The 57,671-nt window shown below is 70.1% G+C and carries 49 protein-coding genes (2 of these 49 cut by a window edge); 17 read left to right on the forward strand and 32 right to left on the reverse strand.

Translation table 11 applies throughout. The features are described from left to right. From ACWD4O_RS18775 to ACWD4O_RS18785, 3 genes are all read right to left on the reverse strand, one after another. Positions 1-213 carry the 5' portion of a roadblock/LC7 domain-containing protein gene (locus tag ACWD4O_RS18775; protein WP_351908101.1) on the reverse strand. 195 nt of this gene lie to the left of the window's left edge, so only the first 213 of its 408 coding nucleotides appear in the window; its start codon is at positions 211-213; its stop codon lies off the left edge, out of view. Further along, positions 210-1,835 carry an ATP-binding protein gene (locus ACWD4O_RS18780; RefSeq protein WP_451281067.1) on the reverse strand — a complete coding sequence of 542 codons (1,626 nt, stop codon included), beginning with the start codon at positions 1,833-1,835 and terminating at the stop codon, positions 210-212. Before ACWD4O_RS18780 ends, ACWD4O_RS18775 begins: the two co-directional genes overlap by 4 nt. 280 nt (positions 1,836-2,115) lie before the next feature. Further along, positions 2,116-2,742, reverse strand: coding sequence for a helix-turn-helix domain-containing protein (locus ACWD4O_RS18785; RefSeq protein WP_451281069.1), 627 nt, complete (start codon positions 2,740-2,742; stop codon positions 2,116-2,118). Between the two features lie 158 nt (positions 2,743-2,900). Here ACWD4O_RS18785 and ACWD4O_RS18790 point away from each other — a divergent pair, with 158 nt between their 5' ends. Genes ACWD4O_RS18790 through atzF form a run of 4 tightly spaced genes read left to right on the forward strand, consistent with a single transcriptional unit; the run spans position 2,901 to position 9,562 of the window. Beyond that, positions 2,901-3,728, forward strand: a complete 828-nt coding sequence (locus tag ACWD4O_RS18790) for an urea amidolyase associated protein UAAP1 (protein ID WP_451281071.1) — start codon at positions 2,901-2,903, stop codon at positions 3,726-3,728. Then, positions 3,725-4,339: an urea amidolyase associated protein UAAP2 gene (locus tag ACWD4O_RS18795; protein WP_351908109.1), complete on the forward strand. Its 615-nt coding sequence runs from the start codon at positions 3,725-3,727 to the stop codon at positions 4,337-4,339. The genes ACWD4O_RS18790 and ACWD4O_RS18795 overlap by 4 nt, the downstream gene beginning before the upstream one ends. Beyond that, positions 4,336-7,890, forward strand: a complete 3,555-nt coding sequence (locus tag ACWD4O_RS18800; protein ID WP_451281073.1) for a 5-oxoprolinase/urea amidolyase family protein — start codon at positions 4,336-4,338, stop codon at positions 7,888-7,890. Before ACWD4O_RS18795 ends, ACWD4O_RS18800 begins: the two co-directional genes overlap by 4 nt. A gap of 22 nt (positions 7,891-7,912) precedes the next feature. Further along, a complete protein-coding gene (gene atzF, locus ACWD4O_RS18805) occupies positions 7,913-9,562 on the forward strand; it encodes an allophanate hydrolase (protein WP_451281075.1) in 1,650 nt (549 codons plus the stop codon). Between the two features lie 6 nt (positions 9,563-9,568). Here atzF and ACWD4O_RS18810 read toward each other — a convergent pair whose 3' ends face one another. The 11 genes from ACWD4O_RS18810 to ACWD4O_RS18860 all read right to left on the reverse strand — a co-directional run bounded on the left by ACWD4O_RS18810 (position 9,569) and on the right by ACWD4O_RS18860 (position 21,080). Then, complete coding sequence (locus tag ACWD4O_RS18810) at positions 9,569-12,421, reverse strand: DEAD/DEAH box helicase (RefSeq protein ID WP_451281077.1); 2,853 nt, start codon at positions 12,419-12,421, stop codon at positions 9,569-9,571. 182 nt (positions 12,422-12,603) lie between these two features. Beyond that, entirely contained in the window at positions 12,604-13,566 is a 963-nt protein-coding gene (tatC, locus tag ACWD4O_RS18815) for a twin-arginine translocase subunit TatC (protein WP_451281079.1), read from the reverse strand. 47 nt (positions 13,567-13,613) lie between these two features. Next, on the reverse strand, positions 13,614-13,904 hold the full coding sequence (tatA, locus tag ACWD4O_RS18820) for a Sec-independent protein translocase subunit TatA (RefSeq protein ID WP_451281081.1): 291 nt from the start codon (positions 13,902-13,904) through the stop codon (positions 13,614-13,616). Positions 13,905-14,185: 281 nt separating this feature from the next. Next, positions 14,186-14,380: a hypothetical protein gene (locus ACWD4O_RS18825; protein ID WP_079663381.1), complete on the reverse strand. Its 195-nt coding sequence runs from the start codon at positions 14,378-14,380 to the stop codon at positions 14,186-14,188. Positions 14,381-14,400: 20 nt separating this feature from the next. Beyond that, complete coding sequence (locus tag ACWD4O_RS18830) at positions 14,401-14,691, reverse strand: hypothetical protein (protein ID WP_451281083.1); 291 nt, start codon at positions 14,689-14,691, stop codon at positions 14,401-14,403. Continuing rightward, a complete protein-coding gene (locus tag ACWD4O_RS18835; protein ID WP_450947835.1) occupies positions 14,688-15,725 on the reverse strand; it encodes a helix-turn-helix transcriptional regulator in 1,038 nt (345 codons plus the stop codon). Before ACWD4O_RS18835 ends, ACWD4O_RS18830 begins: the two co-directional genes overlap by 4 nt. A gap of 18 nt (positions 15,726-15,743) precedes the next feature. Next, positions 15,744-16,721 (reverse strand): helix-turn-helix transcriptional regulator, encoded by a 978-nt coding sequence (locus ACWD4O_RS18840; protein ID WP_450947834.1) that lies wholly within the window; start codon positions 16,719-16,721, stop codon positions 15,744-15,746. Between the two features lie 156 nt (positions 16,722-16,877). Then, positions 16,878-17,249, reverse strand: a complete 372-nt coding sequence (locus ACWD4O_RS18845; RefSeq protein WP_351908129.1) for an FKBP-type peptidyl-prolyl cis-trans isomerase — start codon at positions 17,247-17,249, stop codon at positions 16,878-16,880. A 61-nt stretch (positions 17,250-17,310) separates the two neighbouring features. Then, positions 17,311-18,315, reverse strand: a complete 1,005-nt coding sequence (locus ACWD4O_RS18850; protein ID WP_450947832.1) for an FKBP-type peptidyl-prolyl cis-trans isomerase — start codon at positions 18,313-18,315, stop codon at positions 17,311-17,313. A gap of 125 nt (positions 18,316-18,440) precedes the next feature. Next, positions 18,441-19,802 (reverse strand): Pup--protein ligase, encoded by a 1,362-nt coding sequence (pafA, locus tag ACWD4O_RS18855; RefSeq protein ID WP_358806377.1) that lies wholly within the window; start codon positions 19,800-19,802, stop codon positions 18,441-18,443. A gap of 9 nt (positions 19,803-19,811) precedes the next feature. Next, positions 19,812-21,080 carry an MFS transporter gene (locus tag ACWD4O_RS18860; protein WP_451281085.1) on the reverse strand — a complete coding sequence of 423 codons (1,269 nt, stop codon included), beginning with the start codon at positions 21,078-21,080 and terminating at the stop codon, positions 19,812-19,814. A 132-nt stretch (positions 21,081-21,212) separates the two neighbouring features. Between ACWD4O_RS18860 and ACWD4O_RS18865 the strand changes: the two genes are divergently transcribed. Beyond that, positions 21,213-22,229: a LacI family DNA-binding transcriptional regulator gene (locus tag ACWD4O_RS18865; protein WP_451281086.1), complete on the forward strand. Its 1,017-nt coding sequence runs from the start codon at positions 21,213-21,215 to the stop codon at positions 22,227-22,229. 75 nt (positions 22,230-22,304) lie between these two features. Here ACWD4O_RS18865 and prcA read toward each other — a convergent pair whose 3' ends face one another. From prcA to arc, 6 genes are all read right to left on the reverse strand, one after another. After that, on the reverse strand, positions 22,305-23,042 hold the full coding sequence (gene prcA, locus ACWD4O_RS18870) for a proteasome subunit alpha (protein WP_450947829.1): 738 nt from the start codon (positions 23,040-23,042) through the stop codon (positions 22,305-22,307). A 62-nt stretch (positions 23,043-23,104) separates the two neighbouring features. Then, positions 23,105-23,950: a proteasome subunit beta gene (gene prcB / locus ACWD4O_RS18875; RefSeq protein WP_351908141.1), complete on the reverse strand. Its 846-nt coding sequence runs from the start codon at positions 23,948-23,950 to the stop codon at positions 23,105-23,107. Then, positions 23,902-24,495, reverse strand: coding sequence for an endonuclease VII domain-containing protein (locus ACWD4O_RS18880; RefSeq protein WP_451281088.1), 594 nt, complete (start codon positions 24,493-24,495; stop codon positions 23,902-23,904). Before ACWD4O_RS18880 ends, prcB begins: the two co-directional genes overlap by 49 nt. A gap of 47 nt (positions 24,496-24,542) precedes the next feature. Further along, a complete protein-coding gene (locus ACWD4O_RS18885) occupies positions 24,543-24,761 on the reverse strand; it encodes a ubiquitin-like protein Pup (protein WP_057579613.1) in 219 nt (72 codons plus the stop codon). A gap of 188 nt (positions 24,762-24,949) precedes the next feature. Beyond that, entirely contained in the window at positions 24,950-26,461 is a 1,512-nt protein-coding gene (dop, locus tag ACWD4O_RS18890) for a depupylase/deamidase Dop (RefSeq protein WP_451281090.1), read from the reverse strand. A 233-nt stretch (positions 26,462-26,694) separates the two neighbouring features. After that, entirely contained in the window at positions 26,695-28,461 is a 1,767-nt protein-coding gene (gene arc, locus ACWD4O_RS18895) for a proteasome ATPase (RefSeq protein WP_450947827.1), read from the reverse strand. 243 nt (positions 28,462-28,704) lie between these two features. Here arc and ACWD4O_RS18900 point away from each other — a divergent pair, with 243 nt between their 5' ends. Then, entirely contained in the window at positions 28,705-29,010 is a 306-nt protein-coding gene (locus ACWD4O_RS18900) for a ferredoxin (RefSeq protein WP_358806372.1), read from the forward strand. Positions 29,011-29,067: 57 nt separating this feature from the next. On the opposite strand, the gene ACWD4O_RS18905 is transcribed toward ACWD4O_RS18900, so the two are convergent. The 3 genes from ACWD4O_RS18905 to ACWD4O_RS18915 all read right to left on the reverse strand — a co-directional run bounded on the left by ACWD4O_RS18905 (position 29,068) and on the right by ACWD4O_RS18915 (position 32,235). After that, positions 29,068-29,646 carry a hypothetical protein gene (locus tag ACWD4O_RS18905; protein WP_451281092.1) on the reverse strand — a complete coding sequence of 193 codons (579 nt, stop codon included), beginning with the start codon at positions 29,644-29,646 and terminating at the stop codon, positions 29,068-29,070. A 211-nt stretch (positions 29,647-29,857) separates the two neighbouring features. Next, on the reverse strand, positions 29,858-30,760 hold the full coding sequence (locus tag ACWD4O_RS18910; RefSeq protein WP_451281094.1) for a tRNA (adenine-N1)-methyltransferase: 903 nt from the start codon (positions 30,758-30,760) through the stop codon (positions 29,858-29,860). A gap of 44 nt (positions 30,761-30,804) precedes the next feature. Continuing rightward, entirely contained in the window at positions 30,805-32,235 is a 1,431-nt protein-coding gene (locus ACWD4O_RS18915) for a site-2 protease family protein (protein WP_451281096.1), read from the reverse strand. 188 nt (positions 32,236-32,423) lie between these two features. Here ACWD4O_RS18915 and ACWD4O_RS18920 point away from each other — a divergent pair, with 188 nt between their 5' ends. Both ACWD4O_RS18920 and ACWD4O_RS18925 read left to right on the forward strand, forming a co-directional pair. After that, the gene (locus ACWD4O_RS18920; protein WP_451281098.1) at positions 32,424-33,413 is read left to right on the forward strand and encodes a RecB family exonuclease; all 990 of its coding nucleotides are present in this window, start codon (positions 32,424-32,426) and stop codon (positions 33,411-33,413) included. A gap of 14 nt (positions 33,414-33,427) precedes the next feature. Then, on the forward strand, positions 33,428-34,099 hold the full coding sequence (locus ACWD4O_RS18925) for a response regulator (protein ID WP_020141342.1): 672 nt from the start codon (positions 33,428-33,430) through the stop codon (positions 34,097-34,099). Positions 34,100-34,190: 91 nt separating this feature from the next. Here ACWD4O_RS18925 and ACWD4O_RS18930 read toward each other — a convergent pair whose 3' ends face one another. The 4 genes from ACWD4O_RS18930 to metH form a co-directional block, all read right to left on the reverse strand. Continuing rightward, on the reverse strand, positions 34,191-35,777 hold the full coding sequence (locus tag ACWD4O_RS18930) for an ABC transporter substrate-binding protein (protein ID WP_451281100.1): 1,587 nt from the start codon (positions 35,775-35,777) through the stop codon (positions 34,191-34,193). Positions 35,778-35,848: 71 nt separating this feature from the next. Further along, positions 35,849-37,456 (reverse strand): ABC transporter substrate-binding protein, encoded by a 1,608-nt coding sequence (locus ACWD4O_RS18935; RefSeq protein WP_451281101.1) that lies wholly within the window; start codon positions 37,454-37,456, stop codon positions 35,849-35,851. A gap of 444 nt (positions 37,457-37,900) precedes the next feature. Next, positions 37,901-38,599 (reverse strand): HAD family hydrolase, encoded by a 699-nt coding sequence (locus tag ACWD4O_RS18940; RefSeq protein WP_451281103.1) that lies wholly within the window; start codon positions 38,597-38,599, stop codon positions 37,901-37,903. A 114-nt stretch (positions 38,600-38,713) separates the two neighbouring features. After that, positions 38,714-42,250 (reverse strand): methionine synthase, encoded by a 3,537-nt coding sequence (gene metH, locus ACWD4O_RS18945; protein WP_451281105.1) that lies wholly within the window; start codon positions 42,248-42,250, stop codon positions 38,714-38,716. A 355-nt stretch (positions 42,251-42,605) separates the two neighbouring features. Here metH and ACWD4O_RS18950 point away from each other — a divergent pair, with 355 nt between their 5' ends. The 4 genes from ACWD4O_RS18950 to ACWD4O_RS18965 all read left to right on the forward strand — a co-directional run bounded on the left by ACWD4O_RS18950 (position 42,606) and on the right by ACWD4O_RS18965 (position 47,793). After that, positions 42,606-43,370, forward strand: coding sequence for an IclR family transcriptional regulator (locus ACWD4O_RS18950; RefSeq protein ID WP_451281106.1), 765 nt, complete (start codon positions 42,606-42,608; stop codon positions 43,368-43,370). Positions 43,371-43,737: 367 nt separating this feature from the next. Then, complete coding sequence (locus ACWD4O_RS18955) at positions 43,738-44,532, forward strand: MIP/aquaporin family protein (protein ID WP_358806363.1); 795 nt, start codon at positions 43,738-43,740, stop codon at positions 44,530-44,532. Between the two features lie 96 nt (positions 44,533-44,628). After that, on the forward strand, positions 44,629-46,167 hold the full coding sequence (glpK, locus tag ACWD4O_RS18960; protein WP_450947815.1) for a glycerol kinase GlpK: 1,539 nt from the start codon (positions 44,629-44,631) through the stop codon (positions 46,165-46,167). Positions 46,168-46,176: 9 nt separating this feature from the next. Beyond that, complete coding sequence (locus ACWD4O_RS18965) at positions 46,177-47,793, forward strand: FAD-dependent oxidoreductase (protein WP_451281109.1); 1,617 nt, start codon at positions 46,177-46,179, stop codon at positions 47,791-47,793. 109 nt (positions 47,794-47,902) lie between these two features. On the opposite strand, the gene mtnK is transcribed toward ACWD4O_RS18965, so the two are convergent. From mtnK to ACWD4O_RS18985, 4 genes are read right to left on the reverse strand one after another with little or no spacing between them, the layout of a single operon-like run. Next, on the reverse strand, positions 47,903-49,072 hold the full coding sequence (gene mtnK / locus ACWD4O_RS18970; protein ID WP_451281110.1) for an S-methyl-5-thioribose kinase: 1,170 nt from the start codon (positions 49,070-49,072) through the stop codon (positions 47,903-47,905). A 22-nt stretch (positions 49,073-49,094) separates the two neighbouring features. Beyond that, on the reverse strand, positions 49,095-50,141 hold the full coding sequence (locus tag ACWD4O_RS18975; RefSeq protein WP_451281112.1) for an ABC transporter permease: 1,047 nt from the start codon (positions 50,139-50,141) through the stop codon (positions 49,095-49,097). A 36-nt stretch (positions 50,142-50,177) separates the two neighbouring features. Then, a complete protein-coding gene (locus ACWD4O_RS18980) occupies positions 50,178-51,728 on the reverse strand; it encodes a sugar ABC transporter ATP-binding protein (protein ID WP_451281114.1) in 1,551 nt (516 codons plus the stop codon). Continuing rightward, on the reverse strand, positions 51,715-52,812 hold the full coding sequence (locus ACWD4O_RS18985; RefSeq protein WP_451281116.1) for a substrate-binding domain-containing protein: 1,098 nt from the start codon (positions 52,810-52,812) through the stop codon (positions 51,715-51,717). Before ACWD4O_RS18985 ends, ACWD4O_RS18980 begins: the two co-directional genes overlap by 14 nt. Positions 52,813-53,233: 421 nt before the next feature. Between ACWD4O_RS18985 and ACWD4O_RS18990 the strand changes: the two genes are divergently transcribed. Genes ACWD4O_RS18990 through mtnB form a run of 3 tightly spaced genes read left to right on the forward strand, consistent with a single transcriptional unit; the run spans position 53,234 to position 55,172 of the window. Beyond that, on the forward strand, positions 53,234-53,833 hold the full coding sequence (locus ACWD4O_RS18990; protein ID WP_451281118.1) for a 1,2-dihydroxy-3-keto-5-methylthiopentene dioxygenase: 600 nt from the start codon (positions 53,234-53,236) through the stop codon (positions 53,831-53,833). Next, entirely contained in the window at positions 53,830-54,555 is a 726-nt protein-coding gene (gene mtnC / locus ACWD4O_RS18995) for an acireductone synthase (RefSeq protein ID WP_451281120.1), read from the forward strand. The genes ACWD4O_RS18990 and mtnC overlap by 4 nt, the downstream gene beginning before the upstream one ends. Further along, on the forward strand, positions 54,552-55,172 hold the full coding sequence (gene mtnB, locus ACWD4O_RS19000) for a methylthioribulose 1-phosphate dehydratase (RefSeq protein WP_451281122.1): 621 nt from the start codon (positions 54,552-54,554) through the stop codon (positions 55,170-55,172). The genes mtnC and mtnB overlap by 4 nt, the downstream gene beginning before the upstream one ends. A gap of 68 nt (positions 55,173-55,240) precedes the next feature. Here mtnB and mtnA read toward each other — a convergent pair whose 3' ends face one another. After that, positions 55,241-56,272, reverse strand: a complete 1,032-nt coding sequence (mtnA, locus tag ACWD4O_RS19005) for an S-methyl-5-thioribose-1-phosphate isomerase (RefSeq protein WP_451281124.1) — start codon at positions 56,270-56,272, stop codon at positions 55,241-55,243. A gap of 318 nt (positions 56,273-56,590) precedes the next feature. Between mtnA and ACWD4O_RS19010 the strand changes: the two genes are divergently transcribed. Continuing rightward, a complete protein-coding gene (locus tag ACWD4O_RS19010; protein WP_451281126.1) occupies positions 56,591-57,646 on the forward strand; it encodes a BMP family ABC transporter substrate-binding protein in 1,056 nt (351 codons plus the stop codon). Further along, a protein-coding gene (locus ACWD4O_RS19015; protein ID WP_451281128.1) for an ABC transporter ATP-binding protein crosses the window boundary here: on the forward strand, positions 57,627-57,671 show its 5' end (the start). 1,476 nt of this gene lie beyond the right edge of the window; the window shows 45 of its 1,521 coding nt (coding positions 1-45); its start codon is at positions 57,627-57,629; its stop codon lies off the right edge, out of view. Before ACWD4O_RS19010 ends, ACWD4O_RS19015 begins: the two co-directional genes overlap by 20 nt.

The raw sequence follows: 57,671 nt of genomic DNA on the forward strand, positions 1-57,671 counted from the left end.
GCCCTCGACGGAGGGGATCTCCTCGGCGACCGCGCCGGCGAGGCTCTGCATGCCCGCGCAGGCGGCGGCGACCCGGTCCGCGGCGTCGGGGTCACCGGCGTAGCGGGCGATGCGCAGACCGTCGGCCGAGAGCACGACGATCATCTCGATGCCCGGAACGCCGTCGTAGAGCTCCTTGAGCAGCCAGTCGAAGTTTTGGCGCTGCTGGATCACGTGAGGTCCCCTTCATCGTCGGCCTCGGGTACGGCCTTGTCTTCGAGCAGGTACAGATAGGCGGTGGGGTTGCGGGTGAAGTCGGTCGGGTGCGTGCCCTCGGGGATGCCCTTCTTCAGGCCCTCCCAGAACGCCTCGAAACCCACCCCGGGCTCGGCCTTCTTCTTCTTGGGCGCGGGCTCCGGCTCGGGCCGTGCGAAGGGGTCCGGCTCGCCCCGGGCCGCGGCGTCCTGGGCGGCGTACGCCTCCGCGTAGCGCTGGACGATGGAGATCGTCTGCTTGCTGCGGCGCTGCGGCAGGCCCTGCTCGGTCCACTCGGTGACCTCGGGCACCTCGTCGTCGGTCAGGGAGACCCCGGCCGGGATGCGCGGCCTGGTGGGGCGGCGCTTCTTGGGCGGGCGCTTGGGGCCCTCGCCGATCTCGCTCAGGTCGATCTGCGGCACGGCGGTGGCGCCGATGCCGTGCGCGAAGCCGGGGGCGGGGTCGGTGGTCTGCATCTCGCTGGGCACGACGAGAACGGCGCGGACGCCGCCGTACGCCGACTTGCGCAGCGAGACCTCCAGGTTGAACGAGGTGCACAGACGGCCGACGACCGCGAGGCCGAGGCGGGGGGTGATGCCGACGTCCTGGATGTCGACGCCGGCCTTGGCCTGCTCCAGCATGAGCTCGGCCTTGGCGCGGGTCTCCTCGCTGAGGCTGACTCCGGCGTCCTCGATCTCGATGGCGATGCCGGTCTGCACCTCGACGGCGTTGACGTGCACCTTGCTCGTCGGGGGCGAGTAGCGGGTGGCGTTGTCGAGGAGTTCGGCGATCGCGTGGAGCAGCGGCTCGACGGAGAGGCCGCGGATGTTGACCTTGGCGATGGAGTCCAGCTGGATGCGCCGGTACTCCAGGATCCGGGACATGGCGCCGCGCATCACGCTGTACAGCGGGACCGGCCGGGGCCAGTTGCGGCCGGGCCGGCCGCCGCCGAGCACACCGATGGAGTCGGCGAGCCGGCCGATCATGGAGGTGCCGTGGTCGACGCGCAGCAGGTCGTCGAAGACCTCGGGGTTGTGGCCGTGGTCCTCCTCCATCTCCCGCAGTTCGTGGGCCTGCTGGTGGACGATGGCCTGGATGCGGCGGGCGACGCTGACGAAGGAGCGCTGGGCGGAGTCGCGCAGGGACTCCTCGTGGTCGACGATGTCGAGGATCTTCCGGACCACGGCGTGCTGTGCCGGGTCGAGTTCGCGGAACGAAGGATCACTCTCGCAGAGGTCGCGGATCACCTCCCTGGGGGAATTTCCGGCGCGCAGCCACGCCACGGCGTCGGGCACGTGCCGCTCGGCGAGGCGGCGGTTCTCCTCCTCGTGGTCGGCGACGCGCGATTCCAGATAGACGATGAACTCGTCTTTCTCCGCGAGCAGTTCCTGGTGCCGCCTGCTGCGGCGTACCGAATCGGCTCCCGCCGCGATCACCAGGAGGGTGGCGACGGCTCCGCAGACGCCGACGGCGAGCCGTGCCTGCGTCGCCACGAGGGCGACGGCGGCTCCGGTCGCCGCGGCCGTCAGTATCGCGGGCAGCAACAGCAGCCGCGCGTAGGAGACTTCTCGGCGACCGGGTGGGGACTGAACACTCACCATGTGGGCACCCTCTGTAGGGATCTGTCGGCATCTTCGGAACATTTGGGAACAAGCGCACGAATTCGCCTCAACTCGGTGCGCCGCGGGCGAGCTTAGTCCGACAGGATCAACGCCGTGTCATATTCGGCAACCCCCTGAAACCGCTCCCGTACGTGGAGTAACCTCAGGTCATTTACACGCATCGCATTCGATCGAACACGTGACGTGACGTCGAACGGGCGTACGAATTACTTCACCGGGAAGAGTGAGGCGACCTCGCCCGGGCGGTCGCGGAGGGTGTTCAGTTCCCCGCGATGCGCAGCGCCGCGTCGGCGGTGGCGCGGGCGAACTCCGAGACGGAGCGGTCGGGATCCGAGCGGTGGACGAGGATGACGCCCTCGATGAGCCCGAAGACCAGATCGGTGCGCAGATCGAGCTCGCCCTTGGCGAGCCCGCCGCCCGCCGCCGTCGCGGCGATCAACTGACGGTAGGCGTCCTTGAGTTCGGCACGCACGGCATGGAAGCCGGCGAACCGCTCGGTGCGCACCTCGGGCAGCAGATACAGGCCGCCTAGGTTGTGCGAGCCGCCGCACAGCAGCTCCACGTCGGTGCGGCACAGCTCCCACAGCCGGTCCTCGGCGCGACGCGCGTCGTCCGCGAGCAGCTCACGGGCGTAGGCCAGCGAGGGCGTGACCGTCGACTCCAGCAGCTCGGCGAGCAGCTCCTCCTTGCCGGAGACGTAGTGGTACATGGAGGCCTGGCGCATGCCGGCCCGCTCGGCGACGGCCCGGGTCGTGGTGGCGGCGTAGCCGCGGGTGGTGAACAACTCCGCGGCGGCCACGAGCAGTTCGGCGCGCGGTGCGAGCCCGCTGTCCGGGCGCTGCGCGGCCCGGGGCCGGCCCACTCGACGTCCGCTGCTCGTCCCCATGCGTTCGATCCTCGCACACGACGCCGGAAGGCGATCTTCGGGCGATCCCGGTGAGGAGTAGGTAACCGGCCCGCAACCCGAGAGCAACGGCGACGACCCGACCCGGACCTAATTTCTGTCGGGCGACAGAAATTAGACCGAGCTGCGGAGGTCCGCACATGGCGGCGACAGCGACCACCCACGGAGCACGCGCCCACGCCCGGGCCCAGGCAGGTGCCCGCGCCGAGACCATGCCGGTCGTCCCGGCCCGGGACTGGCAGAACCCGCCCTGCGAGGCAGGTCTGCTGGTGTGGGCCGAGACGGTCGCGGGCGGCAACTACACCCACCGGGTCCTCGCCCGCGGCACCGAGCTGCGCCTGACCGACCTGCACGGCGACGCCTGCGCCCACCTGCTCCTGTACGTGGAGGGCCGCCCCTGGGAGCGGCTGAACGTCGCGGACACGGTCAAGGTCCAGTGGAACGCCTACCTCGGCGAGGGCGTGCTGCTCCTGTCCGACCAGGGCCGCGTCCTCGCCTCGGTCGTCACCGACACCGCCGGCCGGCACGACGCCCTGTGCGGCACCTCCACCCTGGTGCGCAACACCGAGCGCTACGGCGACGGCGCCCCGCAGTCCCCCTCCCCGGCCGGCCGGGAGCTGTTCAAGCTGGCCGCCGCCAAGAACGGCCTGGAACCCCGGGACCTGCCGCCCTCCCTGTCCTTCTTCCAGGGGATCGAGGTCCGCGAGGACGGCTCCCTCGACTTCACCGGCTCGGCGGGCCCCGGCGGCAGCGTCACCCTGCGCGCCGAACAGGACCTGACCGTGCTGATCGCCAACGTGCCGCACCCGGCCGACCCCCGCCCGGACTACGTCAGCACTGCGCTGGAGGTCCTCGCCTGGCGGGCCGCGCCGACCCGGCCCGGCGACCCCCTGTGGGACGCCACCCCCGAGGGCCGCCGCGCCTTCCTCAACACCGCCGAATTCCTCACCGCGAGGGGGCTCGCATGAAGACCGTCGTTCCCGCCCGGGCGTCCTGGTCGTCCGTCCTGCGCACCGGCGAGACGCTGACCATCACCGACCTGCACGGCAACCAGGCCGTCGACTTCCTGGTGTACGACGCCCACGACACCTCTGTGCGCTACAGCGCCCCCGACACGATCCACGCCCAGGGCGGCGTCTTCCTCACCACCGGCAGCGTGCTGATGTCCAACGAGCACACCCCGCTGATGACGGTGACCGCCGACGCCGTGGGCCGCCACGACACCGTCGGCGGCGCCTGCTCCAAGGAGTCCAACACCCTGCGCTACGGCCACCACACCTACGCGCAGCACGCGTGCGTGGACAACTTCCTCGCCGAGGGCGCGAAGCACGGCCTCGGCAAACGGGACCTCGTCTCCAACATCAACTGGTACATGAACGTCCCCGTCGAGAAGGACGGCACCCTCGGCATCGTCGACGGCCTCTCCGCACCGGGCCTCTCGCTCACCCTGCGCGCCGAACGGGACGTCCTCGTCCTGGTCTCCAACTGCCCCCAGATCAACAACCCGTGCAACGGCTTCGAGCCGACGGCCGTGGAGATGACGATCACCGCTCCCGTCGGCGACGAGGACCCGGCATGAGCCTCGACAAACCACTGTCCGACAAGCCGCTGTTCGACACGCTGCTGATCGCCAACCGGGGCGAGATAGCCGTCCGCATCGTCCGCACCGCCCGCGAACTCGGTCTGCGCACGGTCGCGGTGTACTCCGACCCCGACCGCTCGGCGCCCCACGTCCGGCTCGCCGACGAGGCGGTCCGGCTCGGCCCGGCGCCCGCGAAGGAGTCCTACCTCGACGCCGACCTGGTCCTGAAGGCGGCCGTGGAGAGCGGCGCGGGCGCGATCCACCCGGGCTACGGCTTCCTGTCGGAGGACGCGGACTTCGCCCGCCGCTGCGCCGACGCCGGGATCGTGTTCGTCGGACCGACGCCCGGCCAGCTGGAGCTGTTCGGCGCCAAACACACGGCCCGGGCGGCCGCAGAGCGGGCCGGAGTGCCGCTGGCGCCGGGCACCGGACTGCTGGCGTCCCTGGCCGAGGCACAGGAGAAGGCCCAGGTCATCGGCTATCCGATCATGCTCAAGGCCACCGGGGGCGGCGGCGGGATCGGCATGTCCGCCTGCCGCTCCCCCGAGGAACTCGCCGACGCCTGGGAACGCGTCCAGCGGGTCGCCGCCGCCTCCTTCTCCTCCGCCGGCGTCTTCCTGGAACGGCTCGTCGAGCACGCCAGGCATGTCGAGGTACAGGTCTTCGGCGACGGCGAGGGCAAGGTCGTCACCTTCGGCGACCGCGACTGCTCCCTGCAGCGCCGCAACCAGAAGGTCCTGGAGGAGGCCCCGGCGCCGGGGCTCCCCGACCACGTCCGGCGACAACTCGCCGCGTCCGCCCGGGACCTGTGCGCCTCGGTCGGCTACCGCTCCGCCGGCACCGTCGAGTTCGTCTACGACGCGGCCCGCGCAGAGGCCTACTTCCTGGAGGTCAACACCCGGCTTCAGGTGGAGCACCCGGTCACCGAGGAGATCTACGGCGTCGACCTGGTCGCCTGGATGCTGCGCCTGGCGCGCGGCGAGCGGGACGTCGTCGTCGCTCCCGGCCCGCCCCGCGGACATGCCGTCGAGGCCCGCCTGTACGCGGAGGACCCGAGCCGCGAACACCGGCCCAGCGCGGGCCTGTTGACGCGGGTCGAGTTCCCGGCCGGGGTGCGCGTCGACGGCTGGGTGGAGACCGGCACCGAGGTGACGACGTCGTACGACCCGATGCTCGCGAAGGTGATCGCCTACGGCCCGGACCGGGAGCATGCGCTGCGCCGCCTCGACGAGGCCCTGGCCCGCACCCGCGTCGACGGCATCGAGACCAACCTGGGTCTGGTCCGGGCGGCGCTGACGGACCCGCGGTTCATGACGGCCGCGCACTCGACGGCGACCCTCGCCGAGGTGCACGATCCGACCCCGCGCATCGAGGTCGTCTCCGGCGGCACCCTCACCACCGTGCAGGACTGGCCCGGCCGCACCGGCCACTGGCAGGTGGGCGTCCCGCCGTCCGGCCCCATGGACGACCGCTCCTTCCGCCTGGGCAACCGCGCGCTCGGCAACCCCGAGGGCACGCCGGGCCTGGAGTGCACGCTTCAGGGCCCGACGCTGCGGTTCACCCACGCCACGACGGTGTGCGTGACGGGCGCGCCGGCGCCGGTCACCGTGGACGGCACGGCGGTCGCGCAGTGGGAGCCGGTGACCGTTCCCGCGGGCTGCGTGCTGGAGGTCGGCGCGCCCGGCGAGCACGGCCTGCGCACCTACGTCCTGTTCGCGGGCGGCCTCGACGTACCCGCCTTCCTGGGCAGCGCGAGCACCTTCACGCTGGGCCGGTTCGGCGGACACGGCGGCCGGACGCTGCGCACCGGGGACGTCCTGCACGGCGGCACGGTCGCCGAGGGCTCCGCACCCGCGGCGGCCGTGGGCGTCGCGGAGCGGCCGGCCTTCACCTCTGTCTGGCACCTCGGCGCCGTCGAAGGCCCGCACGCCGCACCGGAGTTCTTCACCGAGGACGACATCCGCGACTTCTACGCCGCCGACTGGAAGGTCCACTTCAACTCGGCCCGCACCGGAGTGCGGCTGATCGGGCCCAAGCCGCGCTGGGCGCGCACCGACGGCGGCGAGGCGGGCCTGCACCCGTCCAACATCCACGACACCCCGTACTCCGTCGGCGCCGTCGACTACACCGGCGACATGCCGGTGCTGCTCGGCCCGGACGGGCCCTCGCTCGGCGGGTTCGTGTGCCCGGCGACGGTGCTCAGCTCGGAGCGCTGGAAGCTGGGCCAACTGCGCCCGGGCGACACGGTCCGCTTCCGGCCCGTGGACGTGGACGGCGCGGGGCGCGCGGAGATCGTCGACGGGGGTGTGCTGGCCCGGGACGGCGACATCACGTTCCGTCGCAGCGGCGACGACAACCTGCTGGTCGAGTTCGGTCCGATGCAGCTGGACCTCGCCCTGCGGATGCGCGTCCACGCCCTGATGGAGGCGGTGACCGCGGCGGACCTGGCAGGCGTCACCGACCTCACCCCGGGCATCCGCTCGCTCCAGATCCAGACCGACCCCGGCCGCCTCCCCCAACGCGAACTCCTCGCGGCCGTGCGGGAGATGACGACGTCCCTGCCGCCCACGGACCAGCTGGTCGTCCCCTCCCGCACCGTGCACCTCCCGCTGTCCTGGGACGACCCGGCGACCCGGGAGGCCATCGCCCGCTATATGGCGGGCGTCCGCGACGACGCCCCCTGGTGCCCGTGGAACATCGAGTTCATCCGCCGGGTGAACGGCCTGGAGTCGGTCGCGGACGTCTACGACACGGTCTTCGACGCGGAGTACCTGGTCCTGGGCCTCGGGGACGTCTACCTGGGCGCCCCGGTCGCCACCCCCCTCGACCCGCGCCACCGCCTCGTGACGACGAAGTACAACCCCGCGCGCACCTGGACGGCCGAGAACTCGGTGGGCATCGGCGGCGCCTACCTCTGCATCTACGGCATGGAGGGCCCCGGCGGCTACCAGTTCGTGGGCCGTACGACCCAGGTGTGGTCGCCGTGGCAGCAGCGCGGCGCGTTCGAGGCGGGCTCGCCCTGGCTGCTGCGGTTCTTCGACCGGATCCGCTGGTATCCGGTCGACGCGGACGAACTCCTGGAACTGCGGGCCGACATCACCTCGGGCCGCTTCGTGCCGCGCGTCGAGGAGGGTGCCTTCTCGTTCGCCGAGTACCAGGCCTTCCTGGCCGAACACACGGACTCCATCGCGGAGTTCAGGTCCCGGCAGCGAGCCGCGTTCGCGACCGAGCGGGACGCGTGGGAGGCGGCGGGCGAGTTCGCCCGCGCGCAGGACACGGCAGCGCCCTCGAATCCCCCGGCCGAGGTGGCCGTGCCGGCCGGCGGCCGTCTGGTCGAGGCCGAGTTCGCCGCGTCCGTATGGCAGTTGAACGTGTCCCCCGGCGACGAGGTGACGGCGGGTCAGCCGCTGCTCGCGCTGGAGGCGATGAAGATGGAGTCCAGGGTGCACGCGCCGGTCGACGGCGTGGTGGCGCAGGTCCTGGCCCGCCCCGGCGACCAGGTGGAGGCGGGGACGGCCCTGCTCGTCCTGGCCCCGGCCACGGCCTGAACGAGGAACGAGGAACAACGCGATGTCCAGCACTCTCTCCCGAGTCCGCGCCGCCTACGCCCGCATCGAAGCGGTCGACCGCCCGGAGATCTGGATCGACCTGCGGCCGCGGGACGACGTCGAGGCGGAGGCCCGGTCGCTCGACGCCCGGGTGGCGCGGGGCGAGCACCTCCCCCTGGCCGGCCGGCTGTTCGCCGCCAAGGGCAACATCGACGTGGCGGGGCTGCCCACCACCGCGGGCTGCCCGGCGTACGCCTACCGCCCCGCGGCCGACGCCCCGGTGGTCGCCGGACTGCGCGCGGCGGGCGCCCTGCTCCTGGGCACGACGAACCTGGACCAGTTCGCGACCGGCCTGGTGGGCACCCGCTCCCCGCACGGCGCGGTCCGCAGCGCCCACGATCCGGCGCGGATCAGCGGCGGCTCCAGCTCCGGCTCGGCCGTCGCGGTGGCCCTGGGCATCGTCGACCTCGCCCTCGGCACGGACACGGCGGGCTCGGGTCGGGTGCCGGCCGCCTTCAACGGCATCGTCGGCCTCAAGCCCACCCGCGGCCTGGTCCCCACCGAGGGAGTCGTCCCGGCCTGCGCGTCGCTGGACTGTGTGACGGTCTTCGCCCGCACCCTGCCCGAGGCGGAACGGGCCATGGCCCATATGACGAGCGGCACGACCATGCCGTCCGTCCCCGGCCGGGCCCCCGGCCCCTGGCGCATCGCGGTCGCGCCCCTCGACCAGCTCGGCGAGCTGGACGAGGGCTGGCCCGAGGCGTACGAGGCGGCGGTGCGGCAGCTCGCGTCGGCAGGGGCCGAGATCCGCACCCTCGATCTGACCCCCTTCACCGAGGCCGCGTCGATGCTCTACGAAGGCGCGTTCGTGGCCGAGCGCTATACGGCGGTGGGGAGCTTTGTCGACAAGTTGCTGGCGGAGGGCGGCGCGGGCCTGGACCCGACCGTCGCCGGGATCATCACCCGGGCCCGCGACCTCCCGGCCCACCGCCTCTACACGGACACCGAGCGTCTGACGGCCCTGCGCACCCGCGCGCTCACCGAACTGGCCGACGCGGACGCCCTGCTCCTGCCCACCGCCCCCGGTCATCCCACCCTCGCCGAGGTCGCCGCCGATCCGCTGGGGGCCAACGCCCGCCTGGGCCGCTTCACCAACTCCACGAACCTCTTCGACCTGGCGGCGGTCGCCGTCCCGGCCGGCGAGGTGAACGGCCTGCCCTTCGGCGTGATGCTGATCGGCCCGGCCCACACCGACGAACGCCTGGCGAAGATCGCGCCCCTGCTGCAACCGCAGGCCCGCCTGGCCGTGGTGGGCGCCCATCTGACCGGCCAGCCCCTGAACCCCCAGCTCCTGTCCCTGGGCGCGACCTTGGACCGTACGACCACAACGGCCCCGGTCTACCGTCTGCACGCCCTGCGTACGACCCCGCCGAAGCCGGGGCTGGTGCACGTGGGAGAAGGAGGCGCAGAGATCGAGACGGAGATCTGGCGCCTCCCGGCCGAGGGCCTGGGCCGCCTGCTGACCGCGCTCCCCCGCCCGATGACGCTGGGCAGCGTGCAACTGAAGGACGGCACCGCCGTCCCCGGCTTCCTGTGCGAACCGGCCGCACTGACGGACGCCGAGGACATCACCGGGCACGGAGGCTGGCGCTCGTATCTGGACAGGTCCTAGGGGGACTCACCCCACCGACGAGTAGGCGACAACCCCCCGCAGCAACTGATCGACAGCCTTGCGAGCAGCCTTCGCCACGGTCGAGCCCTCGGCAGCGGAAGCCGCGGAGATCTGCCCCAGCACGTCGATGACCTGCTTGCACCACCGGACAAAGTCCCCGGCGGGCATTTCCGCCTCCCGGAGCACCTCGTCCAGCCCCTTCCCCGAGGCCCACATGTACGCGGACCAGGCGAAGCCGAGATCGGGCTCGCGCTGCCCCACGCCCTCGGTCTGGCTGATCCGGAAGTCCTCCTCCAGGGCGTCCAACCGCCCCCAGATCCGGACCATCTCGCCGAGCGCGGCCTTCGCCTTGCCCGAGGGCAGCTTCGGCGCCATCGCGTCGTCGCTGACCCGCGCTTCGTATACCAATGCCGAGACACAGGCGGCGAGTTCGGCGGGGGCGAGCCCCTCCCACACACCGGCGCGCAGGCATTCGCTCGCGAGCAGGTCGAGCTCGCCGTAGAGACGGGCGAGCCGCTTGCCGTGCTCGGTGACCTCGTTGCCGTGCAGATAGTCCAGCTCGGTCAGCAGCGCGACGATCCGGTCGAAGGTGCGGGCGATCGTGTTCGTCCGCCCCTCGATCCGTCGCTCCAGCTGCGAGGTGTCGCGCAGCAGCCGGTGGTAGCGCTCGGCCCAGCGGGCGTGGTCCTCGCGGTCGGTGCAGCCGTGGCAGGGGTGCGCGCGGATCGCGGTGCGCAGCCGGGCGATCTCACGGTCGTCCGCGGCCTGGGCGCGCTGCCTGCGGGCCCGCTCCGGCGGAATGTGCCCGGCCTTGGTGCGCAGCGCGGAGGCGAGGTCACGGCGGGACTGCGGGGAGCGCGGGTTGAACGTCTTCGGGATCCGCATCCGCTCCAGCGCCTCGACCGGCACCGGGAAGTCCATCGAGGCCAGTCGCTTGACCTGGCGCTCGGCGGTGAGGACCAGCGGACGCGGCCCGTCGTGCTGGTCGAAGCCGCGGTGGCCGTTGGCGCGGCCGGCGGGCAGACCCGGATCGAGCACCAGCGCCAGACCCGCGTACTTGCCGGTGGGCACATGGATGACGTCACCGGGCTTGAGCTTCTCCAGCGCGACGGCGGCCTCGGCGCGCCGCTGGGCCGCGCCCTGCTTGGCCAGCTCGGTCTCGCGGTCCTTGAGGTCGCGGCGCAGCTGCGCGTACTCGTCGAAGTCTCCGAGGTGGCAGGTCATGGAGGCCTTGTAGCCCTCCAGCCCCTCCTCGTTGCGCTGCACCTGCCGGGAGATCCCGACCACCGACCGGTCGGCCTGGAACTGTGCGAACGACGTCTCCAGCAGTTCGCGCGAGCGGTGCCGCCCGAACTGTTCGACCAGATTGACCGCCATGTTGTACGACGGCTTGAAGCTGGAGCGCAGCGGATAGGTGCGGGTGCCCGCGAGCCCGGCGAGGTGGTCGGGGCTCATGGCACGCTGCCACAGCACGACGGCGTGCCCCTCGACGTCGATGCCACGCCGGCCCGCCCGCCCGGTGAGCTGGGTGTACTCGCCGGGGGTGATGTCGGCGTGCTGCTCGCCGTTCCACTTGACGAGCTTCTCCAGGACCACGGACCGGGCGGGCATGTTGATGCCGAGCGCGAGGGTCTCCGTCGCGAAGACGGCCTTGACCAGCCCGCGCACGAACAGCTCCTCGACGACCTCCTTGAAGGTCGGCAGCATGCCCGCGTGGTGGGCGGCGATGCCCCGCTCCAGGCCCTCCAGCCACTCGTAGTAGCCGAGGACGTGCAGGTCCTCGTCGGGGATGGCGGCGGTGCGCTCCTCCACGAGGGCGCGGACTTCGGCGCGCGACTCCTCGTCGTTCAGCCGCAGCCCGGCGTACAGGCACTGCTGGACGGCGGCCTCGCAGGCGGCACGGCTGAAGATGAACGTGATCGCGGGCAGCAGCCCTTCGGCGTCGAGCCGCTCGATGACCTCCGGCCGCCCCGGCGTCCACACCCGCGACCGCTGTCTGCGCTCCCGCTCACGGTCGGCCTCGCGCACATTGCGGCCGCGTCTGCGGTCCTGGTAGGAGGGCCTGCTGGCCTCCATCCGGGCCAGTCGCGCGAGGTCGGGGTTGACGGCTCTGCGGTTGCCCTCGCCCTCCTCGAACAGGTCGTACATCCGTCGCCCGGCGAGCACGTGCTGGAACAGCGGCACGGGCCGGTGCTCGGAGACGATCACCTCGGTGTGTCCGCGCACGGTGTCCAGCCAGTCGCCGAACTCCTCGGCGTTGGACACGGTCGCGGACAGGGAGACCAGGGTGACCGACTCGGGGAGGTGGATGATCACCTCTTCCCACACGGCGCCCCGGAAGCGGTCGGAGAGGTAGTGCACCTCGTCCATCACCACGTACCCGAGGCCCAGGAGCGTCTGCGAGCCGGCGTACAGCATGTTCCGCAGCACCTCGGTGGTCATCACGACCACCGGGGCGTCGGAGTTGACGCTGTTGTCGCCGGTGAGCAGGCCCACCTTGTCGCCGCCGTAGCGGCGGCACAGGTCGGAGTACTTCTGGTTCGACAGCGCCTTGATGGGTGTCGTGTAGAAGCACTTCTTACCCTGCTGGAGGGCGAGGTGGACGGCGAACTCGCCCACGATCGTCTTGCCCGAGCCGGTGGGGGCGGCCACCAGGACGCCCTTGCCCGCCTCGAGTGCCTGGCAGGCCTCGATCTGGAAGGGGTCGAGACCGAAGTCGTACATCTCGCGGAAGGACGCGAGCGCGGTGGCCTGCTCGACAGCACGCTTACGGGCTGCCGCGTACCGCTCGGCCGGTGAGAGGTCCTCTGTCATCGTGCTTTCGAGCGTACCGGGCCGCACTGACAACAGGACGATCATTATCCGGATCTCCTGCCACAAAACCTGGGTACGCCCAGCTCACGGGCGCACGCGGGGCACCCGCCGCACGGTCCCGTGACACGCACCGCGCCCCGGGGAGTGCCTTTCGGCTCACCCCGGGGCGCGGTGAAGTCATGGCCGGTGGGACGCCCGCACGGGCTCCCCGGGCTCTGCGACGATCGTCAGGTCACGTCGTCATAGCCGTTGACGCGGTCCGTGCTCGTCTGCTCCGGCAGCGTGCGGCTGGCGGAGACCGTCTCGACCTCGCCGACGTCCTCGGGGGTGAGGTCCAGGTCGGAGGCCTCGTCGTCGGCGGGGCCCTGGGCGTCGCGGCGGCGTCGGCGGCGGTCGTTCAGCACGGAGAAGCCGGTCGCGCCGAAGTACAGGATCCAGATCGGTCCGGCGAGCGCCAGCATCGAGACGGGGTCGGTGCTGGGCGTGGCCACGGCGGCGAACACCGTGATGCCGATGATCATGGCCCGCCACCAGCCGAGCATGCGCTTGCCGGTGACCATGCCGGTCAGGTTGAGGAAGACCAGCAGCAGCGGCAGCTCGAAGGAGAGACCGAAGACGATGACCATGCGCGTGACGAGCTGCAGCAGGTCGTCGAGCGGCAGAAGGTTGCTGACCCCGCCCGGGGTGAAGTCGATCAGCACCTTCGCGGTGGTCGGCAGCACCGCGTAGGCGAAGTAGCCGCCGCCCAGGAACAGCGGGACGCCGGTGCCGACGAACGCGTAGGCGTACCTGCGCTCATGGTTGTGCAGCCCCGGCGCGATGAAGGCCCACAGCTGGTAGAGCCAGACCGGCGAGGCGAACACGATGCCGGCCATCAGGGAGACCTGAAGGGCCAGCGTGAAGGGCGCGAGGAGGCCGTTGATCGTGATGCTCGCGCACTTGTTGGTGGCGTCACCCGAGTTCAGCTGGCTCGCGATCTCTTCGAAAGTCTTCCCACAGCCGACCGAGTCGAGGATCGGCTTGGTGAGGAAGTTGATGATGTCGTTGTAGAAGAAGGCGGCCACGACCGTCACGACGACGATGGCCAGCATCGCCTTCGCGAGCCGGTTGCGCAGCTCACGAAGATGATCCGCGAGGGGCATCCGCCCCTCGGGGTCCTTCTCCTCCTGCTTGCGGGCAGACTTCAGCAACCCACGTTCCCATCTCGAGCGGCGGGCCGGAGGTCACCGGCCCTGAGTCAGCGCTTGGTCGTGTCCGTCGGCTCCGTGACCGGGCGGGCGCTGGTCACGTCGCCGGGGGAGGCCTGGATGGTGCGCTGCGCCGGGGGCTGCTCGCCGGGGGTGGGCGGGCCGGCCGGAGTGGCCGCGTTGTTGCTGCCCTCGTCCTTCATCGCCTTGGCCTCGCTCTTGAGGATGCGCGCGGACTTGCCGAGCGAGCGGGCCATGTCCGGAAGCTTCTTCGCGCCGAACAGCAGGATGATGACGACGAGGATGAGAATGATCTCGGGAGCTCCGAGCCTTCCGAACATAAGTCTTTACCTTCTCACCGAGGCGGCTGGGTGGGGTGCTGTCCGATCGGTCGGACATGTGTCCGAAGGATCGTGTTGGCAGCGATCGTAACGCTCAGGGGTAAACGTGAGGCAATCCCCGTGCGTACTCCCGGTCAGCGGTCCGGGCCTCGTTCTCCGAGCCGCGTCAGCAGCGTACCTGTCCCCGCCACCTGCGCGGGAGGGCGAAGTGGCCCAAAACGCATGAGCCGCTCGACTCACAGGACCACCACAGCGCTCCGCGAAGCTCGCCACAGCAGCTGTCACAGGGTGTCCACAGCCCGGGCCGCGCTCACGGCCGCCCGCTCCAGATCCTGAGCCGCCCGGTCGATGCGACGCGCGGACTCCGCGACCTGCCGCCCCAGCCGCTGCGCCTCCAGAAAAACCCGCACGGCGAACACCGCGAGAACGGCAAGACCCACAAAACCCACGGCAACCGCGAACATCGGCCAGAACATGTGGGCGAGCCTAGACCCCGCTACGGGGTGTGCAGCCGCAGGGTGCGTACGCCGCCGCCGGTGAGCAGCTCGACGATCCGCTCGCCGGCCGGCTTGCGCACGGCCGCTCCGCAGTCGGGACAGGTGAAGGAGTAGAACGTGGTGCGGCTGGAGGCGCCGATGGCCAGCATCAGCGCGCTCGCGCTGAGCTCGAAGTGCCCCCGGCAGTCCGGGCAGCCCGCTCTGAACCGGACCGGGGCCACGCTGCGCATGCCCGCGAACGCGGAAGCCACCGAGACGTCCCGCACACCAGAGGTCACCGACTCGCTCAACGCTCCTGCTCCCGCCCGTCGAACCGACTGTCGTCGCCCGCCCCCGGCCCCGCTGTCCCGTCGTACGCCGCCAGCGCTTCGCGGGCGGCCCTGCGGGCGCTGTCGGCGAGCTCCGGCGGCGAGACGATCCGGCCGTCACGGCCGAGCCGCAGCGCCAGCCGCCGCAGCGACGCCGGCTCGGGCGTGCGCAGAGTAATACGCAGTCCGCCGTCCGGAAGCTCATCGGCGCTGTCGTGCGGATAGTACTCGGCGACCCAGCGCCCGCCCGGATCGACCTCGACCACGACCTCCGGATCCTCGGCGGCCGGCTGCACCAGCCCCTCCGACAGATCCCGCAGCTCGACCTCGGGCGGCGCCGACGGCTCGTCGAGGATCTTGATCTCGGCGACCCGGTCCAGCCGGAACGTGCGGCGCGCCTCCGAGCGGCGGCACCAGGCCTCCACGTACGTGTGCCCGACGCTGACCAGCCGGATGGGGTCGATCTCGCGCTCGGTGACCTCGTCCCGAGCCGGCGAGTAGTAGCGGATCCACAGCCGGCGCCGCTCGGAGATCGCCCGGTCGACGTCCGCGAAGACCCCGCCCTCGGACTCGAACGTCACCGACAGCCGCGCGCTCGCCCCCGCCGCCTCACCGGCCGCGGCCTCCACCTTCGCCGTCGCCCGCAGCAGCGCCTGCCGGTCGCCCTCCCGCAGACCGGGCAGCGTGGCCACGGCCCGCGCCGCCACCAGCAGCGCCGTCGCCTCGTCGGCGGCCAGCCGCAGCGGCTCGGCGGCCTCCGCGCCCAGCGCGGCCGGGTTGTGCCACCAGATGCGCTCGCCGTCGGTGTCGATGTCGAGAAGATCGCCGCCACGGAAGCTGGTGCCGCACATGGGCAGCACGTCGAGATCCGAGACCAGTTCGTCCTCGGTGATGCCGAAGGCGCGCGCCACGTCCTCGATGCGCGCGCCGGGGCGCTCCCTGAGATACGTCACCAGGGAGAGCATCCGCCGGGTCTGGTCGATCGCGTTCGCCGGCCTGACCGGTTTGCCTGCCACTGTGTTGCTCGCTCCCCCTCAGCCCTTGGCCACGGCCCGCAGCCGGTCCACGACATCCGCCCGCAGCTCCGCGGGCTCCAGGACCACCACGTCCGGACCGAACTCCACCAGCCAGGCGTCCAGCCCGTGGCCGTACGGAATCTCCAACTCGTCCCAGCCGTCCCCGAGTTCCCGAACCGAGCCGGCCTTCGCCCGCAAGGGGTACCCGGCGCCCGCCCGCAGCCGGATCAGCGCGCTGCGGTCGGCGGTCTCCCCCGCCCAGCTCGCGACCGTCTCCCGCACGGTGACGACATCGGGCACCGGCACGGTGAAGGCCGCGCCGCGCGAACGCACCCTGCCGGTGATCCGCGACAGCCGGAAGACCCGCTCGGCGCCCCGGTCCCGGTCGAAGCCCGCCAGATACCAGTGGCCGCGCCAGCACTCCAGCGCCCACGGCTCGACGTGCCGGGGCTCCGGGTGCGCGGCGGTGGCCTTGCGGTAGTCGAACACCACGGGCCGGCGGTCGCGGCAGGCCAGCATCAGCGGCTCGAACGCGGCCTCGTGCACCGGGATCCGGGGCTCCAGCGCGCCATGCGGCTCGTACGGGTCGACGTCCTCGGGAAGCCCCGCCGCGCGCAGCTTCTGCAGAGCGCCGCTCGCCGCGCCCGCCAGCCGGGCCTGCTGCCACACCTTGGCGGCCAGACCCAGCGCCGCGGCCTCCTCGGCGTCGAGGGTGATGGCCGGCAGCCGGTTGCTGTCCCGGCGGGCCAGGTAGCCGATCTCGCCGTCCAGGCTCTCCACGGTCTCGATGACCAGGCCGAGCTCACGCAGATCGTCCTTGTCCCGCTCGAACATCCGGTTGAACGAGTCGTCCGACCCCGCCGCACCGCTCCCCGGCCGGAAGGTCTCGACGTACGCCTCGATGGAATCGCGCAGCTCGCGCTTGCTGAGCGGCCGCCGCGTCCCGAGCAGACACAGCGCCAGGTTCATCAGCCGCTCGGCCTTGGCAATGGCCATCGACGCCCTTCGCCTCCCCTATGGTGCTTACGATCGTCGACCGTACCGCCCCGCGGTGCCCGGACAAAAGCCGAGGGCCCACGCCCGGGCAGGCATGGGCCCCAGATGATCGACACCGGTCGCACGACGATCGGCGCGGACCGGCTCCTTCGACGATCAGACCCCGAGCAGGTCCACCACGAAGATCAGCGTCTCACCGGGCTTGATCGCCGGGGTCGGGCTCTGGTTGCCGTAGGCGAGGTGGGCCGGGATGGTCAGCTGGCGACGGCCGCCGACCTTCATGCCCTGCACGCCCTGGTCCCAGCCCTTGATGACCCGGCCGCCGCCGAGCGGGAAGCGGAACGGCGTCCCACGGTTCCAGCTGGCGTCGAACTCCTCGCCGGTGCTGAAGGCGACACCCACGTAGTGGACGGAGACGGTCTGACCGGCCTGCGCGACCTCGCCGTCGCCCTCCCAGATGTCCTTGATCTCGAGGTCCGCCGGGGGCGCGCCTTCGGGGAAGTCGATCTCGGGCTTGTCGATGCTCACGTCACTGCTCCTGCATGTCTCACGGAAAGGCAACACGGACAGTCTTACACCTCCGGCGGCCTCACATCTTCGCGAGGATGTCCACCGAGAACACCATCGTCGAGTCCTTCTCGATACCGCTGCCGCTCGGCGGGCTGTCCCCGTAACCCAACGACGGCGGAACGACGATGACGACCCGACTGCCCACCTTCTTGCCGGTCAACCCCTGCGCCCAGCCCTTGACGACCTGCTGCAACGAGAACGACGTCAGCTGGCTGCGGCCGTACGTCGAGTCGAACTCCTTGCCCGTGTCCCACACGACGCCCTTGTACTGCACCAGCACGCTGTCCTCGGCCGCCACCGCGGCGCCGTCGCCCTCGATGACGTAGTTCGCCACCAGCTTCGTCGGCGGGTCCGCCTTGGGAATCTCGATCGAGGGCGCCTTGCCGTCGGTGTTCGTGCCCACCTTCGGCAGATCCGCGTCCTCCTGCGCCACCGTCTCGCCCTCGGCGGAGCTCTTGGCGTTGAACGTGCCCTTGATGTCGAAGACGAACACCAGCGTGTCCGTGCCCGTCACCCCCACCTGCGAATTGCCTTCCTTGCCGAATCCCCAGGTCGGCGGCACCGAGAACAGAACCCTGCTGCCGGTCTTCTTACCCGTCAGCGCATAACGCCAGCCGTCGAGAGTCGTGCCCTGCGCAATCTGGGTGACCAGCGGGACCTTACGGTCGTAGGAATTGTCCAGGACCTTCGCGCTGGCCCAGATCTGCCCCAGGTAGTCGGCCTGGATGTAGTCGTTCTCCGCGACGGGCTTGCCACTGCCCGCGATCACCGTCTTCACCGCCAGTTGATCCGAAGGCTCACCGGTGCCCTTGGCGATCGTCGGCTTCTCACCGAACTTCACCCCCGCGGTGATCGCCGGCAACGGACCGTCGACGATCTTCGGCGCAGGCGCCGCGGAAGTGTCCGAGGCCGACGGCGACGCGCTGTCGCTCACCTTGCTCGAGTCGGACTTTTCATCACCGCACGCGGAAAGAGTGACCAGTCCCGCGGGTACGGCGGCAAGGATGAGTGAGCGTCGGCGCACGATGAAAGCCTCGTAATCGGTCGATCTTCTGATGGCGTGCGCGCAACTCTACGACGTGAGACGGGCACCGTACGGAAAACGTACGGTGCCCGTGTTGCGTTCCGTGCCTCTGCGGAACACATCCCTCACATGCCGGCGATCAGCTTCTCCACCCGGTCGTCCACCGACCGGAAGGGGTCCTTGCACAACACGGTGCGCTGTGCCTGGTCGTTGAGCTTCAGATGCACCCAGTCCACCGTGAAGTCCCGGCGCTGCTCCTGCGCACGGCGGATGAAGTCGCCGCGCAACCGCGCCCGAGTGGTCTGCGGCGGAACCGACTTGCCCTCGAAGATCTTCAAGTCGTTGCAGATCCGCGCGGCTTGACCCCTGCGCTCCAGCAGGTAGTACAGACCACGACGACGGTGGATGTCGTGGTAGGCGAGGTCTATCTGCGCGACCCGAGGATGCGACATCGTCATGTTGTGCTTGGCCCGGTACCGCTCGATGAGCTTGTACTTCATCACCCAGTCGATCTCGGTGCCGATGGCGTCGAGGTCCTCCGCCTCGATCGAGTCCAGCGTGCGGCCCCACAGCTCCAGGACCTGGTCGACCGTGCCGGTGCGGATCCCGCGACGCTCGACGAAGTCCACGGCCTTCTCGTAGTACTCGCGCTGCACCTCCAGCGCGGAGGCCTCCCGGCCGCTGGCCAGCCGCACCTTGCGCCGGCCCGTGATGTCATGACTGACCTCGCGGATCGCCCGGATCGGGTTCTCCAGCGTCAGATCCCGCATCACCGTGCCCGCCTCGATCATGCGCAGCACCAGATCGGTCGCGCCGACCTTCAGCAGCATGGTCGTCTCGGACATGTTCGAGTCGCCCACGATGACATGCAGCCGGCGATACCGCTCGGCGTCCGCATGCGGCTCGTCACGCGTGTTGATGATGGGCCGCGAGCGGGTCGTCGCCGAGGAGACGCCCTCCCAGATGTGCTCGGCCCGCTGACTGACGCAGTAGACCGCCCCACGGGGCGTCTGCAGCACCTTGCCCGCGCCGCACAGCAGCTGCCGGGTCACCAGGAACGGGATCAGAATGTCCGCGAGCCGGGAGAACTCCCCGTGCCGGGCCACCAGATAGTTCTCGTGGCAACCGTAGGAGTTGCCCGCCGAGTCCGTGTTGTTCTTGAAGAGGTAGACGTCGCCCGCGATTCCTTCCTCGTGCAGGCGTCGCTCCGCGTCCACCAGGAGTCCTTCGAGAATGCGCTCGCCGGCCTTGTCGTGGGTGACCAACTCGGTCACGTTGTCACATTCCGGTGTCGCGTATTCCGGATGCGATCCCACGTCGAGATAGAGGCGGGCGCCGTTCCGCAGAAAGACATTGCTGCTTCGGCCCCATGACACGACACGGCGGAAGAGGTACCGCGCCACCTCGTCGGGAGACAGCCGACGCTGTCCCCTGAACGTACATGTGACGCCGTACTCGTTCTCCAGCCCGAAAATGCGGCGGTCCATGACTGAACATTACGCCCGATCCCCTGAACTGAAACGGGGTTCGGCAGCACGGTTTGGATCATTTTCCGATGAAGCCGCAACCAACCCACCCCCGGCCGGAACTGCGAGTACCCGCCCCGTGGCCAGCAAAACCACCAACGACACGGCACCCGCGACACCCGGCACCGCGAACCCCCACAGCGCCCCGCCCTCCTCCACGACCGGCCCCGCAAGACCCGTTCCCACCGACGCGCCCACCGTGAACATCGTCACCAGCCACGAGAACGCCTCGGTCACCGTCCCGCGCGGCGCATGCCGGTCCACGATGACGAACGCACAGGCCAGCACCGGCGCCAGGAACAGCCCGGCCAGCGTCGCCAACGCCACCATGGCCACCGCGCCCGGCATCAGCATCAGCGGCAGATAACACGCCGCCAGAAACGCCACCAGCACCCGCAGTCGCCGCTCCGGCGCACCCGCCCACTGCCGCGCCCCGTACGCCATACCTCCGACCAGCGCCCCCAGACCCAGCGCCGCCATCAGCCAGCCGTACACCGCGTCACCGCCGTTGTCGTCCGCGTACGGCACCGCGGCCACCGTGATGGAGCCCATCGCGACACCCACGAAGAGCAGCGCGCCGAGCAGCACCAGCAGCCCCGGCGAGCGCAGCGCCCCCAGCCAGTGCGCCTCGCGCGGGGCCGAGCGCCACGCGCGCGAGGGGGGCGACAGCACCACCGACAGCGCCCCGAGCACCCCGACGCCGTTCAGCACGAGCAGCGCCGCCCGCTCCGACCACAGCGACGTGCACAACGTCACCAGCAGCGGCCCGACCGTGAACATCACCTCCTGCGCCACCGCGTCCATCGCGTACGCCGTCGGCACCTGGTCCTCCCGACGCAGCACCGAAGGCCACAGCGCCCGCAGACCGCCCTCCAGGGGCGGCGTGAAGAGCCCGCCGACCACCATCGCGGCGTACGCCACCGGCAGCGGATCGGTGCCGGCGAACGCGAAGAACCCCATCGCCAGCGCCGACACGAGCGCGGCGGGCAACTGGACCCGCGGCTGCCCGTACAGATCCACCAGCCGTCCGAGCACCGGCTGACCCACGGCACTGGCGACGCCGTACACCGACACCAGCGCGCCCGCCAGGCTGTACGAGGCCCCCTCCGCCCGCACGAACAGCACGATCGCGATCGCCGAGGTGGCGTTCGGCAGCCGGCCGACCAGCGTGCCGGTCAGCAGCCTGGCGGCGTGCTTCGCCCTCAGGATCTCCAGGTATCCCGCGTATCCCCCGGCCAATGTCCCGCCTCCATCGCGTCCGCCGTCGGCTCGCCCGTGGCAGTGAGCCACCTCGAAGTTTTACGTATAACGTCTCTTGTCATACGTACCATGTGCGCTGTTCACCAGTCCAGACGAAAGAGCAGGCCCACGGTGCCACGAGGTAGCACGCGCCCGACGAGCCGCGACGTCGCCCAGGCCGCAGGGGTCTCCCAAGCCGCCGTCTCCCTCGTCCTCGGCGACAAATGGCGCGGCCGCGTCTCCGAGACCACCGCCGAACGCGTCCGCGAAGCAGCCCGCGACCTCGGCTACCGGCCCAACCTCGCCGCCCGCAACCTCCGCCTCGGCCGCACCCGCACCGTCCTCCTCGTCGTCCCCGCCCTCACCACCGAATTCTTCGCCGGCGTCTACACCGGAGCCGCCCGCGTCGCCGCCGACCACGGCTTCGGCGTCGTCCTCTACCCCTCCCCCGAAGGCGTCGGACCCGCCCGCGACCCCTTCGCCTCCGCCCAGGCCGCCCTCGACGGCGTCCTCGCCTCCTCCATGGCCGCCGACGCCCTCACCACCATCCGCGGCGACCAGCTCCCCCTCGTCATGCTCGACAGCGACCCCGCCGGCAGCCTCGGCGCCGCCACCGTCAACCTCGACATCGCCGACGGCGTACGCCAGGTCGCCGACCACCTCCTCCACCTCGGCCACCGGCACTTCCTCCACCTCGCCGCCGACATCCCCTCCTGGACCTTCGACGTGCGCGCCCGCGAACTCGCCGCCCGCCTCGCCGCCGTCCCCGGCACCACCCTGCGCACCGCCCCCGCCCCCATCTCCATCGACGGAGCCCGCACCGCCGCCGAGACCGCCCTCGGCGCCCCCGGACCGCACCCCACCGCCATCGTCTGCGACGACGACAAACTCGCCGCCGGCGCCTACAAGGCCCTCCGCCGCCTCGGCCTGCGCGTCCCCGACGACATCTCCGTCACCGGCCTCGACGACCTCGCCCTCGCCACGGCCCTCGACCCCGAGCTCACGACCGTACGACTCGACGCCGAACTCTTCGGCGAACGCGGCATGCAAGCCCTCCTCGCCGTCCTGGAGGGCCGGACACCCGACAGCGGGGACATCCCCGTCGACCTCGTCGTACGAGCCTCCACGGCCCCGCCCAGCCCCTCCTGAAACGCCCTGTGCCCCGGCCGAGGAACCGACCGGGGCACAACAGGGACAAGGAACGGGAGCGAACGCGCGGACGACCTACTCCTCGTCGGCGCTCTCCGCCTCCGTCGACGCACCGTCCGCCTCCAGCAGACGACCCAGCTGACGCCCCACGATCCGCTTGAACTTCCGCGCCTGCGGCCGCGTACGGTCCAGCACCGCAACCTCCAGCCGCTCCGCCGGAATCTCCCGCTCACTGCCGTTCGTGTCGCGCGACAACGCCTGAACCGCCAGCTTCAGCGCCTCCGCCAGGCTCATCCCGTCCTGATGACGCTGATCCAGATAACTGCTGATCGTCTCGGCATTGCCGCCCACCGCCACCGAACCGTGCTCGTCCACGATCGAACCGTCGTGCGGCAACCGATAGATCTGGTCGCCGTCCGGAGTCTCACCGACCTCCGCCACCACCAGCTCCACCTCGTACGGCTTCTCGCCCGCCGAAGAGAAGATCGTGCCCAGCGTCTGCGCGTACACGTTCGCCAGACCACGCGCCGTCACGTCGTCCCGGTCATAGGTGTAACCACGCAGATCCGCGTACCGCACACCACCGATCCGCAGATTCTCGTACTCGTTGTACTTACCGGCGGCCGCGAAACCGATCCGGTCATAGATCTCGCTGAACTTGTGCAGCGCACGGGACGGATTCTCACCGACGAACACAATGCCGTCGGCATACTGCAGCACAACCAGGCTGCGACCACGCGCGATGCCCTTCCGCGCATACTCCGCGCGGTCCGCCATCGCCTGCTGGGGTGAGACATAGAACGGCGTCGACACCGGTTATCCGTCCCTTTCTGTCGAAATCACTGCATCACCTGAGATAAGAACGGGACCGCCGACTACAGCAGAGCGGCACGCGGGCCGTCCGGCTGCTCCAGACGACGCTCCAGAATCGAACGGGCGATCTCCGACGACTCCTCGTCGGTCAGCCGACGGAAACCGTCCTCGGTGATCACGGTGACGATCGGATAGATCCGACGCGCGACATCCGGACCGCCCGTCGCCGAATCGTCGTCCGCCGCGTCGTACAGGGCCTGCACCACCAGCATCGTGGCCTCGTCCTCGGTCAGATCGCCACGGAACAGCTTCTTCATCGCCCCACGCGCGAAGATCGAACCCGACCCGGTCGCCGCGAAGTGATGCTCCTCGGAGCGACCGCCCGTCACGTCGTAGGAAAAGATCCGACCCCGGTCGCGGTCCACGTCGAACCCGGCGAACAGCGGCACGACCGCCAAGCCCTGCATGGCCATGCCCAGATTCGAACGGATCATCGTCGAAAGACGGTTCGCCTTGCCCTCCAGTGAGAGCTGCGCCCCCTCGACCTTCTCGAAGTGCTCCAGCTCCAGCTGGAACAGCTTCACCATCTCCACGGCCAGACCCGCCGTGCCGGCGATGCCGACGGCCGAGTACTCGTCCGCCGGGAACACCTTCTCGATGTCCCGCTGCGCGATGACGTTGCCCATCGTGGCCCGGCGGTCACCGGCGAGCACGACGCCCCCGGGGAACGTGACGGCCACGATCGTGGTGCCGTGCGGCGCCTCGATCACACCCTGCGTGGGCGGCAGCTGCCGCTTGCCGGGCAGCATCTCCGGCTGGTGGTCGGAGAGGAAGTCCATGAAGGACGAGGACCCAGGCGTCAGGAAGGCAGCTGGTAGACGCCCGGTGCTACGAGTGTTGGCTTCCACGCGTTTCCTTCCAGGTAATCGGCCGCTCGGTATGCAGCTGCTGGGTCGTCCCTCAACAGACCGAGGCCGGAATTGCAGTTGAAGCACAGTACGCCACGGACCCTACCCGTCTGATGACAGTGATCAACCTGCGTGGCGGGCGCCGCCAGGCAGATACAACAGACACCCATCTGAGAGGCGATCAGCTCGTCGCGCTCGGCTTCGGTAATGCCGTACTTCCGCCGGAGATGACCGGCCGGGTCGGAGGCCGCCTTGCACGCCTTGCAGCGGCTCGCCAGGCCATCGGCGGCGCTGTTCTTTCGGTGCCAACCGCTGTGCGGCTTCACTTCGCCGCAACCCCGACAGTGCTTGTGGCCGGGCGGGACGGGCACCTTCTCGCGCACCCTCCGACCCTTTGCCTCCTGGCGCTGCCGGTAGTACTCCGCCGAGCACTCCCGGCAGTACGCCTGGAGACCATCACGCATGGACTTGTTGCTCGCGAAAGCCGTCTGCGGCTTCGCCTGCTGGCACCGCGAACACTTTCTGGCTTCTCGCTCGTCGAGCACTTGCAGACTCCCCCGTACCGAACCTTCGAATCGAAGGAGAAATTGGCCTACTGCCCGCCCTTCTGAACGAAACTACGCACGAAGTCCTCGGCATTCTCCTCGAGGACATCGTCAATCTCGTCAAGAACCGAGTCCACGTCGTCGCTCAGCTTCTCCTGACGCTCCTTGAGGTCTTCCGAGCCCTGAGTCTCGGCCGCCTGCTCCTCGACTTCCTCCGTGGAGCGCGTCGCCTTCTGCTGGCCGCCGCCGGTGTCCTTGGTCGCCATAACCCTCACCCCGCTCTTTCGCCCGACATGGTCGACAGGTCGGCATTCCTGCCGATCGGTGATGATCAGACCCTACAAGCCGGGTCCGACATCGGCCCCGCAGTTGCTTCAACGTACGGGAGCCACCTCGATGATTCCCGGACAGGGGACTTTCCACCCCGTCCGGCAGGTTCCGTCCGGGTAACCGTTCAGCCGCCCGAAAGGACCCTGACCAGGTCTTCTGCCGTGCGGCAGCGGTCCAGGAGCTCCTTGACGTGATTTCGCGTTCCGCGAAGTGGTTCGAGGGTTGGGACGCGCTGGAGCGAATCCCGGCCCGGCAGATCGAAGATCACCGAGTCCCAGGAGGCCGCGGCGACGTCGTCGGCGTACTGCTCCAGGCAGCGGCCGCGGAAGTAGGCTCGGGTGTCCTCCGGGGGCGTCGTGATGGCCCGCTCGACCTCGTTCTCGTCCAGGAGGCGCTTCATGCGGCCGCGGGCCGCGAGACGGTTGTAGAGGCCCTTCTCGGCCCGTACGTCGGCGTACTGGAGGTCGACGAGGTGGAGGCGGGCGGCGTCCCAGTCGAGGCTGTCGCGGCGCCGGTAGCCCTCCATGAGCTCTCGCTTGGCGACCCAGTCCAGCTCGCCGGCGAGGCTCATGTGGTCGTTCTCCAGGCGGGTGAGGGTGTCCTCCCAGCGCGCGAGCACGTCCGTCGTCTGGTCGTCGACGTCCGCGCCGAAGCGCTCCTCCACGTATTTGCGGGAGAGCTCGTAGTACTCCATCTGCAGTTGGACCGCGGTGAGTGTGCGGCCGCTGCGGAGGGTGACCAGTCGCTTGAGGGTGGGGTCGTGGGAGACCTGGTGGAGGGTGCGTACGGGCTGGTCGACGGCCAGGTCGACGGCGATGAAGCCGTCCTCGATCATGGACAGGACCAGGGCGGTCGTGCCCAGCTTGAGGTAGGTCGAGATCTCCGAGAGGTTGGCGTCGCCGATGATCACATGGAGGCGGCGGTATTTCTCGGCGTCGGCGTGCGGCTCGTCGCGGGTGTTGATGATGGGGCGCTTCAGCGTCGTCTCCAGGCCCACCTCGACCTCGAAGTAGTCCGCGCGCTGGCTGAGCTGGAAGCCGTGTTCGTGGCCGTCCTGGCCGATGCCGACGCGGCCGGCGCCGGTGACGACCTGGCGCGAGACGAAGAACGGGGTGAGGTGGCGCACGATGTCCGAGAAGGCGGTCTCGCGCTTCATCAGGTAGTTCTCGTGCGTGCCGTAGGAGGCGCCCTTGTTGTCGGTGTTGTTCTTGTAGAGGTGGATGGGCTGGGCACCGGGGAGCGCGGCGGCGCGTTCGGCGGCCTCGGCCATGATGCGTTCGCCGGCCTTGTCCCAGAGGACGGCGTCGCGGGGGTTGGTGACCTCGGGGGAGCTGTATTCGGGGTGTGCGTGGTCGACGTAGAGGCGGGCGCCGTTGGTGAGGATGACGTTGGCGAGGCCGATGTCCTCGTCGGTGAGCTGGCTGGCGTCGGCGGCCTCGCGGGCGAGGTCGAAGCCCCGCGCGTCCCGCAGCGGGTTCTCCTCCTCGAAGTCCCAGCGGGCCCGGCGGGCCCTGTGCATCGCCGCCGCGTAGGCGTTGACGATCTGGGACGAGGTGAGCATGGCATTGGCGTTCGGGTGGCCGGGGACGGAGATGCCGTACTCCGTCTCGATGCCCATTACTCGCCGTACGGTCATGCGGCCCTCCTTGCCCGGCGGCACCCTCGGTCGTGGGCGCCGCTCAGATACCGGTGGTGCTCCGGTGCGTGCGCGGTGCCCGTCCCCGCAACTCGCGACCCGGCGGTACGGAAGAGCCTAGAACGCCTCTGCGCTGGTGGGGAGATCATTTGCGTCATTGCCTTGCTCCAGCCGTGGCCTGGAAAACAGTCGGCTGCGGGTGCCCGTGGTGGGCACCCGCAGCCGCCCTGTTCTTACAGGTACTGTCCGGTGTTGGCCACCGTGTCGATGGAGCGTCCGGTGTCCGCGCCCTGCTTTCCGGTGATGAGGGTACGGATGTAGACGATCCGTTCGCCCTTCTTTCCGGAGATTCGGGCCCAGTCGTCGGGGTTGGTGGTGTTGGGCAGGTCCTCGTTCTCCTTGAACTCGTCCACGCATGCCTGGAGGAGGTGGGAGACGCGCAGGCCCTTCTGGTTCTTGTCGAGGAAGTCCTTGATGGCCATTTTCTTGGCGCGGCCGACGATGTTCTCGATCATGGCGCCGGAGTTGAAGTCCTTGAAGTAGAGGACTTCCTTGTCTCCGTTGGCGTAGGTGACTTCCAGGAAGCGGTTTTCCTCGGTTTCGGCGTACATGTGTTCCACGGCCGTCTGGATCATGCTCTGGACGGTGGTGGCCTTGTCGCCGCCGTGTTCGCCGACGTCCTCGGAGTGCAGGGGGAGGCGTTCGGTGAGGTACTTCTGGAAGATGTCCTTGGCCGCTTCGGCGTCCGGGCGCTCGATCTTGATCTTCACGTCGAGGCGGCCGGGTCGCAGGATGGCGGGGTCGATCATGTCCTCGCGGTTGGAGGCGCCGATGACGACCACGTTCTGCAGGCCTTCGACGCCGTCGATCTCGGCGAGGAGCTGCGGGACGATGGTGTTCTCCACGTCCGAGCTGACGCCGGAGCCGCGGGTGCGGAAGAGGGACTCCATCTCGTCGAAGAAGACGATGACGGGGGTGCCCTCGCTGGCCTTCTCCCTCGCACGCTGGAAGACGAGGCGGATCTGCCGCTCGGTCTCGCCGACGTACTTGTTGAGGAGCTCGGGACCCTTGATGTTGAGGAAGAAGCTCTTGCCGGTGGCCTGGCCGGTGACTTCGGCGACCTTTTTGGCCAGCGAGTTGGCGACGGCCTTGGCGATGAGCGTCTTGCCGCATCCGGGGGGTCCGTAGAGCAGGACGCCCTTGGGCGGTCGGAGCTCGTGCTCCTTGAAGAGGTCGGGGTAGAGGTAGGGGAGCTCGACGGCGTCGCGGATCATCTCGATCTGGCCGCCGAGGCCGCCGATCTGCTCGTAGCCGATGTCGGGGACCTCTTCGAGGACGAGTTCTTCGACCTCGCTCTTGGGGACGACCTCGTAGACGTAGCCCGATCGGGGTTCGAGCAGGAGGGCGTCGCCGGGGCGGATGACGACGTCGAGGAGCGGCTCGGCGAGCCTGACCACTCGTTCTTCGTCGGTGTGCCCCTGCACGAGGGCGCGTACGCCGTCCTCGAGGATCTCCTTGAGGGTGACGATGTCGCCGACGCTCTCGTACTCCATGGCCTCGACCACGTTGAGGGCTTCGTTGAGCATCACTTCCTGGCCGCGTCGGAGCTCTTCGAGCTCGACGCTGGGGCTGACGTTCACGCGGAGTTTGCGGCCTCCGGTGAAGATGTCGGCCGTGCCGTCCTCGTTCGCCGTGAGGAAGACGCCGAAGCCGGCCGGCGGCTGTGCGAGCCGGTCGACTTCCTCCTTGAGGGCCACGATCTGGTCGCGGGCCTCACGGAGTGTGTTGGCGAGTCGCTCGTTCTGGGCGGACACGCCGGCCAGGTTTGTCTGCAGCTCGACGATCCGCTCTTCGAGAATCCTCGTGTGTCGCGGAGAGTCGGCGAGCTTGCGTCGCAGGACGGCGATCTCCTGCTCAAGGTAGGCAATCTGCCCGGACGGGTCGTCGGACCCTCGTCCCGGGCGGATGCCGCGGTTCATGTCGTCGTCGTGGGCTGCCACGGTCCTCACCTCCTCCAAGGGGAGCTGGACGCTTCCAGACCCTACCTGGGTGGGTGTCGATTGAAACCCCTAGATCACAAAGACGGTCGGGGTGTGTCCGATCTTCACCCTTGCGCTCTCCCTCACGCCAGGGGAATACCCACCGAACATGATTGGGAAGCGGCCGAGGGTAGGGTCGAACTGTTCAACACCCGTCAGAGCCTGCATCGTTCCCTTGCGGCTCGACAGTAAACGGCAGGAGCCATGGACGTGCAGCAGGAGGCCGGTGTCGGCGGCGAGGCTCTGGAGGTCTGGATCGACCAGGATCTCTGTACCGGCGACGGGATCTGCGTGCAGTACGCGCCCGAGGTGTTCGAGCTGGACATCGACGGTCTGGCTTATGTCAAGAGCGCGGATGACGAGCTTCTGCAGGCCAAGGGGGCCACGACGCCGGTGCCGTTGCCGTTGTTGACGGACGTGGTGGACTCGGCGCGGGAGTGTCCGGGTGACTGCATTCATGTGCGGCGAGTTTCGGACAGCGTCGAGGTCTACGGCCCGGACGCGGAGTGAGCTCGTCGTCGCGGCCTGTGATCTCTGTCTGATTTCTCACAGGGCGGGTGGCCTGGATCAGACGCTGTGGGCGCCTGCGGGTGTCGAGCGGATGAACGTGTTGTCCTTCCACTGCCACTTGGCGCTGTCCTTGACGTCGGGGCAGCAACTGGGTACGTCGGCCGTGGAGTAGCCGAGGAGTGTGGCGAGGACGGCTCCGTCGGTGATGGCCAGGCTGGTGACGGTGGTGCGGTCCTTGGGGTCGACGAGGGTGGCGACCACGCGTGCGTGGGTGCTGTCGGCGCCTTGGGTGAGGACGTAGACGGCGTCGGGCGGGGTGCCCATGGAGGCGTCGCAGTGGACGACGGCGACGGTTTCGGGACGGCCGTCGCCGTCGAGGTCGCCGGTGGCCTTCTTGACGACGAGGGCCTGGACCGGGCCGCATTCGAGGGGGAAGTCGACGTCGGCGGTCGTGGGGGCCACGGTGCTGGTGGGGGCGGGTGTGGCGGCCGGTCCGGCGGTCTGGGCGGCGGTGGCTGACCTGGGTTGCAGGAGCGAGGAGAGCGCGATGACGCCGGCGAGGGCCGTGGCGGTCGCTACCCAGTGGATCGGCCGGGTGTGGGTGTGTGCCAGTTCCGGGACCGCGGATTGCTGCACTAGGAGCGTCTCCTGTGATGGCTGTGCCGGTGGGGGTGGGGGATTGGCCAGCATCGTGCCACACGTCACAGGGTGGGGGAACGGCGGGGTGCGGGTTGTCCGGTGCGGTGGGTGGTCGGGTGTCAACGGCACGGCGCCGTGGTCGAGTTCCTGTGGTGTGTTCGGGAACTCGGTCACGGCGCCGTGTCGTTGGTCGTGGTGCGGGGCCGGGTCAGCGGCCGGCGCCTCCGGCGGCGTTGGGGCCGTCGTAGTCGTCTCCGTAGGCGCCCTTGGCGGGGCGGCGGCGGCGCATGGGCGGCTCGACGCCGTCGGCGAGGCGGCGGGCGGTGAGCAGGAAGCCGGTGTGGCCGATCATCCGGTGGTCGGGGCGGACGGCCAGGCCTTCGACGTGCCAGTTGCGGATCATCGATTCCCAGGCGGTGGGCTCGTTGAAGGAGCCGATCTCGCGGATGGACTCGACGGTCCGGGCGAGCTGGGTGGTGGTGGCGACGTAGCAGCAGAGGATGCCGCCGGGGACGAGCGCCTTGGAGACGGCTTCGAGGCATTCCCAGGGGGCGAGCATGTCGAGGATGACGCGGTCGACGTCGGTGTCGCTCAGGTTGTCCTGGAGGTCGCCGACGGTGAGCTGCCAGGCGGGGTGGGGGCCGCCGAAGTAGCGCTCGACGTTCGCCTGGGCGATCTCGGCGAAGTCCTCGCGGCGCTCGTAGCTGTGCAGCATGCCCTGGTCGCCGATGGCGCGCAGCAGGAAGCTGCTGAGCGATCCGGAGCCGACGCCGGCTTCGACGACGCGTGCGCCGGGGAAGATGTCGGCGAAGGCGAGGATCTGCCCCGCGTCCTTGGGGTAGACCACGGCGGCGCCGCGGGGCATGGACAGGACGTAGTCGGGGAGCAGGGGGCGCAGCGCGAGGTAGGCGACGTTCCCGGTGGTGCGGACAACGCTGCCCTCGGGTGCGCCGATCAGTTCGTCGTGCGGGAAGGAACCCTTGTGGGTGTGGAAATTCTTCCCGGCTTCGAGCGTGAACGTGTAGTGGCGGCCCTTGGGGTCGGTCAGCTGAACCTGGTCCCCGACCGTGAAGGGCCCGCGCCTGCGGGCGGCACCGGTCGGTTCGGACATGTGAACAGCCTACCGGCGTTTGTGGGGGCCGCCGACCACGGTGGTCAGCTGGGGCGGGCCATGGCTTTGACGAAGGCGCGTTCGACGTCGGCGGCGGAGAGGACGCCGAAGATCTCGCCGGTCTCCTCGACGACGAGGTATTCGGTGGCGGGGGTGGCGCGCAGGACGTCGAGGAGGTCTTCGCCGGCGAGTTCGGCGGAGATGCGCATGCCGTCGGTGAGGTCCTGGGCGAGGCCGCTGACGGCGACCCAGGGGCGGCGGTGTTCGGGTACGCCGACGATGGCGGCCTCGCGGACGAGGGAGAGGGGTTCGCCGTGGGCGTCGACGACGACGAGGGCGCGGGCGCCGGCGTCGTTGGCGCGGCGGAGGGCTTCGGAGAGGGGGGTGTCGGTCTCGACGGGGACGGCGCGGCGGGTGAGGGTGCGGGCGCGCAGGTCGGGGAGGTGTTCGCGCAGGCGGGCCATGCGCAGGCTGTTGCCGGCGCCGGTCCAGATGATGGCGGCGAGGATGGCGGCGAGGAGTGCGTCGGTGACGGTGTCCATGCCGACGCTGTCCTCGGCGCTGGAGCCGAGGGCGCCGGACTGGGTGAGGAGGGGGAGGCCGACGAGGACGGAGACGGCGAGGGCGCGGCCGACCCAGGCGGCGGCGATGGTGCCGCTCATGGGTTTGCCGGTGATCTTCCAGACGACGGCGCGGAGCATGCGGCCGCCGTCGAGGGGGAGGCCGGGGAGGAGGTTGAAGATCGCCACGATGAGGTTGGAGATCATCAGGCCGGCCAGCAGGACGCCGGGGACGGTGCCGGGTTCGACGGGCTGGAGGGCGAGGTAGAAGAGGCCGGAGAGGACGAGGGAGAGGAGGGGGCCGACGAAGGCGAGCCAGAACTCGCGGCCGGGGGTCTCGGCTTCTTTCTCGATCTCGGAGACGCCGCCGAAGAACTGGAGCTGGATGCGGCGGACGGGGAGTTTGAAGCGGAGGGCGGCGATGGTGTGGGCGAGTTCGTGGATGAGCACGGAGGCGTAGAAGGCGACGGCGAAGAAGAGGGAGACGAGGTAGCGGGCGGCGCCGAGTTCGGGGAGTACGCGGTCGAGCTGGCCGCCGAAGACCCAGGTGATGAGGGCGGCGACGAGGAACCAGCTGGGGGCGACGTAGACGGGTACGCCGAAGGGGCGGCCCATGAGGAGGCCGCCGCGGGGCTGCTCCGGGGGGCGTGGGGGCGGGGGGCCTTTGGGGAGGGTGGGGGTGGGGGGTGCGGTCGGTTCGGCTTCGGCCTCGGTCTCGGCTTCGGCCTTGTCGTTCGCGGCCTCGGCACCCGTGCCGGTGCCGGTGTCTGTCTCGCCCGTGCCGCTGTCGTCCTCGGGTTTTGGCTCGTCCGGGGTCTTCGCGAGGTCGGTGGCCGGAGACGCAGGTGTCGCGGGGTGCTCGGCCGACTGTTCGCTGTCCGGCCGCGGTCGCCCGCTCCCGCCGCTTTCCACCACGGTGTCCCCTCGATCGATGCGTCTCCCGCTCGTGTCGCGCGGGAGGCTCTGGGACCGATGGTATGCGGCGGTCGTGGCGTGTTCCGCCCCGGCACCCCCTGTGTTTCCCGGCTTGTCGCCGGTGCCGGGAACGGGTCCGGCGTGCGTGGCTGGGTCACTGTCGGTGGTGGGTCGTAAGGTCTGGAGTCATGGAGAGCAGCAGCGAGGGGGTCGCCCAGGCGGGCGACGGCGGTGTCGTGGAGGTTCCGGGGCAGACGGGGGCGGTCGCGCCGGAGGCGGTGGCGGTGGCAGCGGAGGTCGTCGCCATAGCGCCCACTTCGCTGTCGCCCTCGCGGGCCGGTGATTTCATGCAGTGCCCGCTGTTGTACCGGTTCCGGGTGATCGACCGGTTGCCGGAGAAGCCGAGTGCGGCGGCGACGAAGGGGACGCTGGTGCACGCGGTCCTGGAGCGGCTGTTCGACGCTCCGGCGGCCGAGCGGACGGCGCCGCGGGCGAAGGCGCTGATCCCGGGCCAGTGGGACCGGCTGCGGGAGTCTCGGCCGGAGGTCGTGGAGCTGTTCGCGGACGATCCGGAGGGCGAGCGGCTCGCGGGCTGGCTGGCGGAGGCGGAGCGGCTGGTCGAGCGCTGGTTCACGCTGGAGGACCCGACGCGGCTGGAGCCCGCCGAGCGGGAGCTGTTCGTGGAGACGGAGCTGGAGTCGGGGCTGCGGTTGCGCGGGATCATCGACCGGGTGGACGTGGCGCCCAGCGGCGAGGTGCGGATCGTCGACTACAAGACGGGCAAGGCGCCGCGGGCGGAGTACGCCGACGGTGCGCTGTTCCAGATGAAGTTCTACGCGTTGGTCGTGTGGCGGCTGAAGAACGTGGTGCCGCGGCGGCTGCAGCTGGTGTATCTGGGCAGTGGTGACGTGCTGACGTACGACCCCGTGCTGGCCGATCTGGAGCGGGTCGAGCGCAGGCTGCTGGCGCTGTGGGAGGCGATCCGGCTGGCCACGGAGACGGGTGAGTGGCGGCCGCGGCCGACGAAGCTGTGCGGCTGGTGCGACCACCAGGCGCACTGTCCGGAGTTCGGGGGCACTCCCCCGCCGTATCCGTTGCCGGTGACGTCTTCGGCGTCGTCGTCGGTGAGGGCGGCCGAGTCGGAGGACGGGGCGCAGGGCAGAATGGGGCCGGGCTAAAAAAGGAGATCCACGTGGCCATCCGTGTCCTACTGGTCGACGACCAGCCGCTGTTGCGCACGGGCTTCCGCATGATCCTGGAGGCCGAGCAGGACATCGCGGTCGTCGGCGAGGCCGGAGACGGCCTGCAGGCTCTCGACCAGGTGCGGGCGTTGCAGCCCGATGTGGTGCTGATGGACATCCGTATGCCGCGGATGGACGGGGTGGAGGCGACCCGGCAGATCACCGGTCCTGGCCGGGACGGACCGGCGAAGGTGCTGGTGCTGACGACGTTCGATCTCGATGAGTACGTCGTGGAGGCGCTGCGGGCGGGGGCGAGCGGGTTCCTGCTGAAGGATGCGCCGGCGAACGAGCTGGTGCAGGCGATCCGGGTGGTGGCCGCCGGTGAGGCGATGCTGGCGCCGAGCATCACGCGGCGGTTGCTGGACAAGTACGCCACGCATCTTCCGTCGGGCGACGAGCCGGTGCCGGACACGTTGCACACCCTCACCGACCGTGAGGTGGAGGTACTGAAGCTGGTGGCGCGGGGGTTGTCGAACGCCGAGATCGCCGCCGATCTGTTCGTCAGCGAGACCACGGTGAAGACGCATGTGGGGCATGTGCTGACGAAGCTGGGGCTGCGGGACCGGGTGCAGGCCGCGGTGTACGCGTACGAGAGCGGTCTGGTGCGTCCGGGCGCGCAGTAGCCGCAGCCGCCGCAGCAGGTCATGTGCACGCGCAGGGCGCCCCCTTCGGGAGAAGGGGGCGCCCTGTTGTGTCGGTACGGCCGTGCGGCTGTCAGCCCTTGCTGAGTTCCCAGAAGCGGAACACCGTCGAGGCGTCGAGGCAGCTCTCCAGGCCGTAGACGTTCTCGCCGACGACCGCGTACTGCTTGGCCTGCCAGATGGGCAGGACGGGCAGCTGTTCGGCGACGATGTCCTGGAGCCGGCCGTAGTCGGTGTCGGCGGCGGTGCGGTCGCTCTGGGCGGCGGTGCGCGGGATGAGCGTGCCGGTGATCGTGGCGTTGGTGTAGTTGTTGCTGAGCACGTTGCCCTCGCCGAAGAAGGGCGAGGTGAAGTTGTCGGCGTCGGGGTAGTCGGGCACCCAGCCCTTGACGTAGACGCCGTACTTGCCGTCGGCGATGTCCTTCTCGTACTGGTCGAAGGCGACGGACCGGACGTCGGCGTCGAACAGGCCGCTGGCGTTGAGCTGGGCCGCGATGGTCTCGAGTTCCTGGTCGGTGGCCGGGCCGTAGCGGGACGGGGTGGACCAGAGGGTGAGTTCGACCTTGTCGGTGATGCCCTCGTCGGCGAGCGCGGCGGCGGCCTTGGCCTTCGAGGGGCGGGCGCCGTAGCGGTCGAAGTAGGCGGTGTTGTGACCCGCGATGCCGGCCGGGATGATCGAGTAGAGGGGGTCGGCGGTGCCCTGGTAGACGTCCTTGATGAGGGCTTCGCGGTCGATCAGGTGGGCGATGGCCTGGCGGACGCCGAGTTTGCCGGCGACGGGGTCGTCCATGTTGAAGACGAGGTGCTGGACTTCGGCGCTGCTGCCTTCGACGACCTCGACGCCGGCGTCGGCGTCGGTGCTCTGCTGGATGTCGGAGATGTCGTCGGCGGTGAGGCCTCGGTAGGCGATGTCGATGTCGCCGGCGAGCAGAGCCTGCTTGAGGGCCTTCTGGTCGCCGCCGAAGAACTTGAGGGTGACGCCGGTGTTGCGGGCGTCGGCGGCGGTGCCGCGGTAGTTCTCGTTGACGGAGAAGACGGCCTGGTCGTCGCCGAAGGAGTCCAGCTTGTAGGGGCCGGAGCCGATGGCGCTGCCGTCCTTGCGCAGGCCGTCGGCGTCGTATTCCTTGTGGTCGACGATGGAGCCGGCGCCCGAGGCGAGCTTGCTGGGGAAGGTGGCGTCGGGGGTCTTGAGGCGGAAGACGACGGTCTTGGCGTCGGGGGTCTCGACCTTGTCGAGCATGGGGAACATGATGGCCGGGCCGGCGTCGTCGTTGATCTTCAGCATGCGGTCGAAGGAGAACTTGACGTCCTCGGAGGTGAGCGCGTCGCCGTTGCTGAACTTGAGGCCGTCCTTCAGCGTGCACGTGTAGACCTGGGTCTTCGTGTCGCTGAAGGAGCATTCCTTCGCCGCGTCGGGCTCGGGTTCCGTGCCGCCCTTGGGGAAGCTCAGCAGTGACTGGAAGACGTTGTTGAACAACAGCCAGGAGCCGGGGTCGTAGCCGGCGGCCGGGTCGGTGCTCAGGACGTCGTCGGACATTCCCAGGACCACGGAGGAGGCGTCGCCTCCTGAGCCTCCGCTCTGGGTGCCGCAGCCGGTCAACAGGCCGGAGGCCAGCCCCGCCACGATCGGCAGGACCGGCCACTGGTTACGCATGTTCACGAAATGCCTTGTCGTCGTTTCTCGTCACTGCGGGCCCGCCGTCCCGGGCCCCGGGTCCGGGAGGGGGGTGGTCAGTTGCTCACACCGTGGCCGAGCTCCCACAGCTGCAGGGTCGCGGAGGAGTTCAGCGCGTACGCCGTGCCGGTGACGTCGTTGTTGGCGGCGACGTACTGCTTGCCCTGCCACAGCGGCAGGACCGGGACGTCCTCGGCGACGATGTCCTGGATCTTGGTGAGGGTCTTCCCGGCGCTGAGGCGGTCGGCCTCGCGGCGGGAGGCCGGGATCAGGTTGTTGATGATGTCGCTGTTGGAGTACGGGGACTTGAGGAAGTTGTCCTTGTCGAGGAACGGGGCGACGAAGCTGTCGGCGTCGGGGAAGTCGGGGAACCAGCCCATGCCGAAGACGGCGTACTCGCCCTTGCGCTCGGCCGGGACGAAGGTCTCCCAGGGGGTGCCCTCGATGGTGACGTCGAACAGGCCGCTGGCGTTGAGCTGCTTCTGCAGCGTCTCGAACTCCTGCTTGGTGGCCGGCCCGTAGTGGTCGGTCGTGTAGTTCAGCGTCAGCTTCACCGGGGTGTCGACGTCCGCGTCGTCGAGCAGGGCCTTGGCCTTGGCCTTGTCGGGTTCGCCGTAGGTGTTGATGAACGAGTTGGAGTGACCGGTGAGGGTGGCCGGGACGAGCGAGTAGAGCGGCTCGGCCTGGGAGCCGTACACCTCGGAGACGAGCTGGGCGCGGTCGATGACCTGGGCCATCGCCTGACGCACGGCCTTGGTCTTGACCGTCGGGGCCGTGGTGTTGAAGGCGAGGTAGCGGATCTCGAGGCCGCTCAGTTCGACCAGGTCGATGTCCCCGCCGGCGGGGGCCTCGGAGAGCTTCTTGATCTGCTCCGGGGACATGGTGCGGGTCATGAGGTCGATGTCGCCCTTTTCGAGGGCGGTGCCCATGTCGTCGGCGTCCTCGTAGGAGACCATGTCGACCTCGTCGTTGTTCACGCTCAGCGTCCCCTTGTAGTTGGGGTTCTTGGTGAACACGGCCTTGGTCATCTCGTCGCCGTCGGTCTTGGCCTCGAGGGTGTAGGGGCCGGAGCCGTCGACCGCGAAGCCGTCGCGCAGCTTGTCCTTCTCGTAGTCGTCGGGGTTGACGATGCCGGCGACCGGGGTCGACAACTTGAAGGGGAAAGTGGCGTCGGCGGTCTTGAGGTGGAAGATGACTTCGTTGTCGCCCTGCGTTTCGATGGTGTCGATGGTCGACAGCAGGGCGAACACGCCGGAGTCGGCCTTGATGGTGCGGGCGCGCTCGATGGAGAACTTGACGTCCTCGGCGGTGATGACGTCGCCGTTGGCGAACTTCAGGCCGCTGCGCAGCTTGCAGGCGTAGCGCTCGTTGCCGGTGTCGGTGAAGCCGCAGCTCTGGGCCGCCTCCGGGACGGGCTCGCCCTCGCCCTTGGGCTGGATCATCAGGGTCTGCACCGTCTGGCGCAGGATGTTCCAGGTGCCGACGTCGTAGGAGTAGGCCGGGTCGAGCGGGGCCGGGGCGTCCTTGGTGGCGGTGAACCGGTCGGTGGTGCCCACGACGATGGCGTCGCCGCTGTTGCTCCCGCTGTCGGACGCGCCGCAGGCGGCGAGTGCGGGCGCGAGGAGACCGGCCACGGCCGGCAGCACCAAAGTCTTACGGTTCATGCTCGATTTTCTCCAGAGCTGTCGGTCCGTGTATCCGGCATGCAGGGGTGGCGCAGCGGTCACGGAGTTAGGGCGATGTTCTCGCGACGAGATTAGTCCGGACCGGCAGGAGGGTTCGCGGCCATCGGAGTTGAAACCCCATCACGGAGCGAAACCGGCCGTGGACGCGCTGAACAGCCGTCAGCGGAAGGATTCGTACAGCCGCTCATCAATCGGGACACAAGGACGTGCGAAACCCCCTCCGACATGGGCGAGATGCACACGGGGAGTCGACTGTCGAGACCCGTCCAGGTGGGGAACGTCACACGCCGAACGGGGTCCGGACGGGGTGGAATTCAGCCGTCCGCGAGAGGTTGTTGAAGATCCGAATTCTCCCGCGCGCACACCCGCCGAATTCCCTTGTTATCGGCGGTGCACGCTGGGTGAACGCCTATCGCATTTCCGTCATCGGAGCGGCATCAGGCCGCGCAGAAATGTCAGGTCGACCTGTTCGAGGGAGGGAACGACGGTGCGTCGCGGGGACGGCGCGATCGGCGCCACGGAGGGCACGGCGACCACCTGGCAGCCGGCCGCCTCCGCCGAGGCGACCCCGGTCGCGGTGTCCTCGATGACGGCGCATCTGGCCGGATCCACACCGAGTCCGGCGGCCGCGAAGAGGTAGGGGTCGGGGTACGGCTTGGTGCGGGCGACCTCGTCGCCGGCCACGCTCAGGCGGAAGTTCTCGGCGCCGAGCGAGGTGAGGACGCGGTCGATGATGCGTCGGTGGGAGGCGGAGACGAGGGCCGTGGGGACCTGCTGCTCGGTCAGTTCGGCGAGCAGCCGGGCCGCTCCCGGCATCAGGGGCAGGGCGCGGGTGATGCGGTCCTCGAACCCCTCGTTGAGCAGGACGGTGAGGTCGGCGAGGGCGATGTCGGCCCCGGTCGCCTCGATCAGGAACCCGGCGCTGCGGCTCATCGGGCCGCCGACCACGACATGACGCCAGGAGTCGTCGAGGGTGTGGCCGAGTCCGGCGAAGATCTCGACCTCGACGTCCCACCAGAAGCCCTCGGTGTCCACGAGGGTGCCGTCCATGTCGAGGAGCACGGCCTGCAGGGCTGAGCCCTCGGCCGTGCGGGTTACTGGCGCGGGAACCGTGCTGGTCATCCACGTACCTCCTTGAGGGACGAGCAGGCCGGTTCCCCGCTGTGGGGAACCGGCCTGCAGTGGACCGACCAGTGTACGACTTATCCGATCAGTGTGCCGAGCGGCGCGCGGGCGTCACCGTGCGTTGAAGTACTTCGCCTCGGGGTGGTGGATGACGATGGCGTCCGTGGACTGCTCGGGGTGGAGCTGGAACTCCTCGGACAGGTGGACGCCGATCCGCTCGGGCCGCAGCAGCTCGGCGATCTTGGCGCGGTCCTCCAGGTTCGGACAGGCGCCGTAGCCGAGGGAGAAGCGGGCGCCGCGGTACTTGAGGGCGAACATGTCCTCGACGTCGGCGGGGTCCTCGCCGGCGAAGCCGAGTTCGGAGCGCACGCGCGCGTGCCAGTACTCGGCGAGGGCCTCCGCCAACTGCACGGACAGGCCGTGCAGTTCGAGGTAGTCGCGGTAGGAGTTGGACTCGAAGAGCTTGGCCGTCTCCTCGCCGATGCGGGAGCCGACGGTGACGACCTGGAGGCCGACGACGTCGGTCTCCCCCGACTCCTCCGGGCGGAAGAAGTCGGCCAGGCACAGCCGGCGGCCGCGGCGCTGGCGGGGGAAGGTGAAGCGGGTGCGTTCGTTGCCCTGTTCGTCCAGGAGGATCAGGTCGTCGTCCTTGGACACACAGGGGAAGTAGCCGTAGACGACGGCCGCCTCGAGGAGGTTGTCGGTCTGGAGCTTGTCGAGCAGGCCGCGCAGCCGGGGCCGGCCCTCGGTCTCGACGAGTTCCTCGTAGGTCGGTCCGTCGCCGGCGCGGGCCTGCTTCAGGCCCCACTGGCCCTTGAAGAGGGCGCCTTCGTCGAGCCAGGAGGCGTACTCCTTGAGCTGGATGCCCTTGATGACGCGGGTGCCCTCGAACGGCGGCTTCGGGACGGGGTTGTCGGTGGCGACGTCGGAGCGGACGTGGCCCTCCTCCGGGCGCTCCTCGACCTCGACGGCGGCGGCGCTCGCGCGCACCCGGCGCTGCTTCAGCTCGGGCAGCTTCGCGCCGGGCACCCCGCGCTTGACGCCGATGAGGGCGTCCATGAGGCGCAGTCCCTCGAAGGCGTCGCGGGCGTAGCGGACCTCGCCCTGGTAGATCTCGTGCAGGTCCTGCTCGACGTAGGCCCTGGTCAGGGCCGCGCCGCCGAGGATGACGGGGTAGTTCGCCGCGAGGCCGCGCTGGTTGAGCTCCTCCAGGTTCTCCTTCATGATCACCGTGGATTTGACCAGGAGGCCGGACATGCCGATGACGTCGGCGCGGTGCTCGGCGGCGGCGTCCAGGATCGCGGAGACGGGCTGCTTGATGCCGAGGTTGACGACGTTGTAGCCGTTGTTGGACAGGATGATGTCGACGAGGTTCTTGCCGATGTCGTGGACGTCGCCGCGGACGGTGGCGAGCACGATGGTGCCCTTGCCGTCGTCGTCGGTCTTCTCCATGTGCGGTTCGAGGTAGGCGACGGCGGTCTTCATGACCTCGGCGGACTGGAGCACGAACGGCAGCTGCATCTGGCCGGAGCCGAACAGTTCGCCGACGACCTTCATGCCGTCCAGGAGGGTGTCGTTGACGATGTCGAGCGCCGGGCGGCTTTCGAGGGCCGCGTCGAGGTCGGCCTCCAGACCGTTCTTCTCGCCGTCGATGATGCGGCGCTTGAGGCGCTCCTCCAGCGGCAGGGCGGCCAGTTCCTCGGCCCGGCCCGCCTTGAGCGACTTGGTCGTGGCGCCCTCGAAGAGCTGCATGAGCTTCTGGAGGGGGTCGTAGGCCGGTTCGTCGCCCTGCTGGGCGACGCGGCGGTCGTAGACGAGGTCGAGGGCCGTCTGCACCTCTTCCTCGGTGAAGCGGGCGATGGGCAGGATCTTCGAGGCGTGGACGATCGCGGAGTCCAGGCCGGCCTTGACGCACTCGTCGAGGAAGACGGAGTTGAGCAGGACGCGGGCGGCCGGGTTGAGGCCGAAGGAGATGTTCGACAGGCCCAGGGTGGTCTGGACGTCGGGGTGGCGGCGCTTGAGCTCGCGGATGGCCTCGATGGTGGCGACGCCGTCGCCCCGGGACTCCTCCTGACCGGTGCAGATGGTGAAGGTCAGGGTGTCGATGAGGATGTCCGACTCCAGGATTCCCCAGTTCCCGGTGAGGTCGTCGATGAGCCGTTCGGCGATCTCGACCTTCTTCTCGGGGGTGCGGGCCTGGCCCTCCTCGTCGATGGTGAGGGCGATCAACGCGGCGCCGTGCTCCTGGGCCAGCCGGGTGACCTTGGCGAAGCGGGACTCGGGGCCGTCGCCGTCCTCGTAGTTCACGGAGTTGATCACCGCGCGGCCGCCGAGCTTCTCCAGGCCGGCCCGGATGACCTCGACCTCGGTGGAGTCCAGGACGATCGGCAGGGTGGAGGCGGTGGCGAAGCGGCCGGCCAGCTCCTCCATGTCGGCGACGCCGTCGCGGCCGACGTAGTCCACGCACAGGTCGAGCAGGTGTGCGCCCTCGCGGATCTGCTCGCGGGCCATCTCGACGCAGTCGTCCCAGCGGCCGGCCAGCATGGCCTCGCGGAACTTCTTGGAGCCGTTGGCGTTGGTGCGCTCGCCGATGGCCAGGTAGGAGGTGTCCTGGCGGAAGGGGACGGTCTGGTAGAGGGAGGCGGCGCCGGGCTCGGGCTGCGGGTGGCGCTCGGGCGGCGTGGCCCCGTGGACGCGCTCCACGAGCTGTCGCAGGTGCTCGGGGGTGGTGCCGCAGCAGCCGCCGATCAGGTTCAGCCCGTAGTCGCGTACGAAGGCCTCCTGGGCGTCGGCCAGGCCCTCCGGGTCGAGCGGGAAGTGGGCGCCGTCCTTGGTGAGGATCGGCAGGCCTGCGTTGGGCATGCACAGCAGCGGGGTGCGGGAGTGCCGGGCCAGGTAGCGCAGGTGTTCGCTCATCTCGGCGGGGCCGGTCGAGCAGTTCAGGCCGATCATGTCGATGCCGAGGGGCTCCAGCGCGGTCAGCGCGGCGCCGATCTCCGAGCCCAGCAGCATGGTGCCGGTCGTCTCGAAGGCCATGGAGACCAGCAGCGGCACCTCGGCGCCGGTCGCCTCCATGGCGCGCCGGGCGCCCAGGACGGACGACTTGGTCTGCAGGAGGTCCTGGGTGGTCTCGACGATCAGGGCGTCGGCGCCGCCGGCCAGCAGGCCCTCGGCGTTGGCCTGGAAGCCGTCGCGGAGCGTGCCGTAGCCGATGTGGCCGAGCGTCGGCAGCTTGGTGCCTGGTCCGATCGAGCCGAGCACCCAGCGCTGTCGGCCGTCGCGGGCGCCGAACGCGTCGGCCACCTCGCGGGCGATGCGGGCGCCCGCCTCGGACAGCTCGTGCACCCGTTCGGGGATGTCGTACTCCGCCATGGCGGAGTGGTTTGCGCCGAACGTGTTGGTCTCCACGCAGTCCACGCCCGCGGCGAAGTACTCCTCGTGCACGGAGCGGACGATGTCCGGCCGGGTGACGTTGAGGATCTCGTTGCAGCCCTCGAGGTTCTCGAAGTCCTCGAGGGTGGGCTCCTGGGCCTGGAGCATGGTGCCCATGGCTCCGTCGGCCACCACGACACGGGTGGCCAGGGCCTGGCGGAGCGCGGACACACGGGTCCGGCTGTCGGCGGAAGGGGTCGGCGGCACAGAGGCCATGAAAGGGCTCCCTCAGATGCGACGGCTGTCGGCTTTGCGTCACCTCAGGATGCGGGCAGAAACGCTTCCCGAGGAGCGCGCACGCCGTCAGGGTAGCCGGGACGGAGGCCTTATGGTCAGGGGCGTCCAGCGGGCGGACGAGCCTGGCGGACGGACGCGGGCCCGGACAGGGTGGTGCGGGGCCGTGCGGCACGGGCGTGCGACGGCCGCGCCACCGCGGGGGGACAAGTGACGTAACACGGATCGACCGACCATTAGCGGGAGGTCGGCATGGACCGGTAGTGTTCGACATTGCCGAACGGTGGCAGTACATGCCGTGCGGAGACGGTCGTAAGGGGACGGAGGCAGGAGGGCGATGGCACGGAACATCCAGTCGGTCGAACGTGCGGCCGCGATGTTGCGGCTGCTCGCGGGCGGCGAGCGGCGGCTGGGCCTGTCGGACATCGCCTCGTCCACGGGCCTGGCCAAGGGCACCGCGCACGGGATCCTGCGCACCCTCCAGCAGGAGGGCTTCGTCGAGCAGGACGACGCCTCCGGGCGCTATCAGCTGGGCGCGGAGCTGCTGCGCCTGGGCACCACCTACCTGGACGTGCACGAGCTACGCGCGCGTGCCCTGGTGTGGACGGACGACCTGGCCCGCTCCAGCGGCGAGAGCGTGCACCTGGGGGTGCTGCACCAGCAGGGCGTGCTGATCGTGCACCACGTCTTCCGGCCCGACGACAGCCGGCAGGTGCTGGAGATCGGGGCCATGCAGCCGCTGCACTCCACGGCCCTGGGCAAGGTGCTCTCCGCCTACGACCCGGTCGCCCACAGCGAGGCCCTGGAGGCCGACCGCAAGCCCTTCACGGACCGCACGGTGTGCGAGCCGGAGGCCTTCGAGCACATCCTCGACCTCACGCGCGCGCGTGGGTACGCGGCCGACGTCGAGGAGACCTGGGAGGGCGTGGCCTCCATCGCCGCGCCCATCCACGACCGGCGGCGGATGCCCGTCGGCGCGGTCGGCATCACGGGCGCCGTGGAGCGGCTGGGCCGGGACGGCGAGCTGCGCCCCGAGCTGATCGCCGCGGTGCGCGACTGCGCCCGCGCGGTCTCCCGCGACCTGGGCGCCGGGCGGTTCTGAGCGGTCCGCCGCGTCTGAGAAGTACGTAAGAGCAGGCCGGAACGTCGTCGGACGTTCCGGCCCTTGTCATACCCTGAGATATCTGCCTGAAATGGACATAAAGGTCGAGAGTATGCGCACCGGCGCGAAGATCCATACCTCACGGCGATCAATAACGATCGCGTTTCCGACAACAGCACCCTTGACGCACACGTAACAGCCGGGCAAGACTCCCGTCCATCGGTCGGCATTGTCGAACACCTAACGGCAATACGCGCTAGAGTGTGACAACGCCAAAGGCCGGCATCGCTCTCACCCCCGAGGGCGCTCGAATCCCCGGTGGGACCCGGGGTTCGGCTTCCCTGGACGAAGGACAAAGGAGTCGCGGGTGTCCAGCTCCGACATCTTCATCGGCGAGACCATCGGTACCGCCATACTCATCCTGCTCGGCGGTGGCGTCTGCGCCGCCGTCACGCTGAAGGCCTCCAAGGCGCGCAACGCCGGCTGGCTCGCCATCACCTTCGGGTGGGGTTTCGCCGTTCTGACGGCGGTCTACACCTCGGCGCCCCTCTCCGGCGCCCACCTCAACCCGGCGGTCACCCTCGCCCTCGCGATCAAGGACGACGACTGGAGCAACGTTCCGGTCTACTGGGCCGGACAGCTGCTCGGCGCCGCGATCGGCGCCACGCTGGTCTGGGTCGCCTACTACGGCCAGTTCCACGCCCACCTCACCGACAAGGAGATCGTCGGCGGTCCGGGCGCGCAGTCCACGAACGTGAAGGCCGTCGAGGCGCAGGAAGCGGGCGCAGGCCCGGTCCTGGGCATCTTCTCCACCGGTCCGGAGATCCGGGTCGTCTGGCAGAACCTCGCCACGGAGATCATCGGCACCTTCGTGCTGGTGCTCGCCGTCCTCACGCAGGGCCTCAACGACAAGGGCAACGGCCTCGGCAACCTGGGCGCGCTGATCACCGCGCTCGTGGTCGTCTCGATCGGCCTGTCCCTCGGCGGCCCGACCGGCTACGCGATCAACCCGGCCCGTGACCTCGGCCCGCGCATCGTGCACGCACTCCTGCCCCTGCCCAACAAGGGCGGCTCCGACTGGAGCTACGCCTGGATCCCCGTGGTCGGTCCGCTGATCGGCGGCGCGATCGCTGCAGGCATCTACAACGTCGCCTTTGCTTGAGAGCACCGCTTTGCTTGAGAGCACCGCGCTTTCACGGAACCTCGCAGCACGCGCCGTACGTACAGCCCTCAACCACGGAACCCCCAGGAGCACACAGTGACCGACGCGCACACCGCCGGCCCCTTCATCGCGGCCATCGACCAGGGCACCACCTCGTCCCGCTGCATCGTCTTCGACCGGGACGGCCGGATCGTCTCCGTCGACCAGAAGGAGCACGAGCAGATCTTCCCGAAGCCGGGCTGGGTCGAGCACAACGCCAACGAGATCTGGACCAACGTCCAGGAAGTCGTCGCCGGAGCCGTCGAGAAGGCCGGCATCACGCGTGACGACATCAAGGCCATCGGCATCACCAACCAGCGTGAGACCACGCTGCTGTGGGACAAGAACACCGGTGAGCCCGTCCACAACGCCATCGTCTGGCAGGACACCCGCACCGACGCGCTCTGCAAGGAGCTCGGCCGCAACGTCGGCCAGGACCGCTTCCGCCGCGAGACCGGCCTGCCGCTGGCGAGCTACTTCGCCGGCCCCAAGGCCCGCTGGCTGCTCGACAACGTCGAGGGACTGCGCGAGCGCGCCGAGGCGGGCGACATCCTCTTCGGCACCATGGACAGCTGGGTCATCTGGAACCTGACCGGCGGCGTCGACGGCGGCCACCACGTCACCGACGTGACCAACGCCTCGCGCACCATGCTGATGAACCTGCACACCATGGAGTGGGACGAGAAGATCGCCGAGTCCATCGGCGTCCCGCTGCAGATGCTGCCGGAGATCCGCTCCTCCGCCGAGGTCTACGGCGAGGTCACGGGCGGCCGGCTCGGCGACCTCCTCGGCGGCATCCCGGTCGCGTCCGCGCTCGGCGACCAGCAGGCGGCCCTGTTCGGCCAGACCTGTTTCGCCGAGGGCGAGGCCAAGTCGACGTACGGCACCGGCACCTTCCTGCTGATGAACACCGGCCACAAGCCGGTCAACTCGTACAACGGCCTGCTGACCACGGTCGGCTACCGCATCGGCGACCAGAAGGCGGTCTACGCCCTCGAGGGCTCGATCGCCGTCACCGGTTCGCTGGTGCAGTGGATGCGCGACCAGATGGGCCTGATCTCCACCGCAGCCGAGATCGAGACGCTCGCGCTCACGGTCGAGGACAACGGCGGCGCGTACTTCGTGCCGGCCTTCTCCGGTCTGTTCGCCCCGTACTGGCGCTCCGACGCCCGTGGCGTCATCGCCGGCCTGACCCGGTACGTCACCAAGGCGCACCTCGCGCGCGCCGTCCTGGAGGCCACCGCCTGGCAGACCCGTGAGATCACCGACGCCATGACGAAGGACTCCGGCGTCGAGCTCGCGGCGATCAAGGTCGACGGCGGCATGACCTCCAACAACCTGCTGATGCAGACGCTCTCGGACTTCGTGGACGCCCCCGTGGTGCGCCCGATGGTCGCCGAGACCACCTGCCTCGGCGCCGCCTACGCCGCCGGTCTGGCCGTCGGCTTCTGGACCAGCACCGACGACCTGCGTGCCAACTGGCGCCGGGCCGCCGAGTGGACCCCCAACATGGCCGCGGAGAAGCGCGACCGTGAGTACAAGAGCTGGCTCAAGGCCGTCGAGCGGACCATGGGCTGGCTCGAGGACGAGGAGTAAGAACCCCACATGACCAGTCAGTCCACCCTGCAGTCCGTGCCTGCCCTCGGGACGCACCCGGCGTCCGGCTCGAACCCGAGCCGTGCCGAGACCCGGGAGCAGCTCTCCAAGGCGTCGTACGACCTCCTCGTCATCGGCGGCGGCATCCTGGGCATCTCCACCGCCTGGCACGCCGCGCAGTCCGGCCTCAGGGTGGCACTGGTCGACGCCGGCGACTTCGCCGGCGCCACCTCCTCCGCCTCCTCCAAGCTGCTCCACGGCGGTCTGCGCTATCTGCAGACCGGCGCGGTGAAGCTGGTGGCGGAGAACCACTTCGAGCGCCGTGCGGTGTCCCGTCAGGTGGCCCCCCACCTGGCGAACCCGCTCACGTTCTACCTCCCCGTGTACAAGGGCGGGCCGCACGGCGCGGCGAAGCTCGGGGCGGGCGTCTTCGCCTACTCCGCGCTGTCGGCGTTCGGCGACGGCGTCGGCCACCTCCTGTCCCCGGCCAAGGCCGCGCAGGACGTGCCCGAGCTGCGCACCGACAACCTCAAGGCCGTGGCCGTGTACGGCGACGACCAGATGAACGACGCGCGCATGGCGCTGATGACGGTCCGCGGGGCCGTCGAGGCGGGCGCAGTGGTCCTCAACCACGCCGAGGTGACCGGCCTGAGGTTCACCAAGGGGCGGGTGACCGGCGCCGATCTGAAGGACCGCACGTCCGGCGACGAGTTCGGGGTCAACGCCCGTCTCGTGCTGAACGCGACCGGTCCCTGGGTCGATCACCTGCGCAAGATGGAGGACCCGAACTCGGCTCCGTCCATCCGCCTCTCCAAGGGCGCGCACCTGGTTCTGAAGCGGACCTCCGCGTGGCGGGCCGCGCTCGCGACCCCCATCGACAAGTACCGCATCACGTTCGCCCTCCCCTGGGAGGACATGCTGCTGCTGGGCACCACCGACGAGGAGTTCGAGGGCGACCCGGCGGACGTCGCGGTCACCGAGAAGGACACCGCCCAGATACTCGACGAGGCCGCGTTCTCCATCCGCGACCAGCAGCTGTCCCGTGATCTCATCACGTACTCGTTCGCGGGTCTGCGTGTGCTGCCGGGCGGGCCCGGCGACACGGCGAAGGCCAAGCGCGAGACCGTGGTGACCGAGGGCAGGGGCGGCATGCTGTCCGTCGCGGGCGGCAAGTGGACGACGTTCCGGCACATCGGCCGTACGGTCATGCAGAAGCTGGAGGCGCTGCCGGGCGCTCCGCTGGGTGAGGACTACGAGCCCATCTCGTCCCTGCCCAAGAAGCTGCCGCTCCCCGGTGTCGCCAACCCGCGCGCGGTGGCGCACCGGCTGTTGGTCGACAATCCGGCGCCGGGTCCGCGGATGGCCGCCGACACGGCGAAGCACCTTGCCACGCACTACGGTTCGCTCGCGTTCGACATCGCGCGGCTCGCGAACGACAACCCCGAGCTGGCCCAGCGGGTCCACCCCGACGCGCCGGAGATCTGGGCGCAGGTCGTGTACGCGCGGGACAACGAGTGGGCGGAGACGCAGGACGACGTGCTGCGCCGGCGCACGACGCTGACGATTCGGGGGCTGGCCACGGACGAGGTCCGCGCGAAGGTGCAGGATCTGCTCGACAAGAAGTAGGCGGTACGAGTGTGAAGGGGCGGCTCCTCGCACAGGGAGCCGCCCCTTTCACGTGGACCGTTGTCGGGCGCGGGTGCGTTGTGGCTGGTCGCGCAGTTCCCCGCGCCCCTTAGGTTGGCTGCACTAGCGCCCCTATATCGTTCGGGTTGTTCAACTCCGTGCGGCGGACGATGAGTTCGCGGCCCAGTAGCAGTGCTCGCCGGGAAGCCGGGACCGGGTCGGCGAGGGTGGTCAGGTCCGTCAGGTGGGCGAAGCCGATGATTCTGCGGATGATCTCCGTGCCGGCGTAGCCGATCGACTCCGTCCAGACCCTGCGGAGGAAGCGGTCCAAGTACGCGTCGTCGAAGAAGGTGTCGACCCTCGTCGGCCACAGGCGGCGGAACTCCGTCTCGAACGCCTCCCAGGACAGGCGGAGTTGATCGGCGTGGTCACTCAGGGAACCCAGCGCTCGCGCCCGCTCCTCCGAGACCAGCGCGTTGGCCCAGTACAGGCCGAGGTCGTAGCCGATCGGGCCGACGAAGGAGAACTCGGGGTCGAAGACCCGGACGACCGGGGCGCCTTCACGGTCGCCGACCATCACGCTGCCGGTGTGCAGGTCGCCGTGGAGGAGGGCCTGGGCGCTGGTCATGAAGGTGTGGCGGAGGTCGGCGACCTCGGTGCGCAGCCTCGGGTCGGCGCGGAACGCCGATGCGAGGTCGTCCAGTCCCTCGTGCCAGTGGTTGTGTTCGTGCTCGATGTAGGGCTCGGACAGCACGACGTCTTCGGTGATCTTGCAGAGTTCCGGGCTGACGGAGGCCGCGATCAGCGCCTTGCGGTCGGCGGACGGCATGCCGAAGTCGCTGGTGGCGAAGGAGAACTGGGCGACGAACTCGCCGATGCGGGCCGAGGTGTGCGGGCCGTAGGGCTCGCCCTCGTTGAGGAGCGTGCGCAGGACCTCGAGGTCGGACATGTCCTCCATGACGAGGGCGTAGTTCTCGGGGTCGTAGCCGTGGATCGCCGGGATCTTGTCGGGGGCGACCTTGGCGAGCTGCTCGTAGGCGCGGGCCTCGGCGTCGGCGCGGTCGGGGTTCATCGGCCAGGAGGGGCCGGCGACGCGGACCCAGGGCAGGGCCTGCTTGAGGGCGAGGCTGCGGGCGCCGTCGGCGGAGGAGGCGAGGAACACGCGGTTCATGTTGCCGTCCGACACCTCGCGGACCCGGATGTCCGCCGGGTCCGCCCAGTGGCCCCGCTCGTGCAGGTAGGCGGGGATGTCGTCGGTCTCCAGGATGCGGTAGCCCATGGTGCGAACTCCTCGAACTTCCTTATGCGGTGCGGCGCTTGGACAGGGTGAAGCTGAAGACCAGGGCGAGGATCAGCACCGCGCCCTCGACGACGTCCTGGGTGTAGTACGGCAGTCCCTTGATGGTCAGGCCCGTGGTGATGATGCCGATGAGCACCGCGCCCAGGGCGGTGCCCCAGACGTTCGGGCGGCCGCGGCCCAGGACGGAGGTGCCGACGAGCGCGACCGCCACCGCCTCGAGGAGCTGGGAGGTGCCGGCCGACACATCGCCCTGGCCGATCCGGGACGCCAGGATCAGGCCGCCCACCGAGGCGAGGACGCCGGAGATGACGTAGGCCAGGGAGCGGTAGGCGCCCACGCGGATGCCGGCCAGCCGGGCGGCCTCGGGGTTGGCGCCGATGGCGTAGAGGACGCGGCCCCAGCGGGTGCGGGCGAGGAAGACCCAGGCGGCGACGGTGAGCGCGCCGAAGACGACCACCGAGATCGGGATGCCGAGGACCGTGCCGCGGTCGATCTTCAGGAAGCCGGCGGTGAACTTGCCGGGCGCGGTGCTGCCGTCGTCCAGCGTCATGCCGGGAGTGATCGACTGGCCGTCCACGAGGATCAGTTTGCTGCCCTGGATGACGAACATCGTGCCGAGCGTGGCGAGCATGTCGGGGATCTTCAGTACGACGATCAGCAGGGCGTTGAGCAGGCCCGCGAGGGCGCCCGCCACCAGGACCGCGAGGATCGCGACCGTGCCGACCTGGTTGAAGACGACCATCGTCTGAGCGGCGACGGACACGCCGAGGCCGGCCACGGCGCCGACGGACATGTCCATTCCGCCGACGGCCATGGTGAGGGTGACGCCGAGGCCGAGGATCGCGGCGACGGAGACGTACCGCAGGGTGTCGAGGAGGGTCGCCGACTCACGGAAGGAGCCCTCGCTCAGCGCGAAGTACAGGAACAGCGCGACCGTCACGAAGATGAAGCCGTACTTGATCACGGCGTTCTGGACGCGCACCGCGGTGGAGGTGGCGGGCGCGGTCGCCGCCTTGGTGGGGGCCTCGGTGCTCTGTGCAGTGGTCATGGGGTGCTTCCTGGGACCTCGTGGGGCGGGCCGGCGTCAGACGGACGCCGAGATGGTCTGGATCACGCGGTCGCGCTCCGCGTCTTCGCCGTAGGCGTCGAGATGGACCTCGCCGGCCGCGAGGACGACGACCCGGTCGGCGACCTCCAGGACCTCGTCGACGTCGGCGGACAGGACGAGGACGGCCGCGCCGTCGGCGGCCAGGGCGCGGGCCCGGCGGCCGATGTCGCGCCGGGCGCCGATGTCCACGCCTCGGAACGGTTCGTCCAGGATGAGGACACGCGGGGTCTCGGCGAGCCAGCGGCCGACGACGACCTTCTGCTGGTTGCCGCCGGACAGCTCCTCGACGGTGCTGTGCTCGTCGCGGGCGACGACGCCCAGGGCCTCGATGGCAGCGCGGCCGAGGGCGTCCTCCCGGGAGCGGTTCACCAGGCCGCCCCGGGACAGGGACTTCAGGAACGGCAGCGAGATGTTCTGGGCGAGGGACCAGCCGGGCACCAGGGCGTCGGCGTGCCGGTCCTCGGGGACCAGGTGGACGCCGGCCCGGATGGCGTCGGACGGGCGGCGGGGCGCGTAGGCCGTGCCGTCCAGCGCGAGCGCGCCCGCGGCGAAGGGCTCGGCGCCGAACAGGCCGCGGGCCAGCTCGGTCTTGCCCGCGCCCAGCAGGCCCACAACGCCGGTGACCTCGCCGGCCCGCAGGTCGAGGTCGAGCGGGGAGCGGCCCGCGAAGAGGCGGACGCCCCGCAGGGAGAGGACGACCTCTCCCCCGGCGCCCTCCCGGACGGGCCGGGCGGTGGTCGCTTCCTGGGCCTGGGCGAGCATCGCGCGCAGCGCCGCGTCCCAGTCGAACGGCTTGGTCTGGTCCTCGGTGAGACGGCCGTCTCGCAGAACGACCAGCCGGTCGGCGAGCGCGTCGATCTCGCCGAGCCGGTGGGAGACGTACAGCACGGCGATGCCGTCCGCGCGCATCCTCTCGACGAGCGCGAACAGCCGCTCCGCCTCCGCGGCGGAGAGCGCGGAGGTCGGCTCGTCGAGGATCAGCAGCCGGGGGCGGGTCGCGAGGGCGCGGGCCAGGATCAGCAACTGCCGGTCGGAGATGCCGAGTTCGGTGACGTCCTGCTTCAGTACCGCATCGCTCCAGGCCAGGCCGAGGCCGGCCTGGATCTCACGGGCGCGGGCGAGTGTGGCGCGGCCGCTCAGGAACGGGTTGCCGCGCTTCTGGGCGAGTTCCTCGAAGACCAGGTTCTCGGCGACGCTGAGGCCCGGCACGATGCCCTCGCCGATCCGCTGGTGCACCGTCTGGATGCCCAACTGGCGTGCGGCGAGGGGAGAGTCGAGGGTGACGGCGGAGCCGTCCACGCGCACCTCTCCCCCGTGGTCGGTGTGCACGCCCGACAGGATCTTGATCAGCGTGGACTTGCCGGCGCCGTTCGCGCCGAGCAGCGCGACCACGCTGCCCGGTGCGATGTCGAGCGAGACGGAGGCGAGCACCGTCTTGCCGCCGAAGGCCATGCTGACGTCCGTCAGGCTGACGGCGGCCTTCGAACGGCTCGGGTCACTCGTCCCGCTCGTCTCAGTGGGCGACATTCGAGATCCAGTCCGCGGTCGAGACCTGCGACAGGTTCAGCGCGGGCAGCGCCTCCCGCAGCTGGTCCATGTTCGCGATCTTCTTCTCGCGCAGGAAGTCCTGGGTGATGGCGACAGCCGGGAACTCCACGGAGGTCTTGTTCAGCTCGCCCGCCAGTTCCAGGGCGGCGGTGCGCACGACGGCCGCGCCGACGGCGGACGGGTCGGTACCCGCCGTGGCGACCCAGGGGCTGTCGGCGGCGGTCATCTGCTGGATGTCGGCGTTGGAGACGTCCGCGCCGAAGACCTTCACCTTGTCCTGCAGCTTCTTGTTCTGCACGGCGAGGACGGCGCCCTTGGCGAGCTCGTCGTAGGGCGCGAAGACGCCGGTCACGTCGGAGTGCTGGGTGAGCGCGGCGGAGACCAGGGGAACGTTGTCGGTGGCCGTGGAGTCGGTGACCTTGCCGACCTTGAACTGCTGCTTCCAGCCCTCGGAGGTCACCGTGGACTTCCACACGGTGTCCCGCTTGTCGAGGGCGGCGTAGCCGGCGACGTTGACGTAGCCGACCTTGGCGTCCTTGCCGACCTCCTTGGCCATCACGTCGAGGACGGCCTGGGCCATGCTCGCGTCGTCCTGCTTGGTGGAGACGACGCCCTTGGTGGCCGTCTCGACGTCGTAGACGACGACCTTGATGCCCTTCTGCACGGCCTTGTCGATCTCCGGCTGGATGGTCGCCGGGAAGCCGTGGTCGATGATGATCGCCTTCGCGCCGGAGTTGATCGCCGAGGAGAGGTCGGTGGCCTGCTTGGCGTTGTCGGCCTGGGCGTCGTACACGGTCAGGTCGATGCCGAGGGCCTTGGCCTGGGCCTTCGCGCCGTTGCCCCACTGCTCGAAGTAGTCGCCGGCGCCGCTCTGCCGGACCAGGGCCACCTTGACCGTGCCCTCGCTGAAGGGGGCGGGCTTCTTGCCGGTGGCGGCCGAGGCCGAGGCGGCGGTGTCACCGCTGTCCTTCGAGGCGTCCGTGGACTGCGCGCAGCCGGCGAGGACGAGGGCGGAGACGGAGGCCAGCGAGAGCGCGGCGAGCGGCAGACGGGCACGGGACATGAGGGGCTCCAGTTACGGGCGGTGCTGAGGGATACAGAAGCGGGCGAGCGCGGGCCCGGAGCCGGGGACGGAAATGAGCCACCGCACGGGCGACTGGGAACGCCCCGGGAACGGGGGCGCGTCGGAGCTCCGGGAGGGGTCAGCGACAGCTGGCTGTGGTCGACCGGAGCAAGTCCACGTACAGCCGCCGCACGAGCAGCAGCGTCTTCATATGCAGATCATGAGAACGTTTCCAGCCAGCGTCAAAGAAATGGACACCGAATCCCAGATATCGAGACAACGATTACGTCACACGCGGTGAGCGCACGGCCGCGCGTTACCATCACGGGACCGGCACCCGCCCTGCCGTGTCGCGGCCGAGTGACGTTCCTCCACCGCCGCCCTCCCCACTTCCCCCTCCCAGACTGCTGGAGTTGCTTCCATGACGCTGCTGACGACCTGGTCCGAGTCCGGCCCGGAGACCCTGGTCCGCCGCACTGCCGACCCCGCCGAGATCGCCGAGGCCCTCAAGCCGCTCGGCGTGCGCTACGAGCAGTGGCCGATCCGTGCGGACGTGCCCTTCGACGCCGACAGCGAGACGGTGTTCGCGGCGTACGGCCCGGAGATCGAGAAGCTGAACGCCGAGGAGGGCTTCACCACCGTCGACGTCCTCGGTCTGCACCCGAGCGACGACCCGGAGTTCCCGGCGAAGGCGAAGGCGGCCCGCGCGAAGTTCCTCCAGGAGCACACCCACGACGACGATGACGAGGTCCGCTTCTTCGTCTCCGGCTCCGGCATCTTCTACCTGCACGTGAACGGCGAGGTGCACGCGGTCTTCTGCGAGAAGGGCGACCTCCTCGGCGTGCCGCGCGGCACCACCCACTGGTTCGACATGGGCACCAAGCCGTCGTTCACGGCGATCCGCTTCTTCCACGAGGAGGACGGCTGGATCGGCAACTTCACCGGCTCCACGATCGCCGGCCGGTTCCCGGACTACGACACGATCGCGGCCGGCTACGAGGCGGACAGGGCCGCCGCGTGACCTCCCGCTACGACGTGGACGCCGTGGTGCTCGACATCGAGGGCACCACGAGCGCCACGGGGTTCGTCGTCGACGTGCTGTACCCGTACTCGCGCTCCCGTTTCGCCGCGCTGCTCGCCGAGCGGGGCGACGACCCGGACGTGGCGCGGGCGGTGGACCGGGTCCGGGAGGAGATCGGCGACCCGGACGCCGACGCGGCGCGTGTCGAGAAGGCCCTGAACGCCTGGCTCGACGAGGACCGCAAGGCGACGCCGCTGAAGACCCTGCAAGGCGTCATCTGGTCCGAGGGCTTCGCCCGCGGCGACCTCGTCTCGCACTTCTACGACGACGTCGTACCGGCGCTGCGCGCCTGGCACACGGCGGGCGTGCGGCTGTACGTGTACTCGTCCGGCTCGGTCTCCGCCCAGCGCGCGTGGTTCGCCAACAGCCCGGAGGGCGACCTCACGTCGCTGGTCCGCGGTCTGTACGACACCGAGAACGCCGGGCCCAAGCAGGAGCCGGACTCGTACCGCCGGATCGCCGGGGCGGTCGGCCTCGCACCGGGCCGTCTCCTCTTCCTCTCCGACCGCCCGGGCGAGCTGGACGCGGCCCGCGAGGCCGGCTGGCACGCCGTCGGGATCCGGCGGCCCGGGGAGCCCTACTACGAGCAAGGCGTCGGCGACCACGCGCAGGCGGGCACGTTCGACGAGATCGACATCAGCACCTCTGGGAGTACCGCATGACCACCGAGATCACCGCACTCGACCTGGAGGAGGCGGGGGCCGTCCTCGCCGCCGAGTCCGCGCGGTTCGCCTCCTTCGGCTGGATGCGGGGCACCTCCGGGAACCTGTCCGTGGTGCTCACCCGGGAGCCGCTGCGCCTCGCGGTCACCGCCAGCGGCCACGACAAGGGCGAACTGACGCCCGCCGACGTGGTGTTGGTGGACGGTCAGGGCGCGGCCGTCAGCGGCGGAAAGCCGTCCGCGGAGGCCGAGCTGCACGCGCGCGTGGCCGCGCTGACGGGGGCCGGGGCGGTGGTGCACGTGCACACCGTGGCGTCGGTCGCGATGGGGCACCGGCACCCCGGCGGGATCGTCTTCAAGGACGTGGAGATGCTCAAGGGCGTCGGCCAGCCCGCGCACGACGTGGAGGTGACCCTGCCGGTCATCGCCAACAGCCAGGACATGAAGGTCCTCGGCGACCGGCTGGAGGCGGCGCGCGACCCGCGGATGCCCGCGGTGGTCGTGGCCGGCCACGGTCTGTACGTGTGGGGCGCCGACCCGCGTCAGGCCCGCCACCACACCGAAGTCGTCGAGTGGCTGCTGGAGTTGGAGCTCAGCGCTCCGCGGGACGGACGGTAGTCGAACCGCGGGCCGGTGGGGGCTTGTCGCGCAGTTCCCCGCGCCCCTGTCGGGGCGCGGGGCACCCGCTACTTCAAGTGCTCGCCCGGCAGTTGACCGGCCGACACCTCCAGCACGCCCCGCTCCGTGACCAGGCCCGTCACCAGCCGACCCGGTGTGACGTCGAACGCCGGGTTGTGGCCGCGCGACCCGGCCGGGGCCGTGCGGACGCCGCCCCACTCCAGCACCTCGTCCTCGCCGCGGAGTTCGATGTGGATCGCGTCGCCGGTCGGCGTCGACAGATCGACGGTCGTGGTCGGTGCCGCCACCAGGAACGGGATGCCCGCGTCGGCGCAGGCCAGGGCCACGCCCACGGTGCCGACCTTGTTGGCGGTGTCGCCGTTGGCGGCGATGCGGTCCGCGCCGACGATCGCCGCGTCGACCTCGCCGCGCAGGATCGTGCCCGCCGCCGCCCCGTCGGCCTGGACGTAGTGCGCGATGCCCTCCTGGACCAGTTCCCAGGCGGTCAGGCGCGAGCCCTGGAGCAGCGGGCGGGTCTCGTCGGCGTAGACGACCTCCAGCCGCCCGCGCGCGTGCAGTTCGCGGATGACGCCGAGGGCGGTGCCCCAGCCGGCGGTGGCCAGCGCGCCGGTGTTGCAGTGCGTCAGGATCCGCAGCGGACGGTCCGCGTCGATCCGCTTCAGCAGCCAGTCCGCGCCGAACGCGCCCATCGCGCGGTTCGCCGCGACGTCCTCGTGCTGGACCGCGGCCGCCTCCGCCAGGACCGCGTCGAGTCCCTCGGCGAAGCGGGTCATGACCCGGTCCACGCACACCATGAGGTTCACGGCCGTCGGACGGGCCTCGCGGATGCGGGCGACGGCCGCGCGCACCTCGTCCTCGGACCAGCCCTCGCGCTCGCCCTGGAGCAGTGCGATCGCGACCCCGTATCCGCCCGCCGCGCCGATCGCGGGGGCGCCGCGCACGACGAGCCGCTGGATCGCGTCGACCAGGGTGTCCACATCGCGGACATCGACGGTCTCGGTGCGGTGCGGGAGGACGGTCTGGTCGATCAGCGCGAGGCCGGTTCCGGTCCACTCGACGGCGCGCAGTTCCTGGGACATATCGGGACACTCCTGATGTTCCGGTGGTGTCGGCCACCGTACATGACCTGGGAGAACCATAGTTCGAGACAGCCGAGCAGGTGTCCGGAAACGGGTGTTACAGTCCAGCACCCAGTCCGCAGACCGAGACGAAGGAGGAAGACCCGTGCTGCTGACCAAGCGCCGTTTCCTCGACTTCGGCCGGTGTGCCGGCGACGGCTGTCGTAGCTGAGCCCGTTCCCTCGGCCCGCACCACCGCAGTCCGTCCCAGCGTCGCCCTCTCCCCACCCCCGTGCTCACCGCCGAGCGCGCCCCTCGGCATACCCGGAAGGTCTCCCGATGCCTCGCAGACACCGCCGTTCCCTGCAGCTCGCCGCGCTCACCACCGGCGCCGCGCTCCTCGCCACCGCCTGCAACGCCGCCGCGAAGAAGGACGACTCCGCGGCGAGCGCGAGCGGCGGCAGCGGCAAGTCCTTCACCCTCGTCACCCCCGACGCCGTCGGGCAGAACGAGTTCCTCAAGCTCGCGGTCACCGGCATCGAGAGCGCGGCGAAGCAGCACGACGGGACGCAGAAGGTCTACGAGTCCACCGACACCGCCTCCCAGCAGCAGAACGTGGCTGCCGCCGTGGACGCCAAGCCGGATGTCATCGTGCTGGTCGGCTTCGAGTTCGCCGACATCGTTGCCCAGCAGGCCGAGAAGAACCCCACGCAGCAGTTCCTGATCATCGACGCCTGCACCGCGAAGACGTATCAGAACGTCAGCTGCGCGGTCTTCCGCGAGCACGAGGGCGTCTACCTCGCGGGCGCCGAGGCGGGCCTGCTCAGCAAGTCCGGCAAGGTCGGCGCGGTGGACGTGCTCGACACCCCCCAGTTCCGGCGCTACAGCGACCCGTTCGCGGCCGGCGCCAAGAAGGTCGCCGCGAAGACGGAGACGTCCACCCGCTTCGTCGGCGGCCAGTCCCCGTTCGACGACTCGGCCCGTGCCAAGGAGCAGGCGAACACCCTGCTCGCCAAGGGCTACGACCAGCTCATGGCGGCCGCCGCGGCCGGCAACTACGGCGTCTTCGAGGCGGCGAAGGCCAAGGGCGCGTTCGCGTACGGCGTCGACGTCAACCAGTGCCCCTCGGCGCCCGGCACGGTCGTCGACAACGTGATCAAGCGTACGGACGTCGCCGTGGAGAAGGGCGTCGAGTCGGTCCTCGGCGGCACCACGGGCACGACCGTCTCGTACGGCCTGAAGGAGGGCGGCATCAGCCTGACCGGCCTGGAGGACGGCGTCGACTCGTCGAAGTGCGTGATCGCCGACCACAAGGACGTGCTGACGAAGGTCGAGGCGCTGCGCGACCAGATCGTCTCCGGAGAGCTGAAGGTCGATGACCCCGCAGCCGCCTGACACGGATGTCGCCGTCGAGCTCCGG

Source organism: Streptomyces sp. NPDC002623 (genome assembly GCF_053592635.1).

Excerpts from the sequence above, each read along its gene's own strand:
- ACWD4O_RS18780 (WP_451281067.1), bottom strand. The coding sequence starts at position 1,835 with ATGGTGAGTGTTCAGTCCCCACCCGGTCGCCGAGAAGTCTCCTACGCG.
- ACWD4O_RS18785 (WP_451281069.1), bottom strand. The coding sequence starts at position 2,742 with ATGGGGACGAGCAGCGGACGTCGAGTGGGCCGGCCCCGGGCCGCGCAG.
- ACWD4O_RS18790 (WP_451281071.1), top strand. The coding sequence starts at position 2,901 with ATGGCGGCGACAGCGACCACCCACGGAGCACGCGCCCACGCCCGGGCC.
- ACWD4O_RS18795 (WP_351908109.1), top strand. The coding sequence starts at position 3,725 with ATGAAGACCGTCGTTCCCGCCCGGGCGTCCTGGTCGTCCGTCCTGCGC.
- ACWD4O_RS18800 (WP_451281073.1), top strand. The coding sequence starts at position 4,336 with ATGAGCCTCGACAAACCACTGTCCGACAAGCCGCTGTTCGACACGCTG.
- atzF (WP_451281075.1), top strand. The coding sequence starts at position 7,913 with ATGTCCAGCACTCTCTCCCGAGTCCGCGCCGCCTACGCCCGCATCGAA.
- ACWD4O_RS18810 (WP_451281077.1), bottom strand. The coding sequence starts at position 12,421 with ATGATCGTCCTGTTGTCAGTGCGGCCCGGTACGCTCGAAAGCACGATG.
- tatA (WP_451281081.1), bottom strand. The coding sequence starts at position 13,904 with ATGTTCGGAAGGCTCGGAGCTCCCGAGATCATTCTCATCCTCGTCGTC.
- ACWD4O_RS18825 (WP_079663381.1), bottom strand. The coding sequence starts at position 14,380 with ATGTTCTGGCCGATGTTCGCGGTTGCCGTGGGTTTTGTGGGTCTTGCC.
- ACWD4O_RS18840 (WP_450947834.1), bottom strand. The coding sequence starts at position 16,721 with ATGGCCATTGCCAAGGCCGAGCGGCTGATGAACCTGGCGCTGTGTCTG.
- pafA (WP_358806377.1), bottom strand. The coding sequence starts at position 19,802 with ATGGACCGCCGCATTTTCGGGCTGGAGAACGAGTACGGCGTCACATGT.
- ACWD4O_RS18885 (WP_057579613.1), bottom strand. The coding sequence starts at position 24,761 with ATGGCGACCAAGGACACCGGCGGCGGCCAGCAGAAGGCGACGCGCTCC.
- dop (WP_451281090.1), bottom strand. The coding sequence starts at position 26,461 with ATGACCGTACGGCGAGTAATGGGCATCGAGACGGAGTACGGCATCTCC.
- ACWD4O_RS18900 (WP_358806372.1), top strand. The coding sequence starts at position 28,705 with ATGGACGTGCAGCAGGAGGCCGGTGTCGGCGGCGAGGCTCTGGAGGTC.
- ACWD4O_RS18910 (WP_451281094.1), bottom strand. The coding sequence starts at position 30,760 with ATGTCCGAACCGACCGGTGCCGCCCGCAGGCGCGGGCCCTTCACGGTC.
- ACWD4O_RS18920 (WP_451281098.1), top strand. The coding sequence starts at position 32,424 with ATGGAGAGCAGCAGCGAGGGGGTCGCCCAGGCGGGCGACGGCGGTGTC.
- ACWD4O_RS18935 (WP_451281101.1), bottom strand. The coding sequence starts at position 37,456 with ATGAACCGTAAGACTTTGGTGCTGCCGGCCGTGGCCGGTCTCCTCGCG.
- ACWD4O_RS18940 (WP_451281103.1), bottom strand. The coding sequence starts at position 38,599 with ATGACCAGCACGGTTCCCGCGCCAGTAACCCGCACGGCCGAGGGCTCA.
- metH (WP_451281105.1), bottom strand. The coding sequence starts at position 42,250 with ATGGCCTCTGTGCCGCCGACCCCTTCCGCCGACAGCCGGACCCGTGTG.
- ACWD4O_RS18950 (WP_451281106.1), top strand. The coding sequence starts at position 42,606 with ATGGCACGGAACATCCAGTCGGTCGAACGTGCGGCCGCGATGTTGCGG.
- ACWD4O_RS18965 (WP_451281109.1), top strand. The coding sequence starts at position 46,177 with ATGACCAGTCAGTCCACCCTGCAGTCCGTGCCTGCCCTCGGGACGCAC.
- mtnK (WP_451281110.1), bottom strand. The coding sequence starts at position 49,072 with ATGGGCTACCGCATCCTGGAGACCGACGACATCCCCGCCTACCTGCAC.
- ACWD4O_RS18975 (WP_451281112.1), bottom strand. The coding sequence starts at position 50,141 with ATGACCACTGCACAGAGCACCGAGGCCCCCACCAAGGCGGCGACCGCG.
- ACWD4O_RS18980 (WP_451281114.1), bottom strand. The coding sequence starts at position 51,728 with ATGTCGCCCACTGAGACGAGCGGGACGAGTGACCCGAGCCGTTCGAAG.
- ACWD4O_RS18985 (WP_451281116.1), bottom strand. The coding sequence starts at position 52,812 with ATGTCCCGTGCCCGTCTGCCGCTCGCCGCGCTCTCGCTGGCCTCCGTC.
- ACWD4O_RS18990 (WP_451281118.1), top strand. The coding sequence starts at position 53,234 with ATGACGCTGCTGACGACCTGGTCCGAGTCCGGCCCGGAGACCCTGGTC.
- mtnB (WP_451281122.1), top strand. The coding sequence starts at position 54,552 with ATGACCACCGAGATCACCGCACTCGACCTGGAGGAGGCGGGGGCCGTC.
- mtnA (WP_451281124.1), bottom strand. The coding sequence starts at position 56,272 with ATGTCCCAGGAACTGCGCGCCGTCGAGTGGACCGGAACCGGCCTCGCG.
- ACWD4O_RS19010 (WP_451281126.1), top strand. The coding sequence starts at position 56,591 with ATGCCTCGCAGACACCGCCGTTCCCTGCAGCTCGCCGCGCTCACCACC.